Annotated in this window: 48 protein-coding genes and 1 riboswitch; of the genes, 35 read left to right on the forward strand and 13 right to left on the reverse strand. The window is 59.4% G+C overall.

All coding sequences use genetic code 11. The features are described from left to right. Nucleotides 1-168: 168 nt before the first annotated feature. The 5 genes from AQ996_RS05190 to AQ996_RS05210 form a co-directional block, all read right to left on the reverse strand. The gene (locus tag AQ996_RS05190; RefSeq protein ID WP_055251646.1) at nucleotides 169-987 is read right to left on the reverse strand and encodes a hypothetical protein; all 819 of its coding nucleotides are present in this window, start codon (nucleotides 985-987) and stop codon (nucleotides 169-171) included. Next, complete coding sequence (locus tag AQ996_RS05195) at nucleotides 971-1,795, reverse strand: hypothetical protein (RefSeq protein WP_055251648.1); 825 nt, start codon at nucleotides 1,793-1,795, stop codon at nucleotides 971-973. Before AQ996_RS05195 ends, AQ996_RS05190 begins: the two co-directional genes overlap by 17 nt. Next, complete coding sequence (locus AQ996_RS05200) at nucleotides 1,792-2,517, reverse strand: ABC transporter ATP-binding protein (protein WP_055251650.1); 726 nt, start codon at nucleotides 2,515-2,517, stop codon at nucleotides 1,792-1,794. The genes AQ996_RS05195 and AQ996_RS05200 overlap by 4 nt, the downstream gene beginning before the upstream one ends. A gap of 342 nt (nucleotides 2,518-2,859) precedes the next feature. Then, on the reverse strand, nucleotides 2,860-3,189 hold the full coding sequence (locus AQ996_RS05205; RefSeq protein ID WP_055251651.1) for a helix-turn-helix domain-containing protein: 330 nt from the start codon (nucleotides 3,187-3,189) through the stop codon (nucleotides 2,860-2,862). An 8-nt stretch (nucleotides 3,190-3,197) separates the two neighbouring features. Further along, entirely contained in the window at nucleotides 3,198-3,758 is a 561-nt protein-coding gene (locus AQ996_RS05210) for a hypothetical protein (protein ID WP_055251653.1), read from the reverse strand. A gap of 220 nt (nucleotides 3,759-3,978) precedes the next feature. Here AQ996_RS05210 and AQ996_RS05215 point away from each other — a divergent pair, with 220 nt between their 5' ends. From AQ996_RS05215 to AQ996_RS05330, 24 genes are all read left to right on the forward strand, one after another. Continuing rightward, nucleotides 3,979-5,190 carry an IS3 family transposase gene (locus tag AQ996_RS05215; RefSeq protein WP_055251654.1) on the forward strand — a complete coding sequence of 404 codons (1,212 nt, stop codon included), beginning with the start codon at nucleotides 3,979-3,981 and terminating at the stop codon, nucleotides 5,188-5,190. A 434-nt stretch (nucleotides 5,191-5,624) separates the two neighbouring features. Continuing rightward, nucleotides 5,625-6,059 (forward strand): division/cell wall cluster transcriptional repressor MraZ, encoded by a 435-nt coding sequence (locus tag AQ996_RS05220; protein ID WP_006234269.1) that lies wholly within the window; start codon nucleotides 5,625-5,627, stop codon nucleotides 6,057-6,059. Between the two features lie 20 nt (nucleotides 6,060-6,079). Continuing rightward, nucleotides 6,080-7,045 (forward strand): 16S rRNA (cytosine(1402)-N(4))-methyltransferase RsmH, encoded by a 966-nt coding sequence (gene rsmH / locus AQ996_RS05225; RefSeq protein WP_006234266.1) that lies wholly within the window; start codon nucleotides 6,080-6,082, stop codon nucleotides 7,043-7,045. Between the two features lie 90 nt (nucleotides 7,046-7,135). Next, a complete protein-coding gene (locus AQ996_RS05230) occupies nucleotides 7,136-7,606 on the forward strand; it encodes a hypothetical protein (RefSeq protein ID WP_055251656.1) in 471 nt (156 codons plus the stop codon). Between the two features lie 182 nt (nucleotides 7,607-7,788). Further along, nucleotides 7,789-9,489, forward strand: a complete 1,701-nt coding sequence (locus tag AQ996_RS05235; protein ID WP_316242506.1) for a peptidoglycan D,D-transpeptidase FtsI family protein — start codon at nucleotides 7,789-7,791, stop codon at nucleotides 9,487-9,489. A 127-nt stretch (nucleotides 9,490-9,616) separates the two neighbouring features. Beyond that, nucleotides 9,617-11,041 carry a UDP-N-acetylmuramoyl-tripeptide--D-alanyl-D-alanine ligase gene (locus AQ996_RS05240; RefSeq protein WP_055251658.1) on the forward strand — a complete coding sequence of 475 codons (1,425 nt, stop codon included), beginning with the start codon at nucleotides 9,617-9,619 and terminating at the stop codon, nucleotides 11,039-11,041. Between the two features lie 3 nt (nucleotides 11,042-11,044). Further along, nucleotides 11,045-12,064, forward strand: coding sequence for a phospho-N-acetylmuramoyl-pentapeptide-transferase (mraY, locus tag AQ996_RS05245; RefSeq protein ID WP_055251660.1), 1,020 nt, complete (start codon nucleotides 11,045-11,047; stop codon nucleotides 12,062-12,064). A 9-nt stretch (nucleotides 12,065-12,073) separates the two neighbouring features. Further along, a complete protein-coding gene (gene murD, locus AQ996_RS05250) occupies nucleotides 12,074-13,480 on the forward strand; it encodes a UDP-N-acetylmuramoyl-L-alanine--D-glutamate ligase (RefSeq protein ID WP_055251662.1) in 1,407 nt (468 codons plus the stop codon). A 36-nt stretch (nucleotides 13,481-13,516) separates the two neighbouring features. Beyond that, the gene (ftsW, locus tag AQ996_RS05255) at nucleotides 13,517-15,010 is read left to right on the forward strand and encodes a putative lipid II flippase FtsW (protein WP_055251664.1); all 1,494 of its coding nucleotides are present in this window, start codon (nucleotides 13,517-13,519) and stop codon (nucleotides 15,008-15,010) included. Next, the gene (gene murG, locus AQ996_RS05260) at nucleotides 15,000-16,115 is read left to right on the forward strand and encodes an undecaprenyldiphospho-muramoylpentapeptide beta-N-acetylglucosaminyltransferase (protein ID WP_055251665.1); all 1,116 of its coding nucleotides are present in this window, start codon (nucleotides 15,000-15,002) and stop codon (nucleotides 16,113-16,115) included. The genes ftsW and murG overlap by 11 nt, the downstream gene beginning before the upstream one ends. A gap of 97 nt (nucleotides 16,116-16,212) precedes the next feature. Then, on the forward strand, nucleotides 16,213-17,631 hold the full coding sequence (gene murC / locus AQ996_RS05265; RefSeq protein ID WP_055251668.1) for a UDP-N-acetylmuramate--L-alanine ligase: 1,419 nt from the start codon (nucleotides 16,213-16,215) through the stop codon (nucleotides 17,629-17,631). Between the two features lie 5 nt (nucleotides 17,632-17,636). Beyond that, nucleotides 17,637-18,548, forward strand: coding sequence for a UDP-N-acetylmuramate dehydrogenase (murB, locus tag AQ996_RS05270; protein WP_055251670.1), 912 nt, complete (start codon nucleotides 17,637-17,639; stop codon nucleotides 18,546-18,548). 424 nt (nucleotides 18,549-18,972) lie between these two features. Then, nucleotides 18,973-19,761: a cell division protein FtsQ/DivIB gene (locus AQ996_RS05275; protein WP_231501570.1), complete on the forward strand. Its 789-nt coding sequence runs from the start codon at nucleotides 18,973-18,975 to the stop codon at nucleotides 19,759-19,761. A gap of 199 nt (nucleotides 19,762-19,960) precedes the next feature. After that, complete coding sequence (gene ftsZ, locus AQ996_RS05280) at nucleotides 19,961-21,115, forward strand: cell division protein FtsZ (RefSeq protein WP_055251674.1); 1,155 nt, start codon at nucleotides 19,961-19,963, stop codon at nucleotides 21,113-21,115. A 210-nt stretch (nucleotides 21,116-21,325) separates the two neighbouring features. Beyond that, nucleotides 21,326-22,126, forward strand: coding sequence for a purine nucleoside phosphorylase YfiH/LACC1 family protein (locus AQ996_RS05285; protein ID WP_055251676.1), 801 nt, complete (start codon nucleotides 21,326-21,328; stop codon nucleotides 22,124-22,126). Next, the gene (locus AQ996_RS05290) at nucleotides 22,123-22,959 is read left to right on the forward strand and encodes a phosphate ABC transporter substrate-binding protein (protein ID WP_055251678.1); all 837 of its coding nucleotides are present in this window, start codon (nucleotides 22,123-22,125) and stop codon (nucleotides 22,957-22,959) included. The genes AQ996_RS05285 and AQ996_RS05290 overlap by 4 nt, the downstream gene beginning before the upstream one ends. 1 nt (nucleotide 22,960) lies before the next feature. Beyond that, nucleotides 22,961-23,887, forward strand: a complete 927-nt coding sequence (pstC, locus tag AQ996_RS05295; RefSeq protein WP_055251683.1) for a phosphate ABC transporter permease subunit PstC — start codon at nucleotides 22,961-22,963, stop codon at nucleotides 23,885-23,887. Between the two features lie 3 nt (nucleotides 23,888-23,890). Further along, the gene (gene pstA, locus AQ996_RS05300; protein ID WP_055251684.1) at nucleotides 23,891-24,796 is read left to right on the forward strand and encodes a phosphate ABC transporter permease PstA; all 906 of its coding nucleotides are present in this window, start codon (nucleotides 23,891-23,893) and stop codon (nucleotides 24,794-24,796) included. Between the two features lie 12 nt (nucleotides 24,797-24,808). Next, nucleotides 24,809-25,612, forward strand: coding sequence for a phosphate ABC transporter ATP-binding protein PstB (pstB, locus tag AQ996_RS05305; protein WP_055251686.1), 804 nt, complete (start codon nucleotides 24,809-24,811; stop codon nucleotides 25,610-25,612). 92 nt (nucleotides 25,613-25,704) lie between these two features. Then, complete coding sequence (locus tag AQ996_RS05310) at nucleotides 25,705-26,562, forward strand: phosphate signaling complex PhoU family protein (RefSeq protein WP_055251687.1); 858 nt, start codon at nucleotides 25,705-25,707, stop codon at nucleotides 26,560-26,562. A 119-nt stretch (nucleotides 26,563-26,681) separates the two neighbouring features. Beyond that, nucleotides 26,682-27,419: a YggS family pyridoxal phosphate-dependent enzyme gene (locus AQ996_RS05315; RefSeq protein ID WP_055251689.1), complete on the forward strand. Its 738-nt coding sequence runs from the start codon at nucleotides 26,682-26,684 to the stop codon at nucleotides 27,417-27,419. A 60-nt stretch (nucleotides 27,420-27,479) separates the two neighbouring features. Further along, entirely contained in the window at nucleotides 27,480-28,202 is a 723-nt protein-coding gene (locus tag AQ996_RS05320) for a cell division protein SepF (RefSeq protein ID WP_055251691.1), read from the forward strand. 36 nt (nucleotides 28,203-28,238) lie between these two features. Next, nucleotides 28,239-28,505, forward strand: a complete 267-nt coding sequence (locus tag AQ996_RS05325; protein WP_488212537.1) for a YggT family protein — start codon at nucleotides 28,239-28,241, stop codon at nucleotides 28,503-28,505. Nucleotides 28,506-28,566: 61 nt separating this feature from the next. Then, nucleotides 28,567-29,241, forward strand: a complete 675-nt coding sequence (locus tag AQ996_RS05330) for a DivIVA domain-containing protein (RefSeq protein WP_006234242.1) — start codon at nucleotides 28,567-28,569, stop codon at nucleotides 29,239-29,241. 167 nt (nucleotides 29,242-29,408) lie between these two features. Here AQ996_RS05330 and AQ996_RS05335 read toward each other — a convergent pair whose 3' ends face one another. The 3 genes from AQ996_RS05335 to AQ996_RS05345 form a co-directional block, all read right to left on the reverse strand. Beyond that, nucleotides 29,409-29,939, reverse strand: coding sequence for a nitroreductase family protein (locus tag AQ996_RS05335; protein WP_055251693.1), 531 nt, complete (start codon nucleotides 29,937-29,939; stop codon nucleotides 29,409-29,411). Nucleotides 29,940-30,222: 283 nt separating this feature from the next. Beyond that, on the reverse strand, nucleotides 30,223-30,846 hold the full coding sequence (locus tag AQ996_RS05340) for a DUF47 domain-containing protein (RefSeq protein ID WP_055251695.1): 624 nt from the start codon (nucleotides 30,844-30,846) through the stop codon (nucleotides 30,223-30,225). A 67-nt stretch (nucleotides 30,847-30,913) separates the two neighbouring features. Continuing rightward, a complete protein-coding gene (locus AQ996_RS05345; protein ID WP_055251696.1) occupies nucleotides 30,914-31,963 on the reverse strand; it encodes an inorganic phosphate transporter in 1,050 nt (349 codons plus the stop codon). 250 nt (nucleotides 31,964-32,213) lie between these two features. Here AQ996_RS05345 and AQ996_RS05350 point away from each other — a divergent pair, with 250 nt between their 5' ends. From AQ996_RS05350 to AQ996_RS05370, 5 genes are all read left to right on the forward strand, one after another. Beyond that, complete coding sequence (locus tag AQ996_RS05350) at nucleotides 32,214-32,552, forward strand: hypothetical protein (RefSeq protein ID WP_118335172.1); 339 nt, start codon at nucleotides 32,214-32,216, stop codon at nucleotides 32,550-32,552. 80 nt (nucleotides 32,553-32,632) lie between these two features. Then, the gene (locus AQ996_RS05355; RefSeq protein WP_055251700.1) at nucleotides 32,633-33,328 is read left to right on the forward strand and encodes a Bax inhibitor-1 family protein; all 696 of its coding nucleotides are present in this window, start codon (nucleotides 32,633-32,635) and stop codon (nucleotides 33,326-33,328) included. Between the two features lie 141 nt (nucleotides 33,329-33,469). Then, nucleotides 33,470-34,585, forward strand: a complete 1,116-nt coding sequence (locus tag AQ996_RS05360) for a TIGR02452 family protein (protein ID WP_055251702.1) — start codon at nucleotides 33,470-33,472, stop codon at nucleotides 34,583-34,585. 78 nt (nucleotides 34,586-34,663) lie between these two features. Further along, the gene (locus AQ996_RS05365) at nucleotides 34,664-35,323 is read left to right on the forward strand and encodes a GDSL-type esterase/lipase family protein (protein WP_055251704.1); all 660 of its coding nucleotides are present in this window, start codon (nucleotides 34,664-34,666) and stop codon (nucleotides 35,321-35,323) included. 85 nt (nucleotides 35,324-35,408) lie between these two features. After that, nucleotides 35,409-36,014, forward strand: coding sequence for a pentapeptide repeat-containing protein (locus AQ996_RS05370; protein WP_233544629.1), 606 nt, complete (start codon nucleotides 35,409-35,411; stop codon nucleotides 36,012-36,014). Between the two features lie 145 nt (nucleotides 36,015-36,159). Here AQ996_RS05370 and thiD read toward each other — a convergent pair whose 3' ends face one another. Together thiD and thiC are read right to left on the reverse strand one after the other, a co-directional pair. After that, entirely contained in the window at nucleotides 36,160-36,990 is an 831-nt protein-coding gene (thiD, locus tag AQ996_RS05375) for a bifunctional hydroxymethylpyrimidine kinase/phosphomethylpyrimidine kinase (protein WP_055251707.1), read from the reverse strand. 175 nt (nucleotides 36,991-37,165) lie between these two features. Beyond that, nucleotides 37,166-38,500: a phosphomethylpyrimidine synthase ThiC gene (gene thiC / locus AQ996_RS05380; RefSeq protein ID WP_148315860.1), complete on the reverse strand. Its 1,335-nt coding sequence runs from the start codon at nucleotides 38,498-38,500 to the stop codon at nucleotides 37,166-37,168. Next, nucleotides 38,492-38,608, reverse strand: a riboswitch (TPP riboswitch). (Overlaps the previous gene by 9 nt.) A gap of 62 nt (nucleotides 38,609-38,670) precedes the next feature. On the opposite strand from thiC, the gene AQ996_RS05385 reads away from it, so the two are divergent. Next, the gene (locus AQ996_RS05385) at nucleotides 38,671-39,186 is read left to right on the forward strand and encodes a hypothetical protein (RefSeq protein ID WP_055251712.1); all 516 of its coding nucleotides are present in this window, start codon (nucleotides 38,671-38,673) and stop codon (nucleotides 39,184-39,186) included. Nucleotides 39,187-39,226: 40 nt separating this feature from the next. Here AQ996_RS05385 and AQ996_RS05390 read toward each other — a convergent pair whose 3' ends face one another. Together AQ996_RS05390 and AQ996_RS05395 are read right to left on the reverse strand one after the other, a co-directional pair. After that, on the reverse strand, nucleotides 39,227-40,036 hold the full coding sequence (locus AQ996_RS05390; protein ID WP_055251714.1) for a YaaA family protein: 810 nt from the start codon (nucleotides 40,034-40,036) through the stop codon (nucleotides 39,227-39,229). A gap of 102 nt (nucleotides 40,037-40,138) precedes the next feature. Continuing rightward, nucleotides 40,139-41,536 carry an aminopeptidase gene (locus AQ996_RS05395; RefSeq protein ID WP_055251716.1) on the reverse strand — a complete coding sequence of 466 codons (1,398 nt, stop codon included), beginning with the start codon at nucleotides 41,534-41,536 and terminating at the stop codon, nucleotides 40,139-40,141. Between the two features lie 166 nt (nucleotides 41,537-41,702). On the opposite strand from AQ996_RS05395, the gene polA reads away from it, so the two are divergent. After that, complete coding sequence (gene polA, locus AQ996_RS05400; protein WP_055251718.1) at nucleotides 41,703-44,453, forward strand: DNA polymerase I; 2,751 nt, start codon at nucleotides 41,703-41,705, stop codon at nucleotides 44,451-44,453. 345 nt (nucleotides 44,454-44,798) lie between these two features. On the opposite strand, the gene AQ996_RS05405 is transcribed toward polA, so the two are convergent. Continuing rightward, nucleotides 44,799-45,626, reverse strand: a complete 828-nt coding sequence (locus AQ996_RS05405) for a Cof-type HAD-IIB family hydrolase (RefSeq protein ID WP_055251719.1) — start codon at nucleotides 45,624-45,626, stop codon at nucleotides 44,799-44,801. A 554-nt stretch (nucleotides 45,627-46,180) separates the two neighbouring features. Here AQ996_RS05405 and AQ996_RS05410 point away from each other — a divergent pair. The 4 genes from AQ996_RS05410 (at nucleotide 46,181) to ndk (ending at nucleotide 50,142) form a co-directional block, all read left to right on the forward strand. Continuing rightward, on the forward strand, nucleotides 46,181-47,407 hold the full coding sequence (locus tag AQ996_RS05410) for an argininosuccinate synthase (RefSeq protein WP_055251721.1): 1,227 nt from the start codon (nucleotides 46,181-46,183) through the stop codon (nucleotides 47,405-47,407). Between the two features lie 233 nt (nucleotides 47,408-47,640). Continuing rightward, on the forward strand, nucleotides 47,641-47,811 hold the full coding sequence (locus AQ996_RS09805) for a hypothetical protein (RefSeq protein WP_156333779.1): 171 nt from the start codon (nucleotides 47,641-47,643) through the stop codon (nucleotides 47,809-47,811). A 118-nt stretch (nucleotides 47,812-47,929) separates the two neighbouring features. Next, on the forward strand, nucleotides 47,930-49,360 hold the full coding sequence (gene argH / locus AQ996_RS05415) for an argininosuccinate lyase (RefSeq protein WP_055251723.1): 1,431 nt from the start codon (nucleotides 47,930-47,932) through the stop codon (nucleotides 49,358-49,360). A gap of 377 nt (nucleotides 49,361-49,737) precedes the next feature. Next, entirely contained in the window at nucleotides 49,738-50,142 is a 405-nt protein-coding gene (ndk, locus tag AQ996_RS05420) for a nucleoside-diphosphate kinase (protein ID WP_055251725.1), read from the forward strand. Nucleotides 50,143-50,332 lie beyond the last annotated feature (190 nt).

Here is a 50,332-nt window from a genome sequence, read left to right on the forward strand (position 1 = left end):
CGCCCGATCGGCGGCCCCTCGGGGCTTGCCCGTATCGTAGGCAATGCGCCGAATGCTCGCCATCGAAATTTATCGGTGGCCCACTTCAGACTGTAATGGGCGGACACCAACTACGGTGCCCGCCCCCCTGTATTTGATATGCTCGGTATGTTCATCCCTCACAAACAATCAAAGAAATCTCGACCGCAATCGGTCGACGGTAAAGCAGATGGCAAGAACGCTTGTTACGTTTATGAGGCAGTCAATTAAAATCGAGGTGCATTGACTATCCTCCAACGGGGTCACGCCGCAAATCCACATGAGCATCGAGGACGGAAACGGAAGCATGGAATTGGCTCCGACCTGTATGTAGATCGTTACGACGTTGACAAGCAGCAGCATGCCAATAGGACCGAAGCCGGACCCAAAATAGGAAACAACGATCACGCAAGAGACCACATATGCAAGGCAGACGGCACTCGCCAGAAGAAGTCGATCGCAAAACATATTCAGGTTGAAACACTGTTGAGCATCCAAAACGATTGCACAGTTAAGACAGTACAAAACGACACTTGACAGGACAAACGCGCCCAATAGGGCGAAAGAAGACAGCACCGTTCGCGCAACGGTAACGCACGCCCGCTTCCCTCCCCGAGCCTCCGACAGCCCCCACGGTTCCTCGACAAAGCCCGAACTAACAAAGCGCGGCACAATACAAGCCGCGATGAACGGAAAGAACAATGCATGAGCCAACGGGGCCACGTTGAACAGCAAGCCGCGAAAAACCTCTGCATTACCAAATAGAAGGGCGTCCTCTGCCGACAGTTTAAGCGTCGGGTCTGGGAAAAAGCCCAAGAAACTGCCCTCGCGGAGGCTACAGAACCACATCGGGAAAGAATTAAGCTGCAATATCACCATACACGCATAAATTGCCAGGATTAAGACGTACGTCCATTTGCTCACATGCTTCAATTCTGAATGGAGGAACCTTTTAATCTGACGAGCCATTGAGCACACCTCCGACACGACAGGTCACGAGAGCGTAAATCAATACCGATAGACAGCTGGCTGCCACGCCATAGCCCAGAAGCGCCAGGTGCCCCATATCGCTATACCCAAGGGCACATCCGACCCCTAGGTACGGCCCAGGAAGGAAGAAGATCCATCGCAAGGATGGTATAGGTGCCTGAAGGAAGGTTCCGTAGAGCGTCAAGCTCATGACAAATCCAATTATTATTACAGCCCCGCTCAATACAGCGCTGCCTGTAATCCGATAGATGGTCATCGTCTCCAACGCAACCGATATCACCAATACGGCGTTGATTATCATCGCAGGAAAAAATGCAGCCAGCATGCCGTGCGTGTAGTTTTGCTCCCCACGCATTATGGCTATTGCAAACAAAAGAAGGCAAAGTGCGCTATATGCTGCACCGACTATTAAAGCAGACGAAAGCACATGTGCCAGAGCCCCATTAAAGCGGGCGAGACCTCTTGCTGAAGAAATTCGGTATCCCTCTTTATAGCCATGCTCCTGTAAAAGCACCAAACAAACGATGAGTGGAACGAACAGGGATGTACCGGCAAAAGCGCTGCGCGCAAGGGACTCATCAGGCGCAGAAGGATCGATTGCATTCCAGAGGAAACCAATATCCTCCCCACAAACGCCATAGCCAAAGCCTAGCAACGTTGCTCCGTTATTTAAAAAAACACCGAAGAGAAGACCGCACGCCAACATAAGCGTAAGACCAAACTGCGCCGGAAACATCCTGTGTAGACGCATCATATCTGCCTTTATGGGATGGATCGCCCGCTTCATAGCGAGACCGCGTTCATCAAGCGCCTGTAATATTCTTTTAGGGACGACGCCTCATCCCTTATGACATCCATCGATTCCTTTTTCAGCAGTTCACCGTCATGAATAAACACGCAACTTGTTGCAACCGATGCCAACTCATCCAAATCATGGCTAGAGATGAGCATGGTCTTACCCTGTTCTCGATTCAATCGGCCGATAAGGGCCCATATACTCTCGATGCCCAGCGGGTCCAACCCATTTGCCGGCTCATCGACAATTAGTACGTCGGTGTCGCCCAACAAAGCCGTAGCTATATCCAGTCGCCGTTTCATTCCCAGAGAAAAACTGCTCACGCTCTTTTTCTCATCGACGTCCAGCCCGACTAGGCCCAAGACGCGAGGAACCTCACGTGTCTCATCGAGCCCCCATTCCGCACATCGGATCCGAAGATTCTCCACCGCACTGAGGGATTGGTATGCTCCGCTGGAATCTGGCACATAGCCGACACGCGTCCGCATCAGGCTCAGCTCTTTTTTCGACTTGCCTCCAAAGAGCTCCACGCTCCCCGACGATGGCTCACAGAGGCCCAGCACTATTTTAATAAGCGTGCTTTTGCCCGCCCCGTTTGCACCAACAAGGGCGCAAAGTTCAGACTGATTCACCTCGAAGGAAACGTCATGCAACACACGCCGTTTTCCATAGCGCTTTGACACCTTTGATAGCTTTATCGCTGATGCGCTCATTGGCCTCCTATTCTGCTTGATAACAAAACCGCTGCTGCCAGACTGTCGCCTGGCAGCAGCCGCAACTGCTAGAAATTAACAACACACAAGTTTTTGCTGCAGTTATTGACGCAGACGCGTGCTCCACAGAATGCCTTGCAGTAACCGTTGCACCCACCACCGGGGTCCACATAACTCGGCTTTACAATCCAGCTCATATCGTTCCTCCTTTCTTTTATCGTTCGTTCTTGATGTTATTGTTTGCCGATAACTTATATTTGTCAAGATAATTAATAAACAAAGAACCCGTGTTAGACACGGGTTCCGTTACACTGATATTTCGTTATAGTTGTTCTTTTTATGCTACTCGTCGCTCAAATCTACAGCGAAGACCGATGTCGGAAGCGACACCTCATTGCCTCTGCCATCCCGCATCTGCCTCACGGCATTCTTCGCGCGCTCGACAATAAGTTCCTCGAGCTCCTTCTCGCTCACGCGCTGAATAATATCTCCCGGTTGACAATCAAGCTCATCACAGATTTCAAGAAGCGTCTTAAGACGAATAGCTTTAATTTTTCCGTTTCTTAGCTTAGAAATATTAGCCGGAGTATGCCCCGTGGCACGAATCAGATCAGAGCTGGTCTTTCCGGTCTTAAGCAGCTGCGTCTCAAGCTCGATGATGAGATAGCTCATGTTTCCTCCTACACAAGCTCGTCAGACTGCTCTTGGAGCAGCGAGGCATAGCTCCAGATCACCGAGACAAACAAACAGACGGCCGCGCCGATAAGCGACCCCGCGTCAAAGGCAACGCCCTGGCAAATCGCGATAACGAAGGAATGAGGCACGACGCAAAGCTCCAGCCCACCAATGGTAAGATTGACCGATCCATAGGCACCAACAAGCGAAACCGCGGCGTTAACAGCAAAGGCAAGCGCGAGAACACGGATAAGCCGCACATGCGCCCTGGTAAAGGGCGATACGCCCCGCGAAATGTCACGGCTGATTCCGCACAAAACGACAAGCGAAATACCCATGACAAGCGCCATGCACAGTCCGCTTGGGATAACGATGCACCCGCCATTGAGAAGCGTCACAACACCGAAAGAATCGACAGAAGCAGCGTTTGCAACCGCATACCAGATCACGTAAACAACCAACGCGGCGAAAGCGACGAGCATTCCCGCAAAAACGACCGCCATGCAAAAGCCAAGCTTCCTTACAGTCTCGCCCGCCTTGGCCATACGCTGAACGCTGTTGGACATATACTCACCCTCATCGAATCTATCGTTATCGGAATAGTTTATCGAACAACGATATGGATTGCATGTACAAAGCCCAGCCGGTACGCATAGGTTATTTACTAATCCGAAGGGTGAGAGTGGATTTTTGGACACGTATCGAACGAGAGTGGATAATCTCCCACTTTGAGGCCGGGGACTGCGGACAAAAAGTTGGACCGTCAAGGTCCGGTTTGGAGTCCGCATGACATACAGTAGAGCCGTAGTAGAGAGGGCCGGGGAGCTCCGCCGCTCCGGGCTCTCGTGCAGGGAGATAGCCCGGGAGCTCGACGGTCCGAGCAAGAGCGCCGTCGCGCGCTGGACGAGGTCCGTGGCCGCGGGCGGAACCGTCGGAAGGGCGGTCGCGAAGATGGATCTGCCGAAGGTCGTCGGGGACGGTCCGGTGTACCCCGACATCGACCCGGACGACAAGGACGCCCTGATAGAGCGCCTCGTCCTGGAGAACGCCGTCCTCAGGGCGGTGAACGACGTTTTAAAAGCCGCGAGCCTCGACGGGATGTCGAACAGGGAGAAGACCCTGGTGATAGACCGCCTGAGGCCTGCGGGGAAGTGGTCCTTGAGAGAACTCACCGCTTTCTTGAGGATATCGAGGAGCTCCTATGACTACCAGCGGCGCGCGATCGCGAGGCCGGACCGCCTGGCGCCGCTGAGGGCCCTCGTGCGGCGCGTGTTCCTGGAGGACGGCGACGGCGCGCGCGGCTACCGCTTCGTGGTGCGCAGGCTCCGCGAGCTCGACGAGCCCGTCCGCGCCTCGGAGAAGGTCGTCCGCCGCATCATGCGCGAGGAGGGCCTGGTCCCCAGGTGGATGAGGGGGAAGAGGAGGGCCTACAGCTCCTACGCGGGCGAGCCGACGCCGGCCCCGCCGAACCTCGTGCGGCGCGACTTCCGCTCGGCCCTGCCGAACTTCCTGTGGCTCACCGACATCACCGAGTTCAGGCTGCCCTCCGGCAGGAAGGTCTACCTGTCGGCCATCAGGGACTGCTTCGACTCCTCGGTCGTGGCGTGGAGGGCCGGCGAGCGCCCGGACGCCGCGCTCGCCAACTCGACGCTCGAGGACGCCTGCGCCCGGCTGGCGCCCGGCGAGCGCCCCGTCATCCACTCCGACCGCGGCGGCCACTACCGCTGGCCCGGCTGGATCTCGATCTGCGAGGGCAACGGCCTCGCCAGGAGCATGTCCGCCAAGGGCTGCAGCCCGGACAACGCCGCGATGGAGGGCTTCTTCGGCCTGCTCAAGAAGGAGTTCTGGCACGGCAGGGACTGGTCGGGCTGGACCCCCGCCCGCTTCATCGAGGAGCTCGGGGGCTGGATCGGCCGCTACAATACGGAGAGGCGCAGCGACGCGCTCGGCGGCCGCACGCCGGCCGAGTTCCGCGCCGCGCTGGGAAGGGCCGCGTGACGGTCCAAGAAATCGTCCGCAGTCCCCGGCGTGCTTTTGCGCGCGCATGGGCAATCTGGGGTCCGTCCCATTTTTTGCCACTTGTCGTCGCGGTGGCGGGCCGCATGTGCCTTGGGTGGGGGAGTTTGGGGGCGATGTGAACGGCATGTAAAGGGACGCAAAAATCGCCTCAAGGTCAACTTGAAGGTTGAGGTTGAAAGGCGGGGTGCCACAGGTGGCATCCCGCCGTTGCTGTAAACACAACATATTGTGTTTTCGAACATATGATTGGGGGTGTTTTGCAATATATGGTGGGTGGAGTGGTGGGGCGGGGTGGGGGAAGGGGTGGGGAAAGGTGTTGAAAAATGGGGCGGTTCCCCATATTATTAATGACGTCGACAGGCGGGGTGGTTCCCCGCGTACGTGCCATCTGAGTAACCGAGGGGAGGGCGCACATGGGAATGACTGGTGCATACGAGCGCAATCTCGATGCAAAAGGTCGTCTGTCCCTGCCTGCACCCCTTCGCGAGGAGCTTGGAGAGCACGTTCGCGTGTTCAAAGCCCTGGATGTCGATGCTCTGTACGTGTTCTCTGCCGAGGCCTTCGATAAGTGGGTCGAAGGACTCTTCGCGGGTCGTGAGGGCCACGAGGGTTTTAACCCGCGTGACATTAATGACCAGAAGCTCATGAGGGCGATCAACAAGCGCACCACGTCGATGGACGTGGACAGCGCCGGTCGTATCGGTCTTTCCGAGTCTCTCCGCAAGCAGGCGAACCTCGACCGCGAGGTCACGGTTGTGGGCAACTACGACCACCTTGAGGTTTGGGATCGCGCCGCGGCCGATGAGGACGATGACGATGAGGCCCTGCTGGACCTCTTCTTCTCGTAAGGGCAAGGCACGGGTAACGGATGGAGCGTGGGATCTTGACACAAGAATATCGGCATGAACCTGTCATGCTCGGCGAAGTGCTTGAGTCGCTGCGGCTAAAGAGCGGCTCCGTTGTCTGCGATTGCACCCTTGGCGGTGCCGGCCATTCGGTAAAGATGGCTGCGCAGGTGGGGGAGACGGGTCTTTTGCTCGGCGTCGATCAGGACGACATGGCCCTCGAGGCCGCTGGCGCCCGTCTGGACCGCGAGGTTCCCGGCGTTCCGCACCAGCTGCTGAAGGGCAACTTCGGCGACTTGGACGAGCTGCTTTGCTCGGCCGAGGTGCCCGGGGTCGATGGCTTCCTGTTCGATTTGGGCGTTTCGTCACCGCAACTCGATATCCCTGGAAGGGGCTTTTCGTATAACGAGGACGCCCCATTGGACATGCGGATGGATCCGGGTAATAACACCTTAAACGCAGCTGAGGTCATCAACACCTATAACGAACACGACCTCGCTCGGATTCTACGCGTCTACGGCGAAGAGAAGTTCGCCTCGCAGATCGCGCGCGAGATCGTGCGCCGCCGCGAGCAAGAACCGATCGAAACCACCGGCCAATTTGTCGAGATCATCAAGGCGGGTATCCCGGCTGCCGCTCGTCGGCATGGCGGACACCCGGCCAAGAAAAGTTTCCAGGCCATTCGCATCGAGGTCAATCACGAGCTCGATGTGCTCGAACGAGGGCTTGATGCCGCCACCAGGTGGCTCAACCCGGGCGGACGTATCTGCGTCATCTCATATCACTCGCTCGAGGACCGTATCGTAAAGAACCACTTTAAGGAGATGAGCCAGGGGTGCACGTGTCCGCCGGAGATTCCGGTGTGCGTGTGCGGCAACGTGCCGATACTCAAGGTCATCACCCGCAAACCCTTGGTTGCACAGCCTGATGAGGTTGAGCGCAACCCTCGGGCGAGATCAGCCAAAATCCGCGTGGCGCAGCGTCTGTAGGCGCGACCGCGCGATATTGGACCTCCCGCTCGCACCATAAACGAAGCTTAAACACACTACCAACGTACTCGGGATGGGAGGCGGCATATCATGGGCTACAACACTTCAAGCGCAGCACTCGCCTATGATATGAACGCCATGCCCGCCTATCGTGAGACGGCGCAGGCCCCCGTTGCTCCCCGTGAGCAGCGCACGCCGCGCTTTGATGTCTACACGGGCGCGGGCCGTCAGGCAAACCAGGCGGTAAGCCCGGTTTTCATGAGCGTTCTTAAAACGTTTTGCATCATTGCGGCTATCTTCATGACGATCGGCGTCGCCCGCGTGGCGCTCGCCGGCGTTACGGCCCAGGTGCTCAACAGCAACGCCGAGCTTACCAACACGCTCGAAAAAGCGACCGATGAGAGCTCCGACCTGGAGGTCATGCATTCGGTCTATGGCGCCGACACGCGCATTCGCGACCTTGCGGGCGCCTATGGCATGGTGGAGCCCAGCGAGAGCGTTACACTTGACTTTTCGCAGGATGCAGCCGCGGGCGCCAACGCGACCGCGACCGCTCAGTAGCAAGACGGTAGCTGAGTATGACAAATGACTATCGCCGCGGTTCCGATGGGGGCCGCGGTTCTGGACGTCCCTCGTCGCGGGGACGTTCTGGTTATCAAGGAACGGGTCGGCAATCTTACAACGCCGGGCGGTCCCGTGGCAACGACCCGGCGTCGCGACTTCGCGGCTCGGGCGGCCCTCAAGTGCATAACACCAGGTCGCGCAAGAGCTCGTCGACCGAATGGCTCACAGGCACGCCGCTGCCTCGCCGCAAGGCCGTCATGGGCTTCATTGGGCTTGGCTTGGGCTTGGGCGTCTTTCGCCTTGCCGACTATCAAATTGTCGAAGCCGATAAACTGCGCGAGCGTGCCGATGCGCGCCGCCTGCTTGCGCAGACCCTCTATGCCAAACGCGGCACCATCTACGACCGCAACGGTAACGTGCTGGCGTCGTCGGTCGAATGTCGCAACATCGCCGTGAACCCCCAGCTTGTCGAGGATGTTGACAAGACGGTGTCGGCGCTGGTCAAGGCAACTGGAATCGATAAAAAGACCTGCCGCAAGCTCGTTGAGTCCGATGGAACCTGGGTGTATATCAAGCGCCAGGTGGACGAAGACGATGCTGCGGCACTGGAGAAGAAGAACCTGCCCGGCGTGCTTTTTGAGCAGGCCATGAAGCGCGTATATCCATACGGCAATCTGGCATCGCAGGTGCTGGGTGTAGTGAATGTAGACAACGACGGCTTGACGGGTCTCGAAAAGCAATACAACAAGCTTCTGACCGGCACGAACGGTTCTCTCGTACGCGAGCGCGCGAGGGATGGCAGCTATATCGCGGGCGGAGCCTATAAAAAGGTGGCTGCGGTCGACGGCGTTGATATCGTGACGACGCTCGACGTCAATATCCAGCGTGCAGCCGAGGATGCCCTGGCAGAGGCAGTTGAGAAGACTAAGGCCAAGAACGGCTCGGCGCTGGTCACCGATCCTACGACAGGCGAGATCTTGGCAGCCTGCTCGTATCCGACCTACGACCAGACCGATTTGGAAAACGCCAAGACCGAGGATATGAATCTGCGCCTGGTCACCGACGCCTACGAGCCCGGCTCGGTCTTTAAGACGCTCGTGGCGGGCGCCGGCTTCGACTTGGGTGTCGTGCGGTCGAGTACGTCGTTTGAGGTGCCGGCGAGCATCAAGGTGGGCGACGATACCGTCACCGATGCCGACAAGCGCGACTACGCCATGACCATGGATGTGCGCGAGATGATGCGCCGTTCGTCCAACGTGGGCTTTGTCCTGGTGGGGCGCAAAATCGGTGCCGACGACTTTGCCGCCTATGTGGACAAGTGGGGCATCGGTCACAGCTCAGGTGTCGATTTTCCGGGCGAGAGCCTGGGCATCGTCAAGGAGCGTGACCAGTATGACGGCGCCACGCTGGGCTCGATGAGCTTTGGACAGGCGCTGTCTGTCTCGCCGATTGAGATCGCACGTGCCGTGGGCGGCATCGCCAACGGCGGCGTGATGATGACCCCGCACTTCTATAAGTCCAGCAAAGGCGACGAGAAGGACTGGGGCGAAGGCGAGCGCGCGATTTCGGAGGACGCCGCATCCCAGGTGACATCGTGCATGCAGACGGTCGTGTCCGAGGGAACGGGCGTTGGCGGCGCGGTTGACGGCTATGACGTGGCGGGTAAGACCGGTACGGCCGAACGAGCCGACGAGAACGGCGGCTACCTCAAGGAGAACTACATGTCGTCCTTTATGGGCTTTGCACCGGCACAATCGCCCAAGGTGCTGTGCTATATCACGCTCGACGGAACGCCGAGCGGCTCAGATGCCGCTGCGGTGCCGTTCCAGTCCATTATGGCCAACGCGCTCGACGTGCTGGGTATCCCGCACACGAAGTAGGGGGTTACAATCTTTGGGGCGTGGTTTGTTGTCCCATATGAGGGGTGTTCACATGCCCTGCACCACGCATGCGCGGCGCTGGGATACAATACGCCGATAGCATTATTAGGTTTACAGGGGAGCTGCAATGATAGAGATCGCCGTCAACAATCTCGCGGCCGCAACAGGGGCCCGAACCGTGACGGGAGAAGCCGATCGGGCATGCCGCGGGTGCGTTATCGACTCGCGCCAGGTCGAGGAAGGGACGATTTTCGTCGCCTTTCCCGGTGAAAACGTCGACGGCAATGATTTTGCTTCCCGTGCCGTCCAGTCGGGTGCCGGCGCCGTCGTGATGACGCGTGAGCCCGAGGCCGAGCTGGTCTCGCTGGCGCAGGACAAGGGCTGTGCCATCTTGCTGACCGATGATCCCGAGGAGTTTCTGCTGCGTTTGGCGCACGCGTATCGCCTGGAGCTTGGCTGCCTGGTCGTTGGCATTACCGGTTCCATCGGCAAGACGACGACCAAGGACGTGCTCGCCGCTGTGCTCGCCAAGCGCTATCGTGTCTGGGCCACCAAGGGCAATTTCAATAACCTGATCGGCATGCCGCTCACGGTGCTTTCCGCTCCGGCCGATACCGAGGTCCTGGTGCTCGAGATGGGCATGAACCATTTCCACGAGATCGAGCGCCTGTCCCAGTCCGCCAATCCCAACCTTGCCATCGTGAGCAAGATCGGTACCTCTCATATCGGCATTTTGGGTAGCCGCGAGAACATCGCCCGCGCTAAGGCCGAGATTGTACAGGGCATGTGCGCCGCCGGCGACTTCTTGCCGCTGCTGGTTTTGGGCGGCGAGGACGACTTTACGCCGTTCATTCGCGATGCGTTCGCCCAGCCTGCTGGTATCGACGTGATGCTGGCCGGCGTCTCGGACGATGATGAGGTCCGTGCCCGCGACATTCGTGTTGATGACGAGGGCCGTCCGGTCTTTACGCTCGATTTTGGCCAGGGCGAGACAATCGATACCATGCTTGCCATCCCCGGCGTGCAGTCCGTTCCTAATGCCGTTAAGGCCGCCGCGGTTGCCTATCGCCTGGGCGTGACGCCCGGGCAGATCGATGCTGCCTTTAGGGGCCTCACGATCACCGGTCACCGCCAGGAGATCAAGCGCGCCAAGAGCGGTGCCCGCGTCATCGACGATTCCTATAACGCCAGCGCCGAATCGATGGCAGCCGGCCTCGATCTGCTGTGCTCGCTTTCATGCACGGGGTCTCGCATGGCGATCCTGGGCGAGATGGGCGAGATGGGCGATGAGGCTCCTCGCATGCATGAGCTCGTGGGCGCCTATGCCGCCGCCAAGAAGCTCGACATGCTGGCGTGCGTGGGTGGTGAGCTGGCCCAGCTTATGGCCGATGCCGCGCGCATGATGGGCATGGACGAGGACCGCATCCAGGTGTTCTCCGATTATCAGCAGGTGCTCGACCGCATGGGCGGCGCGCTTGAAAAACATGATGTTGTATTGGTCAAGGGTTCCCGTTTTGTTGAGCTCGACCGCTTTGTGGAAGGTGTGTGCTAGCCCATGTTCGGCAATCCCTCGTATCCTACGTATCAGGCCTTTTTGGGACTTGGCATCGCTGCTGCCATTGGGTTGCTGCTTATGCCGTGGTGGATCAAGCTGCTGAAGGTCGAGGGTATCGGCCAACAGGTCCGAGCCGACGGCCCCAAGCGTCATTTGATTAAACAGGGTACGCCCACCATGGGCGGCGTCATCATCCTTGTCGCGATCTCGCTGACCTGCCTGCTGATGGGCAAGCTCACCACCGAGCTCGTGCTCGTGCTGCTTGCCACGCTGGCCACCGGCGTTCTGGGTCTCATCGACGACCTGACCTCCGTCACGCATGGTCGCTCGCTCGGTCTGACGCCTCACGCCAAGATGATCGGTCTGACCATCATCTGCGTCACTTTTACCGTGCTCGCCGTCAATTGGTGCGGCGTCGCCCCCGAGATTCGTTTTCCCGGCGGCCTGACGATTGACCTCGGTGTTCTTTCGACCACCATCTGCGGCCTTTCGTTCCCGTGGCTCTACATTGTATTTTGCTGGCTGATGATCGCCGGTCTTTCCAATGCCGTGAACCTGACCGATGGTCTGGACGGTCTTGCCGGCGGCACTTCCATGATCGCCATGCTCGCCATGGCCGCCATGGCGTTTTTGCACGGTGACGTGAACCTGTCCATCTTCTGCACGGCGTGCGCCGGTGCCTGCCTGGGCTTTTTGTGGTTCAATTGCTACCCGGCGAGCATCTTTATGGGCGATACCGGCTCGCTTGCCCTGGGTGCCGCGTTTGCCTGCACCTCCATCATGACCAACACCGAAGTCGTTTCCCTCATCATCGGCGGTCTGTTTATCGTCGAGACTCTGTCGGTCATGATCCAGGTCGTCTATTTCCACTTTACGCACAAGCGCGTCTTCCTTATGGCACCCATTCATCATCATTTCGAAAAGAAGGGCTGGGCCGAGACCAAGGTCGTTATCCGTTTTTGGATTATCGCCGCGGCCTTTGGCGCCGTTGGCCTCGCCCTGTTCTTCCAGTTGGGATAGTGGTCTTTCATGCCTCTTGCTGATGTCTTTAGCCTGCTTGTTTTGGGGCAGGGTAAATCCGGTCTCGATGTCGCCCGTTGGGCGTTGGCTCACCCCGAGCGCGTGCGCGCCACGACCGTGTATGGCGGCGGTACCTCCGAGCCCAATGACGCCACACGTGCGCTCGAGGCGCAGGGCGCGTCGTTTGTTTACGGCACCGAGCAGGTCGAGGGTGCCTATGACGTGTGCGTGACATGCCCGGGTATCTCGGAGTTCTCGGCCTTCTTTAAGGCTGGGCGTGAGCATGCCGCCCAGATTATGGGCGAGCCCGAGTTTGCCTATCGTCTGTCTCCCCAAAATTGGATCGCCATCACGGGCACCAACGGCAAGACAACTACAACGTCGCTGACCGATTATCTGCTCAAGGCCGCCGGTGAAGCCAGCGTGGCCGTCGGCAATATCGGTGAGCCGCCGGTGAACGAGATCGACGGCCGCGGACATAATGAGTGGTTTGTGGCCGAGCTGTCGAGTTATCAGATTGCTACGACCGCCGAGCTCCATCCTCGCGTGGCGGTGCTGCTCAACATCACGCCCGACCACCTGGGCTGGCACAAGAGCCACAAGAACTATGCGCTTGCCAAGATCAAACTGTTTGACAATATGGTCGATGACGATCTGGTGGTTGTCGACGTCGAAGACGCCGGCATTCACGAGTTCGATGAGTACATCTATACGCCGGGTCGCCGCATCTGCAAGGTCGCTTTTGACGAGCCCGAGGGTGCAGATGCCGCCTTTGTGCGCGACGGCAAAATGGTCGTGCGCCTGAAGGGCGTCGAGACTCAGCTTGTCGCCACGTCCGAGCTCAAGATCTCGGGCCATCACAATGTCATCAATGCCTTATGTGCCGCCACGGCTGCTCTGGCCGTCGGTGCCGATGTCGATGGTGTCCGCCGCGGTCTGGCCTCGTTCCAGCCGCTCGAGCATCGCGTGGAGCCGTGCGGCGAGATTGACGGTGTGCGCTACGTCAACGATTCCAAGGCGACCAACACCGACGCGGTCGAGAAGGCGCTGACGGCATTTCCCGATGACGACGTGATCTTGCTGCTCGGCGGCCACGATAAGGGCACGCCGCTCACGGACTTCGCGCGCGTTGTTATGGATAACGTGCGCTCGGTCGTCTGCTTTGGCGATGCGCGCGAGCGCTTCACCGCCGCTATGGACGAGGCCGATGTCGATGGCGATGTGGATATCGCCCAGGCGGATGACCTACGCGATGCCGTGGACGTTGCCCGTTCGCTGTCGAGCCGTGGCGACGTGATCTTACTTTCTCCTGCCTGCTCTTCGTTCGATGAGTTCTCGGGCTATGAGGAGCGCGGCCGCGTGTTTAAGGACTATGTGGCCCAGCTTGCCGCTGCAGCGAAATCGCAAATGGAATAGGGGTTGCCGGTGAGAGAGGAGAGCCCCCGACAAGGTATGAGGAGGCCCGACTCGGACCGTGCTTCCTCGCGGCGTAGCACACCGCGTTCCGGTCGCGGCGGGCAGTCGTTTAGCGAACGCTATATTGCCGGCGTTCCCGCCCGCATCATGCGCCCCCGTCTGATATTCATGGCCTGTCTGTTTATCTTGGTGTGTTTTGGCCTGCTGATGGTGTACTCGGCGTCTTCGGTCGAGGCGCTGCACGAGAATGGCTCAGCGACGTTTTTTCTGGGTCGACAGGCTGCGTTTGCCGTGGTCGGTGTTCTGGCGCTGATTGCCATCGTGCGCGTTTTGCCGGACAGCTGGTTTGGGGAGGATGTGCTCAGGATCTTCCTCATAGGCATGATAGGGCTACTGTTTCTGGTGTTCTTGGTTGGCAGCGGCAGCCGTGGCGCCACGCGCTGGCTCAACATCGCCGGCATTCAGTTCCAGCCTTCCGAGTTTTTAAAGCCATTTGCCATTGCGTATTCGGCCATCATGCTTGATCGCTTCTTTTCGCCCGGTGGCAACATCAACGAATTCCTTCGCAAGATGGGCATCTACCTGGGCATTCCGCTCTTTCTGATCTTTATCCAGCCCGATTTCGGTACCGTCCTGATCATCCTGCTGACCCTCATGTGCATGGCGTTGTTTGCGGGTCTCGACCCCAAATTTATCATCGGCGTGATAATCTTCGGCATTCTCGTGATCGTGATTGCGCTTGTTGCAGAGCCGTACCGTATGGTGCGTATTCAGGTTGCCTTGAACCCTTGGGCCGACGAGTATGGTGACGGCTATCAGGCCACGCTTGCCATCATGGCCTTTGCCTCGGGCGGTCTGTTCGGCCGTGGCATCGGCAACTCAACCATGAAGTACTCGTATCTGCCCGAGGCGCACAATGACTACATCCTGGCCATCATTGGCGAGGAAGTCGGTTTTGTCGGAACCGTGCTGTTCTTCTTGGTGTTTGCGATGCTGATCTACTCGGCGTTTCGCATTGCCGAGCAGGCGACCGATCGTCGGGGCGCGCTCATGGCGTCTGGCTCCGCGGTCATTCTCGCGGTGCAGTTTTTGATCAATGCGCTGGGCATCCTCAACGTGTTTCCCATGACGGGCAAACCGTTGCCGTTTATTAGCTACGGCGGTTCGTCGATTATTGTGTCGCTTATGCTTGCCGGTCTGATCCTGCGCGTTTCGTACGAGAGCGCCCGTCGCGATGAGTACGACCGTCGCCGCGAGAGCTTTGCCGTTATGGATGAGAGTACCGCCGGCGTGCCCCACGTACGCGGCGAGCGATCTTCGCGTAACGGCTTTACCGTTCTGGATGGCTCTGCGACCGAGCCGGCAGCCCGTCCGCGTCAGCGAACGGCGCCGCAAGGTCGTCCGCAGCGCCCCAGCCCTCGCAGCGCGGGCGGCGGATATAATCGAATCGATTTGAACTCGGACCCGTCGGCGCGTTTGCGCACCGACGACCAGGGACCGCGTGTACGAAGGGACTACCATGACCGATAAGATGACCGTTGCTATTGCAGCCGGCGGCACGGCAGGACACATTAACCCCGCGCTCGCTTTGGCCGAGGAGCTGCATGACCGTGGCCACCACGTTGTGTTCGTGGGCCAGTCGCGCAAGCTCGAGGGTCGTCTGGTCCCCGAGGCTGGGTTTGATTTTGTGCCCATTACGGTCACGGGCTTCGACCGCTCCCGTCCCTGGACGGCGCTGACCTCGCTGTGGCGTGTCAACAAGGCCAAGCGTGCGCTCGCCAGTCATTTCTCAAAGGTCGGCAAGCCCGATGCTGCCATCGGTTTTGGTGCCTATGTCGAGGTTCCGCTGCTGGGGTGGTGCAAGGGCGCAGGCGTTCCGTATCTGCTACATGAGCAGAACTCTGTTCCGGGCCTGGCCAACAAGATGATGAACTCCCACGCCGCTCGCGTGTGCATCTCGGTGCCGGCAGCGCGCTCGGTCTTTGAGCGCGAAGGTGACCCTGACCACGTGCTCATGACCGGCAACCCCGTACGTCGCTCGGTAATCGAGGGCGATCGCGCTCGCGGCCGCAAGGCACTTGGCGTTCTCGAGGACGCTACGCTGCTGCTCGTCTTTGGCGGTTCACTTGGCGCCCGGCACCTCAACGAGCGCGTGACTTCGCTCAAAAACGAGCTGCTTTCGCGCAAGAACCTCTATGTGTTGCATTCGACGGGTGCCGACGGCTTTGAGGAGACCGAGCGCGCTTTGGCGCTGACGCCCGAGGAGGCGAAGCGTTACCGCGTCCAGCCTTACATCGACAACATGGGCGATATGCTGGCTGCTGCCGATTTGGTGCTCTCGCGTTCGGGTGCATCGAGCGTGGCCGAGATCGCTGCGCTCGCCGTGCCCTCGGTGCTCGTGCCGTATCCGCATGCGACGGCCGACCACCAAACCACCAATGCTCGTTATCTGGTCGACGCTGGGGCCGGCGTGCTCTGCGCCGATGCCGATATCGACGGTTCTGCCTTTGCCGATGAGCTGCTGCACCTGGTCGATGACGCGGCGGCGCGCGACGCCATGCGTCAGGCGGCGCGTGGTCTGGCTCAGGATAGAGCCGCCGCTCTTCTGGCGGATGCGGTAGAGGGTTTGCGTTAGTTAGACGGGATATCTTCGGTCGCCCTCGCGCTGATGCGGTAGGTGCGGTACAGTTAACGGGTTACAGGCAGTGTTTACGCAAGGAGTACACGAGCACATGGCTGATTCCCAGACTGCAACCTCCGCGCCCGAGTTTAAGAGCGCCCACTTTATCGGTATCGGCGGCGCCGGCATGAGCGGCATCGCCCTCGTTCTGCACGAGCGCGGTTATGCCGTTACCGGCTCCGACCTTAAGACGTCACGTTATATCCGCCAGCTTACCCGCGCTGGTGTGAAGGTGCATGTGGGCCATGAGGCCGCCACGATCGACGAGGTCAAGCCCGACGTGGTTGTTGTCTCCACCGCTATTCCGGAGTCCAACCCTGAACTCGTGCGCGCTCGCGAGCTTGGTATTCCCGTGTGGCCCCGTGCCAAGATGCTCTCTGCTTTGGGCCACGGCTACACCACCGTCGCTGTTGCCGGCACGCATGGCAAGACCACCACGTCTTCGATGTGTGCCACCATGCTCGACCGCATGGGTCTGGATCCGAGCTTCCTGATCGGTGGCATCGTCGAGGGCTATGACACGAACGGCAAGAACGGCTCGGGCGACTACTTTGTCGCCGAGGCCGACGAGTCCGACAGCTCCTTCCTGTTCCTGAACCCCAACGTAGTCATTGTGACCAACGTCGAGGCCGACCACCTCGATCACTACTCGGGTATCGAGGAGATCGAGGCAACTTTCGCCAAATTCATGAGCCTGGTGGGCGAGGACGGCACCGTCATCGTCTGCGGTGAGGACCCGCATCTGGTCGAGCTCGCCAAGTCGACGGGCCGTCACGTGCTTTCCTACGGCTTTGCCGAGAACAACGACATCGTCTGCATGCACCCGGATGTCAAGGGCATCCAGAGCGACTTTATCGTTCGCTTTGAGGACGGCACCGAGCACGCTGTCGAGATTAAGAGCAACCCTGGTCGTCACAACATGCTCAACGCCACGGCCGTCTTGACCGTCGCCCATGTCCTGGGCCTCGATATCGACGCCGCCGCTAAGGCACTTTCGAGTTTTGAGGGCGTCCGCCGCCGCTTTACCCACGTGGGCGATATCGACGGCATCACGGTGGTTGACGATTACGGCCATCATCCCACCGAGATCAAGGCGACGCTCGCTGCTGCGTCTTCGCTGGGCTACAAGCATGTCGACGTCGTGTTCCAGCCGCACCGCTATTCGCGCCTGCAGGCTCTGTGCGATGACTTTGCCGATGCCTTTGCCAACGCCGACAAGCTGCTGCTGATCGATGTGTTCTCCGCCGGCGAGATGCCGATTCCGGGCGTTACCTCCAAGATGCTCGCAGATGCCGTTCGCGCCAAGCACCCCGGCAAAGAGGTCGTGTACTGCTCCAGCCGTCTTGAGCTCAACCAGGAGCTTGAGAAGCTCGTGGGCGAGGGCGACCTGCTGCTCACCATGGGTGCCGGCGACGTTACGACCGTCGGTCCCGAGTTCATCGAGTATCTGACTGCCAAGAAAGACGCTTAACCCCTATGGGTCTGTTTAACGCCGTCATGGCGCTTTCGGGCATGATCGACACGGACGTGGTCGAGGACGAACGTCTTGCACGCCATACAAGCTATCGAATCGGCGGCAAGGCCGACCTCTTTGTGACGTGCCATAGCTACCATGCCCTGCGTCGCGCCGTGGCGGTGCTTGACCGCGAACAGGTGCCGTGGGTGATTATCGGCAAGGGGTCCAACCTGTTGGTTGCCGATGGCGGTTATCGCGGTGCCGTCATTTCGCTCGGACGTGAGTTTCAGCGCACGGTTGTTGCCGATGACGGTTGTACGCTGACGGTCGGTGCGGGCGTGATGTTTGCGCGCCTGGTCAACGATGCCCTGTCGCGTAGCCTCTCGGGCCTTGAGTTTGCCGTTGGCATTCCTGGTTCGGTCGGCGGTGCGATATCTATGAATGCCGGCACACGGACCGAGTGGATTGGCTCGCTGGTTGAGGATGTCGTAACGTTTGACCCGGCATCCGGTATCAAGCATTATGCGGGGTCCGAGATCACTTGGGGCTACCGCGAATGTAGCCTTCCCCGCAATGAGATCATCCTCGAGTGCGTGTTCAAGCTTAAACCGGCGCCCAAGGCCGACATTCGCGAGCGCATGGAGCGGTACCTTACAAGGCGCAAGCGTACGCAGCCCATGGGTCGCGCATCCTGCGGGTCTGTCTTTCGCAACCCGCCCGATGCGAGTGTGGGCAAGCTTATCGAGGATTGTGGATTAAAGGGTTTTTCGATTGGCGGCGCGGAAGTTTCGCCCGTTCACGCTAATTTTATCGTTAATAACGGAACTGCCTCGGCCGATGACGTTGCCGCGGTTATTAGACATGTGCACGGAAAGGTGAGGGAGGCGTATGGCATCGAGCTCAGACCGGAAGTTAAATTCCTCGGCTTCTAGAGCATCGAAACCCACCTTCCGCCGCGCCGGAGGGCGTTCCGGCGCGCCTGCCAAACCTCAACGCAATACCGTCGCGCACTCTAAGTCTGTCGGGCATGCTCGACAGGCCAGTCGTCCGGTCGTCGGCTCGCAGCTCGGTAATCGTCCGGCCGCAAAAAAGTCCTCGCGTCCCTCGGTGACGTCAAAGCCTGTTATGGGCGCCAAAACTGCCCGTCCCATGGCAGCTCCCAAGCCCTCGACGGGAACTAAAGCGGCGCGTCCAGGTCGCACGCCGGGCGCATCGAAACCGCGCTCGCTGACATCGGTGCCGGCTACCGCCAAGAAGCCTTCGAGTAAAAAAGGTTTCAACCCGTTATCTTCACTTGGAGCGATGGCAAATAAAACATCAGACGCCGCTTCTGTCGTTACAGGCAAAGGCAAAATCGTGGGCGGCGTTCTGGCCGTCTTGGCCGTGCTCGTCGTCGTTGCCATCGTGGTGATCAACTCTGGACTGTTTACTGCCACTGATATTCAGATTCAAGGCAGCGAGCATGTGACGAAGCACGATGCTATCCAGCTGATCGACTTGCCCGAGGGAACGTCGCTTTTTAACGTCGATCCCGACCAGATTACCGAGGATCTCAAGCAGAACCCGTGGGTTTCGGGCGTGGATGTCCAGCGCCAGTTTCCCCATACGCTTATCATCACGCCGACGGAGCGTAAAGTTATCGCCATTGCGTATATCAGCTCCGACGACCTTGCCTGGGCTATCGGAGACGATGACACCTGGATCGCCCCGCTGTCGACGTCGGTCGAAGTGGACGACCAGGGCAACGTCATCACGACAGGGCAGGGCTCAAATACCTTGACCGGAATCGATGCCGCGCTGGCGCTCGCCAAGCATTATGGCGCGGTGTTGTTGACTGATGTCTCGGCGGATGTCGCTCCGGTTTCCGGCCAGGCGGTGAACTCCAAAGCCGTTAAGGCCGGCCTGGATTATGTGCGTGGTTTTTCGAGCGAGTTCTTGGGACAAGTCAAGGATATTTCCACGCCTTCGGTCGAAGCCATCTCGGCAAACCTCAATAACGGCATTGAGGTGTCGCTGGGCGATTCGGACGATATCGCCAAGAAGGAACGCGTAGTCACCAAGTTGCTTTCGCAGGTAGAGGGCGTAACGTATATCAATGTGCGCTCTCCGGGCAACTACACATTTAGGAATGCTCCGACCTCGTAGCGCTGGTTGATGCTTTGTTGAGGGGCCATACCACGCCGTTTATCTGGTTTGTTTGGTTTTCACGGTCAATTATTTGACTGATACGTTCATAATGTGCAAACATAATACGGTTTACCTTTGCATTTACTTTCAACCTGAAGGTTAATGTGCGCAGGGGTCGACCCATGCTATGGCTATAACCTTTGTTCGGAGGACCGACATGCACGAGACAGAGATCAACAACTACCTTGCCGTCATTAAGGTGGTCGGCGTCGGCGGCGGCGGTACCAACGCGGTCAATCGAATGATCGAAGAGGGCATCCGCGGCGTCGAGTTTGTTGCCATCAACACCGATGCTCAGGCACTCGCGATCTCTGATGCCGATATCAAGGTGCACATCGGCACCGACCTTACCCGCGGCTTGGGCGCCGGCGCCAACCCCGAGGTTGGCCGCAAGGCTGCCGATGAGTCCCGCGACGACATTGCCGAGGCGCTTGCTGGCGCCGACATGGTGTTTATCACCTGCGGTGAGGGCGGTGGCACCGGTACCGGCGCTGCTCCCATCGTTGCCGATATCGCGATGAACGAGGTCGGCGCACTGACCGTCGCCGTCGTGACCAAGCCCTTCACCTTCGAGGGCCGCAAGCGCAAGAAGAGCGCCGAGGAGGGCATCAAGACCCTCTCCGATTGCGTCGACACCATGATCGTCATCCCTAACGATAAGCTGCTCGACATCGCCGAGAAGAAGACCACCATGCTCGAGGCCTTCGCGATTGCCGATGGCGTCCTTTCCCAGGGCACCCAGGGCATCACCGACCTCATCACCGTCCCCGGTATCATCAACCTGGACTTCGCCGATGTTAAGACCATCATGAAGCAGGCCGGTACCGCCATGATGGGTATCGGTACCTCTTCTGGGGATACTCGTGCCGTCGACGCTGCCCAGCAGGCCATCTCCAGCCCGCTGCTCGAGAGCTCCATCGATGGTGCCACGCGCGTGCTGCTCTCCATCGCCGGTTCCAAGGACCTGGGCATCCAGGAGATCAGCGACGCCGCCGACGTTGTCGCCAACGCCGTCGACCCCGAGGCCAACATCATCTTCGGTACCGTTGTCGACGAGTCCCTGGGCGATCAGGTGCGTATCACCGTCATCGCTACGGGCTTCTCCGACTCCAACGTCAACCGTCAGGATGAGCTCTTTGCTGCTCAGCAGTCTCAGAGCAAGGCCGCTGCCTCCGCTGAGCCGCAGCGCACCGCTCCGGCTGCCAGCCCGGCTCAGGCCGCTCCGACCCGCAACGTCGGTGGTACCGAGCTGCCCAACTTTGGCAACGACCAGTTCGAGCTTCCCGACTTCCTGAAGCGCGGTAGCTTCTAGTTCGTTTTTCTCAACGACCTGCACGGGGTGTGTCCATTTGGATGCACCCCGTTTTGTTTCTCGTTTGTAAACGAAAGCCTCCAATCTCCTTACGTTCCCTTTACGTTTGGTCCCTACCGCTGCGGGTATCCTTTTAAGGAAGTATGACAGCCGTATAAACGCGGACTGCGCGGCGACGCCGCGGTACTTGTGTTATTAGGAGGCTTTAGTATGGCAGCACGTGCGGACAGGGTTTCGCGTGTCGACCATGATGGAGTTACGTTGGTGGAGGGCGCGACATCCGATGTCCGCTTTGCCTTTACCGAGCGCACCGGTGGTGTTTCCGAAGATGCGTACTCCTCGCTCAACCTGGGCTCGCATGTAGGCGATGACCCCTTTGCAGTTCAAGAAAATCGTCGTCGAGCGCTCGAAGCTATGGGCGCCACTGAGTGCGAGCATAATCTGCTCGTGCCCAATCAGGTACATGGTGACCATATCGTTACGGTGACTTCGAACGGCGCCGACGATCTTGAGGCTGTTCGCGAGCAGATTGCCGAGGGCTGCGATGCCATCGTCTGTACGGCCCATGACGTGCCCGTGCTGCTCTGCTTTGCCGACTGCGTTCCCGTGGTGCTGGTGGCCCCCGGCGGATTTGCCGTGGTGCACTCCGGTTGGAAGGGCACGATTGCACGTATTTCTGCCAAGGCGTGCCAGGCGCTTTGCGATGCTGCCGGCTGCGATGCGAGCGACGTTTCCGCCTATATCGGCCCCCATATCTTGGCTGACGAATATGAGGTATCCCAGGAACTCATGGACCGCTTTGCCGCCGAGTTTTCGTGCATCGATGCGGGCGCTTCTCGCATGCTCGATCTTTCCGCTGCCATTTGTGAGGCGCTGGTAGATGTCGGTGTCGACGCGGATAATATCGTGGATACCCAGCTTTCGACTGTGCGCCAGAACGACCGCTTTTATTCCTACCGTAACGAGGACGGCACCTGTGGGCGCCATGCTGCGATCGGCGTGATGTTATGAGAAAGATCGTATCGGTCCTGAGCGCCGCTGTGCTTACGCTTACGCTGTGCGCCTGTTCTTCGGGATCTTCTACCTCTTCCATTACCGTGGCCGGCTCCACGACCTGCCTTCCTATCGCCGAGATTGCTGCAGAGGGCTTTAAGGAAGAGACCGGCATCGACGTGCTCGTTTCCGGTTTGGGTTCTTCCGCTGGCATCGAAGCCGTCAGCGCTGGCACGGCCGATATCGCCAGCTCCTCCCGTGGACTCAATGCCGACGAACAGGATTTGGGCCTGACTCCCATCGTCATTGCCCACGACGGTATCGCGGTCATCGTGAACGACGATAACCCGGTCGATAACCTCTCGACCGAGCAGCTCCGCGATATTTACGCCGGCAAGATCACCAACTGGAAAGAAGTCGGTGGCGAGGACCTGAGGATTCAGGTCATCAACCGAGATGAGGCGTCCGGCACGCGTGAGGCCTTTCGCACCATCGTGATGGACGGCACCCCGTTCGATCGCCGCTCGGCCGTTCTTTCGGGCACGGGCCAGGTGCGCGACGTGGTATCTCGTTCGCGCGGTGCCATTGGCTACATTTCGCTGGGCTTCGTCGATAGCCTCAACGCCAAGACCTCGGTCAAGGCCGTCTCGGTCAATCATGTTGAGGCGTCCGAGAAGACGGTCGCGAGCGGCGGCTATCCCATCTCACGCGACCTTTACTTCTTTGTGAAGGGTGCGCCTTCGCAGCAGGCGCAGGATTACATCGACTACGTGACGTCCGAAAAGATGGACAAGCAGATTCGCGAGGCGGGCTTTATCCCCGTCACCAACGACGAGAAGGGGAGTGAGTAGCATGGAAGCACAGGAAAACTCCCAGACTGAGCGGAATGTTCAGACGCCCAAGAAGCGCGAGCTGGCGCTCGTATCGCGCAGTACCTATATCAAGGAGAAGGCGCTGCAGTGGATCTTCTTTGCCTGCGCGTTCTTGGCGGTCGTTACCGTCATCCTGATTTTTGTCTTTACCACGTACTCGGCGCTGCCCGTCTTTACCGACATCGGTCTGGCGGACTTCTTTAGCTTTACGTGGGCGCCCTCTGAGGGTCACTACGGCATCGTGTCGCTGCTTGCCGGCTCGGGTCTGGTGACCGTCGGTGCGCTCGCCATGGGTGTGCCCCTAGGCGTGGGCACGGCCGTGTATCTGGTCGAGATCGCCAGCAAGCGCGTGCGCAAGCTCATCAGCCCTGCCGTTGACCTGTTGGCCGGCATCCCTTCTATCATCTATGGCTTCTTTGGCATGATCATCATCCGTCCATTTATCGCGCAGCTGACCGGTGGTCTTGGTTTTGGTGCGCTGACGGCGTGGTTCGTGCTTGCCATCATGATCGTCCCTACCATCACCACGCTCACCATCGATGCCCTCAATTCCATTCCCATGGGCATTCGCGAGGCATCGTATGCCATGGGCGCCACCAAGTGGCAGACCATCTATAAGGTCGTGTTACCTGCCGCCAAGCTGGGTATCGTGGATGCCATCGTGCTGGGTATGGGCCGTGCCATCGGCGAGACCATGGCCGTGCTCATGGTCGCGGGTAACGCCCCGGTTATTCCCGACAGCATTGCGAGCCCCATCTCGACGCTCACGAGCCAGATTGCGCTCGACATGAGCTATTCCTCGGGTCTGCATCGCTCGGCGCTGTTCGGCATGGGCGTGGTCCTGTTTATCATTTCCGCCACGCTGGTGGGCATCGTCCGTCTGATTTCCAAGAAGAAGAGGGGGTAGGCTATGTCCGATTCCGTTGACACGACGGTCGATACGACCTCGTCGCGCGAGCGCATCAAGCGTGCCCTTTCCCACGGCAAGAAGGGCCGCATCAACAAGGACCTGTCCAACAAGATCATGCTTGGCGTGTTCCGTGCCGCGGCATACATCACCACGCTGGTGCTGGTCGCTATCATCGCCTACGTGGTCATCAACGGCCTGCCACACATCTCGCTCGACTTTATCTTCGGTTGGCCCCAGGGCGTCAACGCCGAGGGCGGTATTTGGCCCACGATCGTCTCGACCGTCTATGTGACGGCGCTCGCCATGCTTATCTGCACGCCGATCGCTGTGCTGGCAGCCGTCTATCTGGCCGAGTACGCCAAGCAGGGCAAGATCGTCGAGCTCATTCGCTACGCTGCTGACGCTTTGGCCTCGGTGCCCTCCATCGTTATGGGCCTGTTTGGCTACGCCTTGTTTGTCGAGGCTATGGGTCTGGGCCTTTCGATGGTCTCGGCCGCTCTGGCGCTCGCGCTCTTGATGCTTCCCATCGTCATGCGCACCACCGAAGAGGCCATTCGCGCCGTTCCGCGCTATATCCGTTGGGGCGCGTATGGCCTGGGCGCCACCAAGTGGCAGGTTGTCTCCAAGATCGTGCTTCCTTCTGCCTTTGGCCGTATTGCCACGGGCATTGTCCTTGCCATCGGCCGTGCCATTGGCGAGACCGCCGTGGTGCTCTACACCATGGGCCAGGCCATCAATCTACCTATCTCGCCGCTCGATTCCGGCCGCCCCATGACCGTTCACCTGTACCTGCTTGCCAACGACGGCATCAACATGAACGCAGCCTACGGCACCGCGCTCTTGCTGATGGTGATCATTCTGGCCTTCAACCTGTTTGCGCGCTTCCTGTCGCGCAAGCGTCGCTAGTTAAGGAGTCCCATGTCCGTTTATCAGTCCGCTCCCACGCTGGAGCAAGCGGCCATCACGGCCAAGGATTTCAACTTTTGGTACAGTGACTTTCATGCGCTGACGGGGCTCGACCTCAACATCGCCAAAAACGCCATCACCTCGTTTATCGGCCCTTCGGGCTGCGGTAAATCGACGTTTTTGCGCTGCATCAACCGCATGAATGACCTGATCGAGGGTACGCGCGTCGAGGGCACCATGACGCTCGACGGCAATGATATCTATGCCGAGGGCGTCGACCCGGTCGACCTCCGTCGTCGCGTGGGCATGATCTTTCAGCAGCCCAACCCGTTTCCCAAATCCATCTACGAGAATGTCGCCTTTGGCCCTCGTCTGCAGGGCGTGACTAGCAAAAGCGACCTCGATGACATCGTGGAAGAATCGCTCAAGCGCGCCAACCTCTGGAAAGAGGTATCCAATCAGCTCAACAAGGATGGTTTGGCGCTCTCGGGCGGTCAGCAGCAGCGTCTGTGCATCGCGCGCGTGCTTGCGGTGCAACCCGATGTCCTCCTGATGGACGAGCCCTGCTCCGCCATCGACCCCACGTCCGTCTCTAAGGTCGAGGATTTGATGGCCGAGCTGGCGCCCGAGATGACGATCATCATCGTCACGCATTCAATGCAGCAGGCAGCTCGTATCAGCGACTACACCGCATTCTTCTTGCAGGAAGTTGCCGGTGAACCTGCCACGCTCATCGAGTATGGTCAAACCGACGCGATCTTCACCAGCCCGGTGGACTCGCGGACGGAAGACTATATCAGCGGCCGCTTTGGCTGATCGGTGCGACTAGCCCCAAGCCGATCGGACCTGGTCCGGTGCGTATTCACTGTGCGGGCGGCATGACCGCACCCAACTGATTGGAGTGAACCATGCGCAAACTGTTTTCCCGTCAGCTCATCGAGGCCCGCCACGAGATGCTGAGCATCTACGAGGCCGTCGATCTGGCACTCCACGATGCCGTTAAGGCCTATGTGACCGACGACCGCAAGCTCGCCACCAAGACCAAGAAGCGCACGCTTTCGATTGACGCGCGCTGCGCCAACTTGGAGGCCGTGTGCTACAACCTGATCGCCACGCAGTCGCCGGTCGCCTCCGACTTCCGCTTGCTGCAGACGATTATCTACGTCGACTTTAACCTGCAGCGCATGACCGATAAGGTTCGCCAGATCTGCCGCGCCACGCGTCACATGGTCAAGGCCGACATCTCGCTGCCCCAGGAGCTCGTCGGTACGGTTGAGGCCGAGGCCGAAGCTGTTTACCAGGTGCTGGGCTCTTCGCTTTCTGCGCTCGTCACCAATGACATGTCCATCATCTGCAACTTGGCCGTCGAGGACGAGCCGGTGCACGCCGCCTACGAGAAGTTCTTCCGCACCTTTAACCGTATGGATACGGGCGACTTTATGGACGACGACAGCAACTATGACGACCTGCGCCGCGCTATCATGGTTTCGCGCTACCTCGATCGCATCGCTTCGATTTCCATCGATGCCGCTTGCCGTCTGACCTTCCTGTTGACTGGTCAGCGTATGAACGCCGGCGATATCGCCCGTGTGGACGAGGATGAGCTCGAGAGCATGCGCGTGCCTTCGGGCGAGGGTGTTATCATGAGGCCCGCCGTCGACGCTCGCTACGTTGCCAAGGTGCCCGCTAACGAGGTCAGCGAGGGTCTTCGCTACCTGCTCGATCATCTTGAGGACGAGGACGATGGCGAGGACGACGAGGAGTAAGTGACCCCGTTCGTCGAAAGATTGTAAATACCTAAGTGAGCGCGGCCTTGCACATGCGGGGCCGCGCTCTTGCGTTAGCATGGGACTACTTGTTTGGCTGTCAGCGGAGGCGATTGGCAATGGATAACTATTTGGACTTGATGCGCGCTCGCCGCGAGCAGATTCTGGAACGTTTTTATGCGGCGCTCGATCGCGCGGGCCGCCCCCACGACGCCGCGCGCCTCATTGCCGTGTCCAAGACCGTTGGTGTCGATGAGACCGTTGCCGCCATCCAGACGGGGTATCGCAATTTTGCCGAGAACCGCCCGCAGGAGCTGGTTCGCAAGCTCACGGGTCTGGCGGAGCATCCGGAGCTGCCCGAGGTGCGCTTCGATATGATCGGCAACCTGCAGACCAATAAGATCAATGCGGTGCTGGGCTCAGCCGAGCTGATTCACTCGGTGGGTTCGCTGCATCTGGCGCAGGCGATCTCGAGCCGTGCTGTCCGCAAGATTGAGGCAGGCGAGCTCGCCGGCCCCCAGTGTGTGCTCATCGAGGTCAATGTGAGTGGTGAGGAGTCGAAGGGAGGCTTTTCGCCCGATGAGATTCGCGCCGCCGCGGGTGAGCTTGCGGAACTTGAGGGAATTTGCGTACAGGGGCTTATGACTATGGCGCCCCGGGGGAATAAGGATGTGGCACGCCGCACCTTTGCGGGGCTTCGTGAGCTGAGGGATGAGCTGGAGGCGGCGCATCCCGATTTGAACCTGCCTGAGCTTTCCTGCGGCATGAGCGAGGACTTTGAGCCTGCCCTTGAGGAGGGCTCTACGCTCGTTCGCCTGGGCAGGGTAGTATTTAGCCCGGAGTTTGCAGTAAAATAAGGCCCTGAAGTGCGCACTGATTATCGGGGTGCCTGCACTAAACCGCGAGAGGACACAACCATGGGCTTCCTTGACGAGATTAAAAATAAGATGCACCTGGGCGGCCAGCAGGGTTACGACCAGGGTTATGGCCAGGACGACGACTACGGCTACGATGACGGCTATGACGATAGTTATCAGGGCAACGGCTACAGCGGTGCTTCGGGCGAGGGCTTCTACACCCAAGACGAGCCGAGCAACGGCCTGCTTGGCCAGACGCGCCGCGGTGAAGCTGAGTCGGTTGCCGTGTATACGCGCTCCGGTCAGCTTGTCGGCGATGACTCCCGTCATGCCACGACGTATAACCCGCCTTCGCGCTCGCAGGACAGCGTTGCGAGCGGTTATCGTCCTGGTGCCTATGACACGCCGTCGAGCTACGCCGAGAACACCCGCGCCCGTGCCGCCGCTGCGCCCGCGCCTGCACCGAGTGATGCCTCGGCCTATGCGAGCAATATCATCAACGCCACGCCGCAGCTGCCGGCCTATGTCCTGCGCCCCGAGAGCTATGACGACGTGGAGACCGTGGTGCGCCGCGTTCGCACCAAGCAGCCTGTCGCACTGATTTTTGTGGGCGTACGCACCGAAGTTGCTAAGCGCGTCTTGGACTTCTCTTACGGCTTTGCCTGCGGTCTGGGTGCCACGGTCAAGGAGGTGGGCGACCGCGTGTTCATGGTGCTGCCCGCCGGCTGCGAGGTCAAAGATTCCGATCTCAAGAAGCTTCGTGCCGACGGCTACCTTAAGTAAAGACAAGACGAGGAGATTCCCATCAACATCTACACTATCGTCCAGCTGGTCAACACGCTGTTCAACTTCTATTCCACGCTCATTGTCGTCTACTGCTTTATGACGTGGATTCCCATGAAGCAGGGTGGTTTGCTTCAGGATATTGCTGCGGTGCTCGATAGCGTGTGCGGTCCGTGGCTCAACCTGTTCCGTCGTTTCATCCCGCCGATGGGCGGTATCGATTTTTCGCCGGTCGTTGCGATTATTGCGTTGCAGTTGGTGCAGAGGCTGGTTCTGCAGCTTCTTATAGGTATACTCGTATAGAACTGACTTAGTAACTTACGTCGGGCGTGTAGCGCCGAGGCGATGAAAAAGGAGACTTGTTATGGCTATTACCCCTGCAGACATCCAGGCTCAGACTTTCTCTGAGGCCAAGCGTGGCTACGATCCCGCCGAGGTCGACGTCTTCTTGGAGACGCTGTCCTCCGAGGTTGACGCTATGCTCGCTAAGATCGTCGACCTTAAGGGTCGCCTGACTGCTACCGAGCAGCAGCTTGCCGATGCGCAGGCTCAGCTTGCCCAGGCTCAGGATGCCACCGCCCAAGCCGTTCCTGCCGCCCCCGTGGCTGCTCCCGCCCCTGACTTCTCCGCTCAGGAGCGCCAGATTTCCGCTGCCCTGATCGCTGCCCAGCAGACCGCTGAGACCATCGTCAACGATGCCAACGAGAACGCTGAGCGTATCCGCAACGAGGCTGACGCTAAGGCACGCGAGGTTATCCGCCAGGCTCTGACCGAGAAGCAGGCCGAGCTCGAGGAAATCGATCGTCTCAAGGCTTCCCGCGAGGAGTTCAAGGCCGAGTACCTCAAGCTCATCCAGCACTTCATGGACGATGCCCAGAACTCCTTCCCGGCCGACCTCATGGCCTCCACGCCGGTCGGTTCTGCCGCTTCTCCTGCGGTGACTGTTCCCGCCGAGCCGCTGCCCGTCGCTGACCCGGTTGTCCCCGTGGCCGATCCCTTCGCCCCGATCGACAACTTTGCCGCCGACGACCTGGACTAACATTCGGCCTACAATTTAGTGCCTAGAAAGGACCCGCAGCTTGCGGGTCCTTTTTTATGACTGTGCCGGGGTGCGTAACATAAAAAACCGAGCCCTGCACATAGTGGCGCAGAACTCGGCGAACGGGTGAGCGGTCAAGGGTAGGTTTTAAGGCATGTCCCAAAAATCTACTTGAGGAGGAAGTCGGAGAGGGGAATGGTGCGGGCCTCGCGATGCTCGGGGTCTGCGATGTGGTCGGCAGGATAGCCACAGACGAGCATGTGATAGGGATAGACACCCTTGGGCAGATTGAACTGCTCCTGTGCCACCTCAGGCTTAAAATGGCATACCCAGCACGTTCCCAGGCCCTGCTCGGTGGCCTCCATCATCATCTGGTCGCACACGATGGACGTATCGATTTCACTGGAATTCATCTGGTCATACGGGCGCACCCAAGCATCATCGGTAACGCTGCAAATAAGGAAGACAAGCGGAGCTCCAAAGATAGACCCATCACGAGCAAACCGAGGCTGACAAGCAGCAGCCTTCTCCAACAGCTCAGGCGTATCCAGCACCATCACACGGGCTGGATGATTATTACAAGCAGAAGGAGCAATCCGCCCCGCCTCAACAATGGCATCCACTGCCGACTGCTCAACAGGACGGTCCTCAAAAGAACGACAAGAATACCGACCACGAGCCAGATCCAAATAAGACATACAAGCCCTCCTAAAATTAAAAATCAAACAAACCAAAAGTAACCCAAAGAGTACCCAAAGCAGCAATCAGCCAAACGCTCATCAAGGGCCAAAGTGTCCGAACGGATACCAAAGGTCCCTTCAGCCAAACCCCCGTCGCGCTAAATCTATCAGCCAAAGTTCCCAATGGTGGTACGTAAGGCGAAGGGCCGGCCACGGTTTACTTTCGAACGACTCTGCAAAGCAGCCGGAGTGAGAAAGCAAACCGTGGCCGGCCCTTCGCCGCCGGGACACGTACCCCCAATTAACTGTTCTTCATGACAATCGAATCCACGACATCGGCCACATTCTCGCAGCAGTCGGCGCAGTACTCCAGGAAGGCGTACACGTCACGCCAGGCGATGACCTCGAGCGGGTCCTTGCCGTTAACGTGCAGGTTACGCATGGCGTTGATATAGAGCTCGTCGGCCTCGGACTCGATGGTGTTGATCTGGATGACGAGCTCGCGCAGCGTTTTGGACTTGCGGTAGTTAGGCAGCTCGACCATAAGGTCCTTCATGGCGCGGCAGGCGTCGGTCACCTTGTGGGCGATGACGATGGCGTCGGGATGGATGCTCTGGATGTTGGTGAAGTAGACGCGCTGCACGACGCCCTCGATACGGTCGAGCACGGTGTCGAGTGAGCAGCTCATCAGATCCAGATCCTCGCGCTCGAGCGGGGTGATAAAGGCGGTGAGCAGGGCGTCTTCGAGCTCGTGGTGCTTCTTGTCGGCCGCATGCTCGATCGCGTGCATCTTGTCGAGCATATCGTGAATCTTTGCAGGATCGAAGTTCTCGAAAATCTTGGTAAGCAGCTCGGCGGCCTGGACGGCGAGGTCGGCGCAGGCGACGTAGTTGTCAAAGTAGAACGAATCGGGTTTCTTTGCCATGAGTGGGTCCTTTCGAGGCGAAGACGGGTGGGCGAGGTGTTACGGTCCGGATGGACGTTCGGTTTGACTAGATGAACATCATGAACAGCTTGGCCATGACAAAGCTGATGAGTCCGCAGGCGGGGAAGGTGAAGAACCAGGTGAACATCATGTCCTTGACGACGCCGAAGTTGATGGCCGAGAGGCGTTTGACGGCACCGACGCCCATGATGGCGCAGGTCTTGATGTGCGTGGAGGACACGGGGATGCCGGTAAGGGTGGCAAGCAGCAGGTTCGCGGCGCCCGCCAGGTCGGCGGAGAAGCCCTGGTACTTTTCGAGCTTGACCATGCTCTGGCCAACGGACTTGATGATGCGCTCGCCGCCCACGCTGGTGCCGATGCCCATGGTGGCCGAGCATAGCAGCATAATCCAGATGGGGATGCCGGCATCGCCGACGCTCGTCTGGCCGCTGGCAAAGGCCACGCCTAAAAAGAGCACGCCGATGAACTTCTGTCCATCCTGCGCGCCGTGCATAAAGCTCATGGCCGCAGCGCTCGCGATCTGAGCGTATTTAAAGAAGACATTGGCACGTCGCCTGTTGGCGGCGGCGAAAAGAATCGAGACGAGCTTGCACAGGACCCAGCCCATGACAAAGCCCAGACCGATGGAGAGCGCCAGGCCGTAGATGACCTTCATCCACTCGTGGACGTTGACGCTGCTCGCACCGCCGAGGGCGATGGCGGCACCGGTCAGGCCGGCGATAAGGCTGTGGCTTTGCGAGGTGGGGATGCCAAAACGCGACGCTGTGGCGCCGTAGACGACGATGGAGAACAGCGCCGCGCACAGACAGGCGAGCGCCATGGTGCTGTTTCCGCCAAAGTCGACAATATGGGAGATGGTGTTGGCGACGCTCGCGTTAAAGTGCGTCATGATGAGCACGCCAAGGAAGTTGAATGCGGCACTCATGAGAATAGCGGCGCGGGCGGGCATGCAACGCGTAGTGACGCAGGTCGCGATGGCGTTGGGTGCGTCGGTCCATCCATTGACGAAGATGGCGCCGAGCGCGAGGATCACGGTGACGGCAAGGACTGGGTTCGACACAAGTTGGCCGAGGAAGGTTGAGAACGTTACGTCCATATATGGGCTTTCTCGAAGTTTGCAGGCACGTTACAGAAACATGATAAATCGTATCACCTCCTGCGGGTTTCTTTACCGAGTTCTGATGGGAGCAGTGAATTTTTTGGCACTAAAAATGAATATTAGCCCTGTTGACCGTGGGTGTTCTTTTTGCTAACACACCATGAGGACACGTACGCGCGCCCCAACACCCCAAAACCACAGCCTGTTCGCTTTACAACATGCAAACATGCGTTCGATAATAGGAGGCATGGAATATCGACAGACAGATGGCAAAACTCGGCGCGTGCACAAGCAGTATGTGGACGTCGTGGCTCGCATCCTCGCGGGCGGACAGGTCGTGCCGGTCACCGTCTGCTGGGTCGACGGTCGTTGCTTTACGATTGACGAGATTGTCTCGACCACTGGGTTTGGCCTGACGGTTCACGGCATTCGTACGGCAACCTATAAGGTGCGTTTTGGCGGACATGCGACCGAACTGTATCTGGAAGAACAGGCACGCGAGCGACCGGATGGCTCGCAGACTCATCTGATGCGTTGGTGGGTGTGGGCGTTCGACCGAACACTCGAGAGCGAGCGCCGCAGGTAAGAACGCGTGGCGTTCGGGTACAATGGCAGGAAACTTGTCAGCTACGGCGCCGTCGCGGTGCTTTTTGAAAGGACGAAATTATGAACGATATCCAGGGCTATCAGAACGGCCCCGTCGAGACCGGCGCAAGTCGCGCCAAGGAGATGTCGCCGCGCGCGTACAACCTTGTCATGTCTGCCCTCATCTTTTTGGGCTTTTGCGCCATGGGCGCCGGTGCTTACTTTACGAGCACCATGTCGTTTGCGCGCATGATGATGAGCGGGGCCGCCCTGCCGCTGGTTTTTGGCTCGTTTATCCTGACCATTGTCGGCATCGTCATGATGTCAGCCGCCGCCAGCAAGCAGTCCGTGGGCCTGTCCCTTGTGGGCTACGTAATCTTTGCGAGTACCTTTGGCCTGACCGCGTCGTTTGGCCTTGCCAACTACGACCTGCCCACCATCAACACTGCCTTTATCGCCACGGCCGCCATCACCTTTGTCTTTGGCGCCTTGGGCGTGACGTTCCCCAAGTTTTTCCAGCGCGTATATGGCATCGGTTTTGGCATTCTGCTCGCCACTATTCTGGTTGAGATCGTGCTGATGTTCATGGGCGTCTCGCAGACCATCACCGACCTGATCGTGATCGTGGTGTTCGCCGGCTTTATTGGCTACGACACCTATGTTGCCACGACGGTGCCGCCCACGCTGCCCAATGCGGTGCTCATGGCGTCCAACCTGTTCGTGGACATTATCAACGTGTTCCTGCGCATCCTGAACATCCTTGGTCGTCGCGACTAGCGCGGGGCATTACGGCGTTTCTTGTCGGATGCGGTAAAACGATGCGAAAGGCGGTCCTGCGGGGCCGTCTTTTTTGTGCGCGGCGGGGTATCATGGATGGGAAAAAGCCGATAGCGGCAGCGACAGGAAAGGTGGCCACGTATGGCAGACGTCGACAACAGGAACCGTAACCGCAGGTCCAACCGAGCGGGTCAGCCCAATCCCAAGCGCGAGGCCCGTGCCAAGGCCGCCGAGCGTCACGTGGCAACTGTGTCCGAAGCGTGCGCCAAGGATATCGAGCGTTCGCTCGCCGGTGTTCGCGAGTTTGACGGTATGCCTGCCGGCTTTGTCGCGGCGATGAAGGCCAAGGTTCAGAGTGCTGTGGCCGCCGAAGAGCAGGTCGCCGAGGACGTCGAGAACGCGGAGACTGCCGAGACCGAGGCGGCGCCCGAGCCCGTCGAGGAGCCTGCCGAGGAAATCGCCGAAGCTGAGTCCGCGCCTGCTGAGGAGCCCGCTCCGGTCCTGCCCGAGGTCACTGTGCTTGATGCCTCCGCCACGCAGGCAATCCTCGATAACGGTCGCGGCTATGCGCAGTTCTGCGACATGGCCGTGCTCGCCTTTGCCTCGTTTACCAATCCGGGCGGTGGATATATTCAGGGTTATCTGGGCCAGGAGGCCACGCTGTGCGCCGATTCGTATCTGTACAACGTTCTCGATAAGCAGCGTAAGTGGTACGGCGAGAACCGTCGCCGCAACATCAACTGCGAGCTCTATCGTAACCGCGCCCTGGTGGTGCCTGCGGTGCGCTTCGACCGCAACCACGTGCATGCATACGCCGACGTGATCGTGGCCGCCGCGCCCAACGTTAGGCGCGCCCGCCAGGAGTATCGCGTGAGCGACGATGCTCTGCTGGATGCCCTGCGCGACCGCATTCGCTTTGTGCTCGCCATCTGCGATGAGCTTGGTCGCGAGAAGCTCGTGCTGGGTGCTTGGGGCTGCGAGAACAACGGCTTTGATGCCGAGGCCGTGGCCGAGCTCTTCCGCAAGGAGCTCGCGTCGGGCGACTTCAAGGTCAAGCAGGTCTTCTTTGCCGTGCCCTCTACGCGCTGGGACCAGGACTTTGCCAAGTTCGAGCACGTGCTGGCAAACTTCCCTGAGCGCAACGAGGAGTCCTATGCCCAGGTTGCCGCCCGCGCCGCAGCCGCTCGCGCCGCCGAGCAGGCCCAGACAGCAGTCGAGGATGATGAGGACGAGGATGACTGGCGCAAGTACCTGTAAGCGGTGCGCGCGATGTGATATGCCAAGCCGACGGGAGGGGTTGCCCCCGTCGGCTTTTTACTGAATGAGGAGCTCAAGATGAAAAACGTTCTGTGCTTTGGTGACAGCAACACCTATGGCTATGATCCGGCGGGTATGCGCGACGGTACCGCAGTGCGCTATGCGCAGGATGTGCGCTGGTGCGGCGTGGTGCAGCGTGACCTGGGTGAGGGCTGGCATGTGATTGAGGAAGGTCTAAATGGTCGCACGACGGTGCGCGACGATATGTGCCATCTGGACACCAACCTCAACGGCATTCGCGCGCTTCCGATGCTGCTCGAGGCCCATAAGCCGCTGGATGCGATCGTGATCATGCTGGGCACCAACGACTGCAAGACGGTCTTTGGCGTGACGGCCTCCGATATTGCCCGCGGCGCCATGGCGCTGATTCGCGCCGTCCGCGCGTTTCCGTGGACCGACGCTGCGCCTTGTCCGCGCATTCTGTTGATGGCTCCTATCAAGATTAAGCCGCAGATCGCCGATGTGTATATGACCGACTTTGACGATCATTCCGTTGAGGCATCTGAGCATTTTGGTGAGTACTACGCGCATGTGGCTGAGCAGTTTGGTTGCGACTTTTTGAATGCCGCCGACTTTGCCGAGCCGGGCGATATCGACTATCTGCATATGATGCCCGAGAGCCACGAGAGCTTGGGACATGCCGTGGCAGCCAAGCTCCAAGAGATGCTCGGTGAGTAGCGCGACCCCAAGCCACCGCAAAGGGGACAGGCACCTTTGCGGTGGTTTTGCCCGGGTAAACGAACGGATTGGCTGCCATATGGGCATGGACGAGCTCATCGACCTCTTTGCCGAGGGCGATGAGCTCGTCTCCAATACCGCTTTTGAGGATTTGGATCTTGCCTACGACGTGGCGAACGGCGCGACCTTCGATGGCGTTGTGTTCCGATCTTGCGAGTTCGATAGCGTTGACTGGAGCGGCTCGACGTTTCGCGACGTGGTGTTTCGCGGTTGCCGCTTTATCCGCTGCAACATGGAAGGCTGCTGGCTCAGCCGCTGCGACTTCGTTGACTGCTCGGCACCGGGACTCAACTTGCTCAAGGCGCGCCTGTCGAGCGTGTCGTTTGGATCGTGCGATTTGAGCTATGCGAACCTTTCGGAGGGACGCATTGGCCCTATGACAGCATGCGATACACGTCTGAGAGAGGCTGCGTTTCAGGGTGCCAAGCTGGGTCAGATACGCCTGGATGGCTGTGACCTGACGCGTGTTGATGTGTTCAAGACGTCGCTTTCCGGCGTTGATGTGTCGCGCTGTACATTTGCAGCGCCCGTTGTTTCGGGCGATTACCATGAGTTGCGTGGCTTGACGGTCAATGCCGAGCAGGCGCTGGCACTCTCGGGTTTGTTGGGAATTCAACTCGCCGACGAATAGGCGCTCTGGTCCTTTGCTCGACCGCTATCTAAAATCAAACCGTCGCAACATTTAATGATTTTTCGCGTTTGCACGATTTTCATCGAATGTTGCGACGGTTTTTGGTGCAAGGTAGCCTGTCTCTTTTTGGCAGGTTGCTGGCTATTTAGTACTGCCACATGTGGTTGACGGGGCCGGAGCCTTTGCCCATGTCAAAGCCGGCGGCCAGAGCGCCCGTTAAGTAGGCCTTGCCGGCGTTGACGGCATCGGCAAGATCCATGCCCTGGGCCAGCGCGCAGGCGATGGCGGACGAGAGTGTGCAGCCGGTGCCGTGCGTGTTGTCGGTCTCGATGCGCTTGTGACGGAACCACGTGGTGAGTGGATCGCCCAGGTGGTTGCCCTCGTCATCGAGTGGCGCGGGCTCTGCCAGCACATCGTTGGCCTCGTTGACAAGGTGTCCGCCCTTAACCAGAGACGCGCATCCAAAGCGGCGGGTAAGGAGCATGGCGGCATTTTGCTGCGTGCGCTCGGAATCGATCTCGTAATCGAGCAGCGCCATGGCCTCGGGAATATTGGGCGTGATAACGGTCGCCAGTGGGAACAGGCAACGAGTAAGCGCCTCGGCGGCATCCTCGGCAATGAGACGGGCGCCCGAGGTGGCGACCATGACGGGGTCGACAACGATGTTTTGCGCATCCCATGCGCTCAAGCGGTCTGCGATGACTTCGATAATCTCGGCAGAGGAGACCATGCCGATCTTGACGGCGCTGGGGCGGATATCGTCAAAGACGGCATCGATTTGTGCCGCGACAATGTCGGGGGAGATATTCTGCACGGCGGTGACGCCTAGGGTATTCTGTGCGGTGATGGCCGTGATGGCTGTCTCGGCATACAGGCGGTGCGCTGTGATGGTCTTGATGTCGGCCTGAATGCCGGCGCCGCCGCTGGAATCGGATCCTGCGATGGACAGGACGGCGGGTACCTTACTGCGATCCATGTTCGCTCCCTTGTTCGGTCGGATTCAAATGGGTCTTCTAGGCATTATAAATATGCCCGGGCCGGCTGTATTCCGAACCCGGGCGGGTGATGCAATCTTTACGCAAATGTAAGCAAATGTTCACATGTCAACAATTGACGAGCACCTTGTTGCCGATTGTGGCTCCAGTGACGCGTTAATCCTCCATGCCAAGATCGATCGTCGTGCCCTCGAACACCTTGTTGACGGTACGGACGGCGCACATCTTGCCACACATGGTGCAGGTGCCCTCGGTGGCGGCGGGGGATTCCTCGTAGCGCTTCTTACCGGTGACCGGATCGAGCGCGCACTTCCACATGGCGTCCCAGTCGAGCTTGCGGCGTGCCTGGCCCATCTTGTCATCCATGTCGCGGGCGTGTGGCACCTTCTTGGCGATGTCGGCGGCGTGTGCGGCGATCTTGGTGGCCATGAGGCCATCGAGCACGTCCTGGGCGTTGGGCAGGCACAAGTGCTCGGCCGGTGTCACGTAGCACAGGAAGTCGGCGCCGGAGCTGGCGGAGATGGCGCCGCCGATGGCGGCGGTGATGTGGTCGTAGCCCACGCCGATATCGGTCACCAGCGGCCCGAGCACATAGAACGGGGCGTTGTGGCACAGGCGCTTCTGCAGTTTCATATTGGCGGCGATCTCGTCGAGTGCCATGTGACCCGGACCCTCGACCATGACCTGGACGCCGGCTGCCCATGCGCGCTTGCACAGCTTGCCCAGCTCGATCATCTCGGCGGTCTCGGTGGCGTCGTTGGAGTCGTAGAGACAGCCCGGGCGGCAGGAGTCGCCGAGCGAGATCGTCACATCGTACTCGTGGCAGATCTCGAGCACCTCGTCGTAAAACTCGTAGAAGGGGTTCTCGTTGCCGGTGACCTCCATCCAGCCAAACAGCAGCGAGCCGCCGCGGCTGACGATGTTCATCAGGCGGCCGGTCTCCTTAAAGGTCTTGATGACCGATTTGTTGATGCCGCAGTGGATGGTCATAAAGTCCACGCCGTCCTCGGCGTGTGCGCGCACGACCTCGAGCAGGTCGTCCTTGGTAAGCTTGACCAGCGGCTTTTCCATGTAGCCGATGGCGTCGTACATCGGCACCGTGCCCACCATGAGCGGCGTCTCGTCGATGAGCTGCTGGCGGAACTGGCGCGTCTTGCCCGAGTTGGAGAGGTCCATGATGGCGTCGGCGCCGTAGTCCTCAGCGATCTTGACCTTCTTCCACTCCTCGGCGGCATCGGCCTTGTCGCCCGAGATGCCCAGGTTGACGTTGACCTTGGTGGACAGGCCCTCGCCGACACCAAAGGCGCGCATGCCCTTTTTGATATGCACGATGTTGGCGGGAATGGCGATGCGGCCGTCTGCCACGCGCTCGCGGATGTACTCGGGGTCGCGATGCTCGCGCTCGGCAACCTCCTTCATCTGCGGTGTGATCTGCCCGGCGCGGGCGAAGTCGATTTGCGTGACGAGCTTGGGCTCGGTCTGTGTGCTCATTGGCACGGCTCCCTTCGTTGGCATTACCCATATCAGGTTTGCGGGTCAGGGCGGGCGCGCCCAATCTCAGCCTGTCGTCTTGTCCTGCAAGCTCCCCGTTATGTCATGGGCTCAAGTATAGCCTGAATGGGTACGATTGGGCCAACGAGCGTGCCTGTGGGGAGGCGAACATGGAAGACAAGCATCTATATCGAGAGACGCAATGGGATGTATCGGCCGAGGAAAGCCGTGCGCACCATGGCCTTGTCGCGATTGGCTTTGCGGTGCTTGCCGTGCTGGTGATTGCCTTTTGTATCTGGACGTATGGTGGTCGCGGCGGCGCTGCCTGGGAGTTTGAGGCCGACGATGCCCTGCCGATCATGACGGTGAAGGTCGCTGGTGGTAACACGGTGGCCGCGCCGGGCGACTATTGGTATCCGCGCGACGAGTTTGTGCAGCTGCAGCTGAGCGGTGGCTCCATTCCTGGTGAAGAGATCGAGCGCGTGACCTTCGATGCGTCGCTTAAGACGCTGTCGGTCGAGCTCAAAGATCAGGGGGACGTTCCCACGACCATGGACATTGCGCTGACGGAATGGCGCCTGGAGCCTCCGACGGGTGTTGCGGTGTCCGAGGTTGAGCATGTCAAGATTACCTATCAGGACGGCTCGACAAATGAAATTGCCAAAGCCGACGGCTTGGCGGAATAGACGCCGTGCCTAGGCGGCACATTCAAAAGTAGCGGTGATCCTACAAGGCCTGTTCGTTCAGGAAGACCAAAGTGTTTTTATTTGAAAGCTCGGGAAAGTGGCGATAACCAACGTCGAACGCGGTGAGCCCGCTTACATCCTCGAGCTTGTTTTCTGCCATCCAGCGCACCATGGAGCCGCGTGCCTTTTTGCTGGCGGTCGAGCGCTGGATGGGCTTGCCGTTGCGGATGCCTTCGCCAAAGAGGCATGTGACGACCGTGGCATCGGTGGTGAGGCGGGGCAGAACGGCTTTGGCGTATTCCGCGCTGGCGAGGTTGACGATCGTAGCGTTGGAGCCTGCCGGAGCGATGGCCCGTGCGAGCTTGTCGCCCCAAAACGCATAGAGGTCTCGGGCATCGTCGACGGCAAGCTTCGCGCCCATCTCCAGCCGATACGGTTCAACGGCATGAAAGGGGCGTACGCATCCGTAAAGGCCCGATAGGATCCACAGATGGTCTTGCAGCCATGCGAGCTGCGCGGAATCCATCACCTCGGGTGCCATGCTCTGGTATTGAATGCCGTGATAGGACATGACGGCAGGGGAGAGGTGACGGGCGAGTGCGGGATTGTCGAGATCGCCGTTTTTCAGGATGGGCCCAAACTCATGCAGGGTGTTGAGGCAAGGCCCCAGCAGTTTGTCACTCACGTTCCAGAGCGCCTGCAGACCTCCGCTGCCTTCATTCCGCTCGATATCTAGCAGTGCGCGGTGGAGGCGAGCCGTCTCGTGCGCAAAAGGTGGAATGCCCAGGACTTCAAAAGCATCTTGGGCCGCACGCATCTGCTTGGCGGGCGAAATGATGGCCTGCAGCATGGACTCTCCTCTGCCAAAAGGAAGTTGCGGTGGAATACGGTCTGTTTTGGCCGTTTATGGGCCAGTTTAGTCCGTATCTCACCGCAACTGATGAAGGGTTGGTTAGGCGCGCTCGATGAAGGCCTTGTAGCCGCGATAGGCCTCGTAGATGTCGGCCTTGTTGGCGACCTCCCACAGGGCGTGCATGGACAGGACGGCAACACCGGAGTCGATGACGTTCATGCCGTACTTGGCCATGATGTAGGCGATGGTGCCGCCGCCGCCCGCGTTGACGCGGCCGAGCTCACAGGTCTGGAAGTCCACGCCGGCCTCGTCCATGATGTCGCGGATGAGGGCCACATACTCGGCGTCGGCGTCGTTAGAGCCGCCCTTGCCGCGGCTGCCCGTGTACTTGTTAAAGCACAGGCCGCGACCCATAAAGGCTGCGTTCTTGGTTTCGAACTTGCCGGCGTAGCCCGGGTCGAAGCCGGCGGACACGTCAGAGGAGAGCATACGGCTGTGGGCGAGTGCACGGCGCAGGGCCAGCGGGCTATCCTCGCCGGCGAGCGTCATGATCTCGGCGACGGTGTTCTCGAAGAAACGGCTCGTCATGCCGGTGGCACCCACGGAACCGATCTCCTCCTTGTCGACGATGAGTGTGATGCTCGTGCGCTCCACGTTGGCGACGTTGATCTGGGCGAGCATGGACGGATAGGCGCAGACACGGTCGTCGTGGCCATAGCCCAAAATCATGGAGCGGTCGAGACCCATGTCGCGGGCGGGGCCGGCGGGCACGACCTCGATCTCGGCGGAGAGGAAGTCCTCCTCCTCGACATCGTACTGTTCCTTGAGGATATCCAAGAACATCTGCTTGACGGGCTCCTTGGGGGCGTCCTTGTCGTCCTCGTCAAACTTGACGGGGCGGCCGCCCACGATCACGTCGAGGATCTCGGCGTCGACGGCGTCCTTGGCGGGCTTGGCCATCTGCTCGCTCGAGAGGTGGATCAGCAGGTCGGAGATGGTAAAGACCGGGTCGTCGGCCTTGTCACCGATGTTGATGTCGACGGTGGTGCCGTCCTTTTTGCAGATGACGCCTACGAGTGCGAGCGGGGAAGCGACCCAGTGGTAGCTCTTGACGCCGCCATAGTAGTGCGTGTCGAGATAAGCCATGTCGCCGGCCTCGAAGGCGGGGTTCTGCTTGAGGTCCAGGCGCGGCGAGTCCACGTGGGCGCCCAGGATGTTAAAGCCCTGCTCGAGCGGGGCGGTGCCCAGGTTGACGAGCATGAGGTCCTTGCCGTGATTGGCGGCGTACACCTTGTCGCCGGCCTTGAGCGCGCGGCCCTCGGCAATCACGGTCTCCAGATTGACGTAGCCCGCCTCCTCGGCCATCTTGATACCGGTCTTGACGCACAGGCGCTCGGTCTTGTTCTCGCTCAAAAACTGCTTATAGCCGCGGCAAAGCTCCTCGAGCTCCTCGATCTGCTGTGGCGTGTACTTTTTCCATGCGCAGGGACGCTCCATGACGCAGGCTCCTTTCGGATCGATCGTGCTGGTTGATGTACCGTGAGCCATCGTATCACGCTCGGGCCCGCGACGGCAGGGAAGCCTGATGTGCGGTGGCCGTGGGGCGGGGAGCGTGTAAACTGGAGAGAGCAAACCGTGCCCAGCCCAAAGCGAGGTATTCAATATGTCTGACAAGCGCCGTACCTTTGCCGTCATCGACGGCAACTCGCTCATGCACCGCGCCTTCCACGCCGTGCCGCCCACCATGAACGCGCCGGACGGTCGTCCCACCAACGCGATCTTTGGCTTTTTGAATATGTTCCTCAAGATGATCGATGCCTTTAACCCCGACGGTGTGGTCGTGGCATTTGATAAGGGCAAGCCGCGCGTGCGCATGGAGATGCTGCCGCAGTACAAGGCTCAGCGCCCGCCCATGGACCCCGATCTGCACGCACAGTTTCCCATGATTAAGGAGCTGCTCGCCGCGCTTAACGTGCCAATTTTGCAGTCCGAGGGCTGGGAAGGCGATGACATCCTGGGCACTATGGCGCGCCTGGGCGAGCAGGCCGGCTGTGACATGCTGCTGGTGACCGGTGATCGCGATATGTATCAGCTCGTGACCGAGCACGTCAACGTGGTCTCGACCCGCAAGGGCCTGTCCGACGTGGCGATCATGACGCCCGAGAGCGTGGACGATCTGTATCACGGCATCACGCCGGCGCTCGTGCCCGACTTTTATGGTCTGAAGGGCGATACGTCCGATAACATCCCCGGCGTGCCGGGCATCGGCCCCAAAAAGGCGAGCGCGCTCATTGCGCAGTACGGTAGCCTGGACGAGGTCATCGCACACGCCGATGAGGTCAAGGGCAAGATGGGCGAAAACCTGCGCGCACACATCGACGACGCGCTGCTGAGCCGTAAGGTGGCGACCATCCGCACCGATGCGCCCGTTGAGCTCGATTTTGAGGCGACGTCTTTCCCGGCGTTTTCTGCCGATGAGGTTTCCGCGGCGCTGGGTACGCTTGGTATTACCGCCATGCAGAACCGTTTCTTGGCGCTGATCGGCGGCGAGGGTGGCGCTGCTGCCACTGCCAGCACGTTTGAGATGCCCGCCGTTTTGCGTGCTGCCGCCGGCGATGCTGACGCGCTTGGTGCCGTTGCAGCTGAGGTCTCCCGCGCGATTGATGCCGGCGAGTGGGTCGCCGCCGTGGTGGACGACGATAAGGAAGAGGGCGCGCTCTTTGGACTGACCCGCACGCTGTGGTTGGCGACGTCCAAGGGCCTGTTCGCGCTCGAGGAGGGCGACGGCGGTGCGGCGGCTGAGGTTGAGGGCTTCAACCTCGTCCACGGCGCGATTGCCGGCGTGCTCGCGCGTCTGTTTATGGAGGGCCGCGTGGCGAGCCCGGACATGAAGGCGCTGTTGCACGAGCTTTCGCCCATCGATTCCTCTGAGCCCGAGCTCATGGATCCGCTGGCCGTCGATTCCACGCGCATCTTCGATACTGTGGTCGCCGCCTATCTGTTGGATTCCGACCGCTCCGAGTTTGATGAGGCGTATCTGGCCGATACCTATCTGCAGATGACGCTGCCTGCGGCGCGCGGCGCGGAGGGTGCTGGCGAGGACGCTCCTGCCCCTGCTGCCCGCACTGCGGCCCTGACGCTGGCGCTCGTGGCGCCGCTGCGCGACCGCATGGCCCGCGAGAACGCCGCCAACGTGTTCGATGGCATCGAGATGCCGCTCGTGCCGGTGCTTGCCAAGATGGAGCGCGCGGGCATGCTCGTGGACCCCGACCGCCTGCATAGTCTGTCCGAGGGTCTGGCGACCCAGATTGCCGAGGTCGAGCGGAGCATTCGCGATCTGGCCGGCGACGAGACCTTTAACATCGGCAGTCCCATGCAGCTCTCGCACGTGCTCTTTGACGTGATGGGCCTTCCGACCAAGGGTCTCAAAAAGACCAAGCGCGGCTATTATTCGACCAACGCCAAGGTGCTGAGCGACCTTGCCCGTGACCACGAAATCGTGCGTCTGATTTTGGACTGGCGCGAGAAGTCCAAGATTAAGTCGACCTATCTGGACACGCTGGGCCCGTTGCGTCGTGGTGACGGTCGCGTGCACACCACGTACAACCAGACCATCACGGCGACGGGTCGTCTGTCCTCGAGTGACCCGAACCTTCAGAACATCCCGACGCGCTCGGAGTTGGGCCGTACTGTCAAGACGGCGTTTTCGGCAGGCGAGGGAAGCGTCTTTTTGGCGGTGGACTACTCGCAGATCGAGCTGCGTCTGCTGGCGCATCTCTCGGGTGACGAGCATCTGGTGCGCGCCTTTAACGAGGGCGAGGACTTCCATGCCGAGACGGCCGCGCGCGTGTTTGGCGTGCCGGTGTCCGAGGTGACGCCCGACCTGCGCAGCCGCGCCAAGGCCGTGAACTTTGGCATTGTGTACGGCCAGCAGGCCTATGGCCTGTCACAGTCGCTGCACATCTCGATGGCCGAGGCGCGCGACATGATCGATCGCTACTACGAGGCCTACCCGGGCGTGCGCACGTTCCTCGACAACGTGGTGGCACGTGCCAAGCAGACGGGCTATGCCGAGACCATGTATGGCCGCAGACGCCATATTCCCGAGCTCAAGGCCAAAAACCCGCAACTCCGCGGCTTTGGCGAGCGCACGGCCATGAACCACCCCATGCAGGGCACTGCGGCCGACATCATCAAGATCGCGATGGCCCGCGTGAGCCGCCGTCTGGAAGAAGAGGGCTTTGCCGCCCACATGATTCTGCAGGTACACGACGAACTGGACTTTGAGTGCCCCGTCAACGAAGTCGAGCGCCTCACCGCCATGGTCCGCGACGTCATGGAACACGTAGTAGACCTCCGCGTACCGTTGATCGCCGAAGCCAGCACCGGCATAACCTGGGCCGACGCGAAATAGGGAAGCACTCCGTAAGGCAAGCTCGCCCAAGACGCAAGCCCCCACATACTTAAGATTTGGGACAAACACTACTGATTAATTTGTCCCACAGTAACCAAAACAGAGGGGAGCCCCTTCCAACAAGGGGCTCCCCTCTGCTCAAATCATTTCAGCTAAGTATCTAGACACTCAAGACGCCATCTTGGCGGCAGGAAAGTAAACCTAGGACCTGGCCGGGCGGCGCGGATTAGTTTTTCGTAGATTCCGCACGAGCCGGAAAGCACTTAATGTGCTTTCCGAGCGAGCCCAGGACCTGACCGAACGAAAAACTAATCCGCGCCGCCCGGCCAGGTCCGACGTGCCACGTTACCGAGCCGCCAAGATAGCGTCGATGAGCGTCAGTACGCCCCCGTCGTTGTTGCTCGGAATACGCCACTTGGCATGCGCGTTCATATGCTCCTCGGCATTGTCCACGATAAAGCTGTGACCGACGCGCTCAAGCATGGGGATGTCGTTGTACGTATCGCCCACGGCAGCGGCGTCGGCGATATCGATGCCCAGGCGCTCGCAGAGATGTGCTACGCCCGACCCCTTGTCGACGCCCAGATTCATAAAGTCGATCCACTCGCGGCCCGCATTGGTGACGTAGAGTTTGTCCGAGAACTCGGGGCTGTAGTCCTCGCGAAACGCTGGCTCGGCATCGTAGGCGGGGAAGAAGATCGAAATCTTGTTGGACTCGATATCAAGGCCCTCAAAGCTATCGACGTAGTTGATCGTGTTGTAGTAGACGCTGATCTCGTCGTGGTACTGATGGTCGCGGGCGAGCACATAGAACTCGTCGTAGCAGCACAGGACGGGAACGGCGCGCGGGTCCTCCGAGGCGCGAGCGAGCACCTGCTGATACAGCGCCACATCGATGTTGCTCTTATAGATATAGCTGCCGCGATAGATGACGCAGGCTCCGTTGTCGGGACAAAAAGCAAGGCGGTTCTTAATACCCTCGAACATCTCCTCGAGCTTGGGGGCAGGGCGTCCGCTGGCGGGGCAGAATACAATGCCTGCGTCGGCGAGCTTGTCCAGGCGCTCATCAAGACCCTGCGGCAACACGCGCTTGTCGGTGAGCAGCGTCTTGTCCATGTCGACGGCGAGAATCTTAATGCTTCCGATATTGGTGTCCGATTCGTAAGTTTGCATAAAAGCGCGCCTTTCGTTTCGAAATTGTTTCAGACGTTATAACCATCAACCAGTAACTGAGCGTATTGTCGCAGGAACGGAGCGTATTTGCACCACGCTTCACAAAGTAATGAAAAAACTTTTCAGAAATTTGAATTTGTCGCTTGTGCTGCGGGCACTTTAGCGTAATATAGCGACCATCGAAAACGGAGACGGAAATACAACCGCTTACCGAAGAAAAGGTACCGTTTACGATATTAGAATTGCGCCCGGCGATAGGTGAAAGGAGAGGCAGATGCAGTTCGTAAAGATCATCACCACTGCAGATAATGCCATCCGACGCCAGCGCGCAATTTCCCGACGACGATAACAATCGTCTCTGTTCGTATGGGGTGAAATGCCCCAACAGAGTCATTTTGAGGTCGTTGGGTTTTAGCACGATATAAACGCATGTTTCTAGGGCATGCTGTGCTGCTTTTTGCTATTTAACCTGATATTGCACGGTTTTTTGACCTCGAAATGACTTGCAACTGACCGATGTTCTAACTAGCTACCAAGGGCGAAAGGAAACAGCCATGAGCAAGGAAAAAGTCGTTCTCGCATATTCCGGTGGTCTTGATACATCCGTATGTGTCAAGTGGCTCCAGGACGAGAAGAATCTCGATGTCGTTTGCGTCTGCGGCAACGTGGGCCAGGAGGAGACCGGCTTGGATGCCAAGAAGCAGAAGGCGCTTGACCTGGGCGTTCTCGATTGCCAGGTGCTCGACCTGCGCGACGAGTTCTCCGATGAGTTCCTGACTAAGGCCATCGCCGCAAACTCCATGTACGAGAACAAGTACCCGCTGCTCTCCGCCCTGTCTCGCCCGCTGCTTGCCAAGAAGCTTGTTGAGGTCGCCCACGAGTTTGGCGCGACCTACGTCGCCCACGGCTGCACCGGCAAGGGTAACGACCAGGTCCGTTTTGAGGCCGCCGTCAAGGCCCTCGACCCCGAGCTCAAGGTGATCGCCCCGGTTCGCGAGTGGGACCTGAAGTGCCGTCCCGACGAGGTCGCCTACGCCCACGCCCACAACGTGCCGGTTCCCGAGGGTGCCAACGACAACCCCTACTCCATCGACGACAACCTGTGGGGTCGCGCCATCGAGTGCGGTCACCTGGAGGATCCCTGGAACGAGCCGCTCGATGACGCCTGGGTTATGACCAAGAACCCCGAGGACGCGCCCGACACCCCGACGTATACCGAGATTGAGTTTGAGGCCGGCAAGCCCGTCGCCGTCGACGGCAAGAAGATGAAGCTCTCCGAGATCGTCATCGCCCTCAACAAGATCTCTGGTGACAACGGCTTTGGCCGTCTCGACCTGGTCGAGGATCGTCTGGTGGGCCTCAAGAGCCGCGAGTGCTATGAGGTTCCCGGCGCCCTGACGCTCATCACCGCCCACAAGGCACTCGAGGATATCTGCGTCGAGGGCGACCTGCTCAAGACCAAGATTAAGCTCGAGCAGGATTGGGCCACTGCCGTGTACAACGGCCAGTGGTACAGCCCGCTCAAGAACGCGCTCGACGCCTTTATGGCCGACACCCAGAAGTTCGTGACCGGTACCGTCCGTCTGAAGTTCTTTAAGGGCAACTGTCATGTCGTCGGCCGCAAGAGCCCCTTCAGCCTCTACGACTACGGTCTGGCTACCTACGACCGCGACACCACGTTTGACGAGAAGGCCAGCGCCGGCTTTATCGAGATCGATACGCTGTCGCTCAAGACGTGGGCAAAGGTCCAGGGTCCCAGCTCCGCTGCCGCCCAGGCCTAACGCCTCCTTTCCTTGGTATCCGCGCGGCCCATCCGCGTGATACAAAACGGGCGCACGGGGTCCCTACCTTTCGTTATGCTTGCTGACACTTCTTAACATCGGTGGCCCCTACGTTCCGCCCGCATATATGACGCTGCGCCTGCGGCTGAGTCCGAGCCCCGCCGGGGTTGTCCGGCGGGGCTCCTTCTATCAATTTGGCGGCTCTGTGCCTATATATATGGGGAGTATCCATTATGTTCAACGCTGTCGCGCATGCCTTACTTGCCCTCGCGCCCGAGTTCGATGCTGCAAAGGTCGAGGACGTTCCTGTGAGCCTGAAGGCCTGGATCGATGGTTCGCAAGGCAACATCCGGAGGGAGACGTTGGGCGCCAAGTGCTTGGTGCGTCACTTCTTTGCAAATTAGCAACATGGTCCCGCGCACGGTGGGGATTGTGTAAAACTAGCGGTTGAAAAATCGCTTTAGCGACATGGCGCATTGCTTTGGGCGCTTGTTTTGGTATTTGGAGAAAGGGGACGGTTCCATGGCTCTTTGGGGCGGTCGTTTTGAGGCGGGAGTGGCCGAGGTCACGCAGGAGTTTGGCGCGTCGCTGCCGGTCGACAAACATCTCTATAAGCAGGATATCGCCGGTTCTAAGGCGCATGCCAAGATGCTGGCGGCCCAGGGCATCATCAGTGCCGAGGATGAGCAGGCGATTGCCGAGGGCCTGACCGGAATCGAACAGGATATCGATGCCGGCAACTTCACCTTCGATATCAACGACGAGGACATCCATATGTCCATCGAGAGCGAGCTGACGCGTCGCATCGGCGAGGCCGGCAAGCGCTTGCATACCGGACGTTCGCGCAACGACCAGGTGGCGACCGATACGCGCCTGGGCGTCAAGGCGTTGGCCAAGGAGCTCATGGAGGCCAACCTGCAGTTGCGCCACGTGCTGGTGGATGCGGCCAAGAAGTACGACAAGGTGATTCTGCCGGGTTACACGCACATGCAGCATGCTCAGCCCGTGCTGCTGTCACATCATCTGCTGGCGTATTCCTGGATGTTCGCGCGCGACTTTACACGTCTGAAGGCCGCCTTTGATGCCGCCGACAACTGCCCGCTGGGTGCTGCCGCGCTTGCCGGTACGAGCTATCCGCTCGATCGCCAGATGACGGCTGCCGAACTTGGCTTTGCGGGCGTGATTCCCAACTCGCTCGATGCGGTTTCCGACCGTGATTTCCTGCTCGATTTGCATTACGCCGGATCCGTCATGGCGATGCACCTGTCGCGTCTTTCCGAGGAGATCGTGCTGTGGTCGAGCTCCGAATTTGGCTTTATCACGCTTTCAGACTCCTACTCCACTGGCTCGTCCATCATGCCGCAGAAGAAGAATCCCGACTTTGCCGAGCTTATCCGCGGTAAGAGCGGTCGCGTGTACGGCAACCTGGTGCAGCTGCTGGTAACCATGAAGGGCCTGCCGCTCGCTTATAACAAGGACTTGCAGGAGGACAAGGAGGGCGCGCTCGATACCGCTCACACGCTCATGCAGTGCCTGTCCGTTATGGCCGGAATGATTTCGACCTGGACCGTCAACGAGGATGCCATGGCGCGCGAGTGCGGCGTGGGGCATCTTGCCGCCACCGATGTTGCCGATTACCTGGCTAAGCGTGGTCTGCCGTTCCGTGAGGCACATGCCGTGGTGGGCCATCTGGTCCTGATGTGTGAGAAGCACGGCTGCAATCTTGAGGACCTGCCGTTTGAGGTGTTCCAGGAGGCAAGCCCGCTCTTTGAGCGCGATATTACCGAGGCGCTCGACATCCCGTCGATCGTTGCCGCGCGCACGACCGAGGGCGGCACCGCTCCTGCCGCCGTTGCCGTGCAGTTGGGGCGCGCCGAGACGCAGCTTGCGGCCGATGAGGGCGTGTTTGGCTCGTTGACCAAGGTCGTCGAGATGGGCCACGGAGCTAATTAGCTTATTGGATGCGTCTGTCTGGTGCGTTCATTATATCTTGCCTTTACGGGTGCCTGCTACGGTGGGCGCCCGTTTTGTTATAGAGAAGGAAGGAGCTTGTCGAGAACTTCTGTAGGACCTTTGGGCAGGTTGTGAAGGGGGCACGTTCGCGGGTGGCAACCGACCGCCCGCTCTGTTCGATGTGGTTGATGAGCGGTCGGATGGTACTCTAATCGGGCTTCGAAACAGAAGTGACACATATGGAGCGCTTTAATAAATTGCAGCGTTTCAATAAACAGCTTTTTGTTTAACTGCAGCTAAAACTCTGTTACGATGCAGTCCAGGCGGGTGCCGGAATGGGACTTGGGCACGCGCGAACCTACTTGAAAGGCTACCTTATGGCTATCGAGAAGACCTTCATCATGATTAAGCCCGACGCGGTGCGCGATCGCAAGATCGGCGAGATCGTTGCTCGTATTGAGCGTAGCGGCCTTGTCATCGAGCGCATGGAGATGACCACGCTCGAGCGCGCTACCGTCGAGGAGCACTACGCCCATCTGGCCGACAAGCCCTTCTTTGGCGGTCTCTGCGACTTTATGACGAGCGGTCCGGTCGTCAAGATGGTCGTTTCCGGCCTCTCCGCTGTCTCCAAGATGCGCACCCTTATGGGCGCCACCAACCCGCTTGATGCTGCCCCCGGCACCATTCGCGGCGACTTTGCTGTCGATGTCAACGCCAACGTGATCCACGGCTCCGACTGCCTGGAGAACGCCGAGATCGAGATCAAGCGCTTTTTTGGCTAAACCAGCTTTGACTCCTTAAAGCTGTTAGCGTGTGGCTTGGGCGCCGCGGAAATCCATCCGCGGCGCCCTTTTTGTCCCAAAAATCTACTAAAGAGCCCCCGTTTTAGCGTCGTCTGAACTGCCTCCCATTTCTTGGACACAAGAAATGGGAGGCCTTTTTATGGCTGGAAACGCTTTGTACGACGTCGGG

Source organism: Collinsella aerofaciens, assembly GCF_001404695.1.
In the GTDB taxonomy this organism is placed as follows: Bacteria; Actinomycetota; Coriobacteriia; order Coriobacteriales; family Coriobacteriaceae; genus Collinsella; species Collinsella aerofaciens_E.

Bases quoted from the DNA above. Each gene is read 5' to 3' on its own strand.
- AQ996_RS05360 (WP_055251702.1), top strand. From the start codon at position 33,470: ATGGCAGACGTCGACAACAGGAACCGTAACCGCAGGTCCAACCGAGCG.
- rsmH (WP_006234266.1), top strand. From the start codon at position 6,080: ATGGAGCGTGGGATCTTGACACAAGAATATCGGCATGAACCTGTCATG.
- AQ996_RS05350 (WP_118335172.1), top strand. From the start codon at position 32,214: ATGGAATATCGACAGACAGATGGCAAAACTCGGCGCGTGCACAAGCAG.
- AQ996_RS05315 (WP_055251689.1), top strand. From the start codon at position 26,682: ATGGATAACTATTTGGACTTGATGCGCGCTCGCCGCGAGCAGATTCTG.
- ndk (WP_055251725.1), top strand. From the start codon at position 49,738: ATGGCTATCGAGAAGACCTTCATCATGATTAAGCCCGACGCGGTGCGC.
- AQ996_RS05220 (WP_006234269.1), top strand. From the start codon at position 5,625: ATGGGAATGACTGGTGCATACGAGCGCAATCTCGATGCAAAAGGTCGT.
- polA (WP_055251718.1), top strand. From the start codon at position 41,703: ATGTCTGACAAGCGCCGTACCTTTGCCGTCATCGACGGCAACTCGCTC.
- mraY (WP_055251660.1), top strand. From the start codon at position 11,045: ATGTTCGGCAATCCCTCGTATCCTACGTATCAGGCCTTTTTGGGACTT.
- AQ996_RS05345 (WP_055251696.1), bottom strand. From the start codon at position 31,963: ATGGACGTAACGTTCTCAACCTTCCTCGGCCAACTTGTGTCGAACCCA.
- murG (WP_055251665.1), top strand. From the start codon at position 15,000: ATGACCGATAAGATGACCGTTGCTATTGCAGCCGGCGGCACGGCAGGA.
- murD (WP_055251662.1), top strand. From the start codon at position 12,074: ATGCCTCTTGCTGATGTCTTTAGCCTGCTTGTTTTGGGGCAGGGTAAA.
- AQ996_RS05365 (WP_055251704.1), top strand. From the start codon at position 34,664: ATGAAAAACGTTCTGTGCTTTGGTGACAGCAACACCTATGGCTATGAT.
- murC (WP_055251668.1), top strand. From the start codon at position 16,213: ATGGCTGATTCCCAGACTGCAACCTCCGCGCCCGAGTTTAAGAGCGCC.
- AQ996_RS05390 (WP_055251714.1), bottom strand. From the start codon at position 40,036: ATGCTGCAGGCCATCATTTCGCCCGCCAAGCAGATGCGTGCGGCCCAA.
- AQ996_RS05195 (WP_055251648.1), bottom strand. From the start codon at position 1,795: ATGAAGCGGGCGATCCATCCCATAAAGGCAGATATGATGCGTCTACAC.
- AQ996_RS09805 (WP_156333779.1), top strand. From the start codon at position 47,641: ATGTTCAACGCTGTCGCGCATGCCTTACTTGCCCTCGCGCCCGAGTTC.
- AQ996_RS05310 (WP_055251687.1), top strand. From the start codon at position 25,705: ATGCGCAAACTGTTTTCCCGTCAGCTCATCGAGGCCCGCCACGAGATG.
- AQ996_RS05410 (WP_055251721.1), top strand. From the start codon at position 46,181: ATGAGCAAGGAAAAAGTCGTTCTCGCATATTCCGGTGGTCTTGATACA.
- thiD (WP_055251707.1), bottom strand. From the start codon at position 36,990: ATGGATCGCAGTAAGGTACCCGCCGTCCTGTCCATCGCAGGATCCGAT.
- AQ996_RS05190 (WP_055251646.1), bottom strand. From the start codon at position 987: ATGGCTCGTCAGATTAAAAGGTTCCTCCATTCAGAATTGAAGCATGTG.
- pstC (WP_055251683.1), top strand. From the start codon at position 22,961: ATGGAAGCACAGGAAAACTCCCAGACTGAGCGGAATGTTCAGACGCCC.
- AQ996_RS05205 (WP_055251651.1), bottom strand. From the start codon at position 3,189: ATGAGCTATCTCATCATCGAGCTTGAGACGCAGCTGCTTAAGACCGGA.
- AQ996_RS05210 (WP_055251653.1), bottom strand. From the start codon at position 3,758: ATGTCCAACAGCGTTCAGCGTATGGCCAAGGCGGGCGAGACTGTAAGG.
- AQ996_RS05395 (WP_055251716.1), bottom strand. From the start codon at position 41,536: ATGGAGCGTCCCTGCGCATGGAAAAAGTACACGCCACAGCAGATCGAG.
- argH (WP_055251723.1), top strand. From the start codon at position 47,930: ATGGCTCTTTGGGGCGGTCGTTTTGAGGCGGGAGTGGCCGAGGTCACG.
- AQ996_RS05385 (WP_055251712.1), top strand. From the start codon at position 38,671: ATGGAAGACAAGCATCTATATCGAGAGACGCAATGGGATGTATCGGCC.
- AQ996_RS05340 (WP_055251695.1), bottom strand. From the start codon at position 30,846: ATGGCAAAGAAACCCGATTCGTTCTACTTTGACAACTACGTCGCCTGC.
- AQ996_RS05335 (WP_055251693.1), bottom strand. From the start codon at position 29,939: ATGTCTTATTTGGATCTGGCTCGTGGTCGGTATTCTTGTCGTTCTTTT.
- murB (WP_055251670.1), top strand. From the start codon at position 17,637: ATGGGTCTGTTTAACGCCGTCATGGCGCTTTCGGGCATGATCGACACG.
- ftsW (WP_055251664.1), top strand. From the start codon at position 13,517: ATGAGGAGGCCCGACTCGGACCGTGCTTCCTCGCGGCGTAGCACACCG.
- pstB (WP_055251686.1), top strand. From the start codon at position 24,809: ATGTCCGTTTATCAGTCCGCTCCCACGCTGGAGCAAGCGGCCATCACG.
- AQ996_RS05355 (WP_055251700.1), top strand. From the start codon at position 32,633: ATGAACGATATCCAGGGCTATCAGAACGGCCCCGTCGAGACCGGCGCA.
- AQ996_RS05200 (WP_055251650.1), bottom strand. From the start codon at position 2,517: ATGAGCGCATCAGCGATAAAGCTATCAAAGGTGTCAAAGCGCTATGGA.
- pstA (WP_055251684.1), top strand. From the start codon at position 23,891: ATGTCCGATTCCGTTGACACGACGGTCGATACGACCTCGTCGCGCGAG.
- AQ996_RS05320 (WP_055251691.1), top strand. From the start codon at position 27,480: ATGGGCTTCCTTGACGAGATTAAAAATAAGATGCACCTGGGCGGCCAG.
- AQ996_RS05370 (WP_233544629.1), top strand. From the start codon at position 35,409: ATGGACGAGCTCATCGACCTCTTTGCCGAGGGCGATGAGCTCGTCTCC.
- AQ996_RS05330 (WP_006234242.1), top strand. From the start codon at position 28,567: ATGGCTATTACCCCTGCAGACATCCAGGCTCAGACTTTCTCTGAGGCC.
- AQ996_RS05215 (WP_055251654.1), top strand. From the start codon at position 3,979: ATGACATACAGTAGAGCCGTAGTAGAGAGGGCCGGGGAGCTCCGCCGC.
- AQ996_RS05405 (WP_055251719.1), bottom strand. From the start codon at position 45,626: ATGCAAACTTACGAATCGGACACCAATATCGGAAGCATTAAGATTCTC.
- AQ996_RS05230 (WP_055251656.1), top strand. From the start codon at position 7,136: ATGGGCTACAACACTTCAAGCGCAGCACTCGCCTATGATATGAACGCC.
- AQ996_RS05290 (WP_055251678.1), top strand. From the start codon at position 22,123: ATGAGAAAGATCGTATCGGTCCTGAGCGCCGCTGTGCTTACGCTTACG.
- AQ996_RS05285 (WP_055251676.1), top strand. From the start codon at position 21,326: ATGGCAGCACGTGCGGACAGGGTTTCGCGTGTCGACCATGATGGAGTT.
- thiC (WP_148315860.1), bottom strand. From the start codon at position 38,500: ATGAGCACACAGACCGAGCCCAAGCTCGTCACGCAAATCGACTTCGCC.
- AQ996_RS05240 (WP_055251658.1), top strand. From the start codon at position 9,617: ATGATAGAGATCGCCGTCAACAATCTCGCGGCCGCAACAGGGGCCCGA.
- ftsZ (WP_055251674.1), top strand. From the start codon at position 19,961: ATGCACGAGACAGAGATCAACAACTACCTTGCCGTCATTAAGGTGGTC.